General features: G+C 67.8%; 55 protein-coding genes, 2 tRNA genes, 1 other RNA gene and 2 pseudogenes (1 of these 60 cut by a window edge). 25 read left to right on the top strand and 35 right to left on the bottom strand.

Annotation, left to right across the window (positions count from 1 at the left end; all coding sequences use genetic code 11):
• Positions 1 to 343 carry the 5' end (the start) of a DsbA family protein gene (locus tag ABD256_RS36920; protein WP_344429741.1) on the bottom strand. The gene continues 437 nt to the left of window position 1, outside the view, so only the first 343 of its 780 coding nucleotides appear in the window; its start codon is at positions 341 to 343; the stop codon falls past the left edge of the window.
• A 4-nt stretch (positions 344 to 347) separates the two neighbouring features.
• On the bottom strand, positions 348 to 854 hold the full coding sequence (locus tag ABD256_RS36915) for a MauE/DoxX family redox-associated membrane protein (RefSeq protein ID WP_344429740.1): 507 nt from the start codon (positions 852 to 854) through the stop codon (positions 348 to 350).
• Positions 855 to 916: 62 nt separating this feature from the next.
• Between ABD256_RS36915 and ABD256_RS36910 the strand changes: the two genes are divergently transcribed.
• Positions 917 to 1,762 carry a glutamate ABC transporter substrate-binding protein gene (locus ABD256_RS36910; protein WP_344429738.1) on the top strand — a complete coding sequence of 282 codons (846 nt, stop codon included), beginning with the start codon at positions 917 to 919 and terminating at the stop codon, positions 1,760 to 1,762.
• Positions 1,759 to 4,164: an ATP-dependent helicase HrpB gene (gene hrpB / locus ABD256_RS36905; protein WP_344429736.1), complete on the top strand. Its 2,406-nt coding sequence runs from the start codon at positions 1,759 to 1,761 to the stop codon at positions 4,162 to 4,164. Before ABD256_RS36910 ends, hrpB begins: the two co-directional genes overlap by 4 nt.
• A gap of 63 nt (positions 4,165 to 4,227) precedes the next feature.
• On the opposite strand, the gene ABD256_RS36900 is transcribed toward hrpB, so the two are convergent.
• Both ABD256_RS36900 and ABD256_RS36895 read right to left on the bottom strand, forming a co-directional pair.
• Entirely contained in the window at positions 4,228 to 5,019 is a 792-nt protein-coding gene (locus ABD256_RS36900) for an ion transporter (RefSeq protein ID WP_344429735.1), read from the bottom strand.
• Positions 5,020 to 5,073: 54 nt separating this feature from the next.
• Positions 5,074 to 5,634 (bottom strand): TetR/AcrR family transcriptional regulator, encoded by a 561-nt coding sequence (locus ABD256_RS36895; protein ID WP_344429733.1) that lies wholly within the window; start codon positions 5,632 to 5,634, stop codon positions 5,074 to 5,076.
• Positions 5,635 to 5,702: 68 nt separating this feature from the next.
• Between ABD256_RS36895 and ABD256_RS36890 the strand changes: the two genes are divergently transcribed.
• Positions 5,703 to 6,866, top strand: a complete 1,164-nt coding sequence (locus ABD256_RS36890; RefSeq protein ID WP_344429731.1) for an FAD-dependent monooxygenase — start codon at positions 5,703 to 5,705, stop codon at positions 6,864 to 6,866.
• On the opposite strand, the gene ABD256_RS36885 is transcribed toward ABD256_RS36890, so the two are convergent.
• From ABD256_RS36885 to ABD256_RS36875, 3 genes are read right to left on the bottom strand one after another with little or no spacing between them, the layout of a single operon-like run.
• Entirely contained in the window at positions 6,832 to 7,485 is a 654-nt protein-coding gene (locus tag ABD256_RS36885) for a response regulator transcription factor (RefSeq protein WP_344429729.1), read from the bottom strand. The two genes, ABD256_RS36890 and ABD256_RS36885, sit on opposite strands and share 35 nt — an antisense overlap.
• A gap of 1 nt (position 7,486) precedes the next feature.
• Positions 7,487 to 9,055, bottom strand: coding sequence for a sensor histidine kinase (locus ABD256_RS36880; RefSeq protein ID WP_344429727.1), 1,569 nt, complete (start codon positions 9,053 to 9,055; stop codon positions 7,487 to 7,489).
• 56 nt (positions 9,056 to 9,111) lie between these two features.
• Complete coding sequence (locus ABD256_RS36875) at positions 9,112 to 9,825, bottom strand: dienelactone hydrolase family protein (protein WP_344429725.1); 714 nt, start codon at positions 9,823 to 9,825, stop codon at positions 9,112 to 9,114.
• 71 nt (positions 9,826 to 9,896) lie between these two features.
• Between ABD256_RS36875 and ABD256_RS36870 the strand changes: the two genes are divergently transcribed.
• Positions 9,897 to 10,115, top strand: coding sequence for a hypothetical protein (locus ABD256_RS36870; protein ID WP_344429723.1), 219 nt, complete (start codon positions 9,897 to 9,899; stop codon positions 10,113 to 10,115).
• Entirely contained in the window at positions 10,112 to 10,882 is a 771-nt protein-coding gene (locus ABD256_RS36865) for a hypothetical protein (protein WP_344429721.1), read from the top strand. The genes ABD256_RS36870 and ABD256_RS36865 overlap by 4 nt, the downstream gene beginning before the upstream one ends.
• A gap of 14 nt (positions 10,883 to 10,896) precedes the next feature.
• On the opposite strand, the gene ABD256_RS36860 is transcribed toward ABD256_RS36865, so the two are convergent.
• From ABD256_RS36860 to hutH, 7 genes are all read right to left on the bottom strand, one after another.
• On the bottom strand, positions 10,897 to 11,118 hold the full coding sequence (locus ABD256_RS36860) for a hypothetical protein (protein ID WP_344429719.1): 222 nt from the start codon (positions 11,116 to 11,118) through the stop codon (positions 10,897 to 10,899).
• Between the two features lie 10 nt (positions 11,119 to 11,128).
• Positions 11,129 to 12,259: an inorganic phosphate transporter gene (locus ABD256_RS36855; protein WP_344429717.1), complete on the bottom strand. Its 1,131-nt coding sequence runs from the start codon at positions 12,257 to 12,259 to the stop codon at positions 11,129 to 11,131.
• 113 nt (positions 12,260 to 12,372) lie between these two features.
• A complete protein-coding gene (gene hutI / locus ABD256_RS36850) occupies positions 12,373 to 13,518 on the bottom strand; it encodes an imidazolonepropionase (protein ID WP_344429715.1) in 1,146 nt (381 codons plus the stop codon).
• Positions 13,506 to 14,804 (bottom strand): formimidoylglutamate deiminase, encoded by a 1,299-nt coding sequence (locus tag ABD256_RS36845; RefSeq protein WP_344429713.1) that lies wholly within the window; start codon positions 14,802 to 14,804, stop codon positions 13,506 to 13,508. Before ABD256_RS36845 ends, hutI begins: the two co-directional genes overlap by 13 nt.
• Positions 14,801 to 15,994, bottom strand: a complete 1,194-nt coding sequence (locus tag ABD256_RS36840) for an allantoate amidohydrolase (RefSeq protein ID WP_344429712.1) — start codon at positions 15,992 to 15,994, stop codon at positions 14,801 to 14,803. Before ABD256_RS36840 ends, ABD256_RS36845 begins: the two co-directional genes overlap by 4 nt.
• Positions 15,991 to 17,643, bottom strand: a complete 1,653-nt coding sequence (hutU, locus tag ABD256_RS36835) for a urocanate hydratase (RefSeq protein WP_344429710.1) — start codon at positions 17,641 to 17,643, stop codon at positions 15,991 to 15,993. Before hutU ends, ABD256_RS36840 begins: the two co-directional genes overlap by 4 nt.
• Positions 17,640 to 19,178 carry a histidine ammonia-lyase gene (gene hutH / locus ABD256_RS36830; RefSeq protein WP_344429708.1) on the bottom strand — a complete coding sequence of 513 codons (1,539 nt, stop codon included), beginning with the start codon at positions 19,176 to 19,178 and terminating at the stop codon, positions 17,640 to 17,642. Before hutH ends, hutU begins: the two co-directional genes overlap by 4 nt.
• An 83-nt stretch (positions 19,179 to 19,261) precedes the next feature.
• Between hutH and ABD256_RS36825 the strand changes: the two genes are divergently transcribed.
• Entirely contained in the window at positions 19,262 to 20,050 is a 789-nt protein-coding gene (locus ABD256_RS36825; protein ID WP_344429706.1) for an IclR family transcriptional regulator, read from the top strand.
• Here ABD256_RS36825 and ABD256_RS36820 read toward each other — a convergent pair.
• From ABD256_RS36820 to ABD256_RS36810, 3 genes are all read right to left on the bottom strand, one after another.
• A complete protein-coding gene (locus ABD256_RS36820; RefSeq protein WP_425546584.1) occupies positions 20,038 to 21,078 on the bottom strand; it encodes a fatty acid desaturase family protein in 1,041 nt (346 codons plus the stop codon). The two genes, ABD256_RS36825 and ABD256_RS36820, sit on opposite strands and share 13 nt — an antisense overlap.
• A 129-nt stretch (positions 21,079 to 21,207) precedes the next feature.
• Complete coding sequence (gene cspE / locus ABD256_RS36815; RefSeq protein WP_344429701.1) at positions 21,208 to 21,411, bottom strand: transcription antiterminator/RNA stability regulator CspE; 204 nt, start codon at positions 21,409 to 21,411, stop codon at positions 21,208 to 21,210.
• Positions 21,412 to 21,634: 223 nt separating this feature from the next.
• Positions 21,635 to 21,853, bottom strand: coding sequence for a hypothetical protein (locus ABD256_RS36810; RefSeq protein ID WP_344429699.1), 219 nt, complete (start codon positions 21,851 to 21,853; stop codon positions 21,635 to 21,637).
• 310 nt (positions 21,854 to 22,163) lie between these two features.
• Between ABD256_RS36810 and ABD256_RS36805 the strand changes: the two genes are divergently transcribed.
• Positions 22,164 to 23,447 (top strand): MFS transporter, encoded by a 1,284-nt coding sequence (locus ABD256_RS36805; protein WP_344429698.1) that lies wholly within the window; start codon positions 22,164 to 22,166, stop codon positions 23,445 to 23,447.
• Positions 23,448 to 23,491: 44 nt separating this feature from the next.
• On the opposite strand, the gene ABD256_RS36800 is transcribed toward ABD256_RS36805, so the two are convergent.
• Complete coding sequence (locus tag ABD256_RS36800) at positions 23,492 to 23,788, bottom strand: hypothetical protein (RefSeq protein WP_344429696.1); 297 nt, start codon at positions 23,786 to 23,788, stop codon at positions 23,492 to 23,494.
• Positions 23,789 to 23,972: 184 nt separating this feature from the next.
• On the opposite strand from ABD256_RS36800, the gene ABD256_RS36795 reads away from it, so the two are divergent.
• Both ABD256_RS36795 and ABD256_RS44545 read left to right on the top strand, forming a co-directional pair.
• Complete coding sequence (locus ABD256_RS36795) at positions 23,973 to 24,566, top strand: hypothetical protein (protein WP_344429694.1); 594 nt, start codon at positions 23,973 to 23,975, stop codon at positions 24,564 to 24,566.
• Between the two features lie 69 nt (positions 24,567 to 24,635).
• Positions 24,636 to 25,172, top strand: coding sequence for a helix-turn-helix domain-containing protein (locus ABD256_RS44545; RefSeq protein ID WP_425546583.1), 537 nt, complete (start codon positions 24,636 to 24,638; stop codon positions 25,170 to 25,172).
• A gap of 76 nt (positions 25,173 to 25,248) precedes the next feature.
• Here ABD256_RS44545 and ABD256_RS36790 read toward each other — a convergent pair whose 3' ends face one another.
• The 3 genes from ABD256_RS36790 to ABD256_RS36780 form a co-directional block, all read right to left on the bottom strand.
• A complete protein-coding gene (locus ABD256_RS36790) occupies positions 25,249 to 25,665 on the bottom strand; it encodes an Imm1 family immunity protein (RefSeq protein WP_344429692.1) in 417 nt (138 codons plus the stop codon).
• Between the two features lie 1,652 nt (positions 25,666 to 27,317).
• On the bottom strand, positions 27,318 to 27,578 hold the full coding sequence (locus tag ABD256_RS36785; protein ID WP_344429690.1) for a hypothetical protein: 261 nt from the start codon (positions 27,576 to 27,578) through the stop codon (positions 27,318 to 27,320).
• 64 nt (positions 27,579 to 27,642) lie between these two features.
• On the bottom strand, positions 27,643 to 27,900 hold the full coding sequence (locus ABD256_RS36780) for an AMED_5909 family protein (RefSeq protein ID WP_344429688.1): 258 nt from the start codon (positions 27,898 to 27,900) through the stop codon (positions 27,643 to 27,645).
• A gap of 422 nt (positions 27,901 to 28,322) precedes the next feature.
• On the opposite strand from ABD256_RS36780, the gene ABD256_RS36775 reads away from it, so the two are divergent.
• Positions 28,323 to 29,174, top strand: coding sequence for a helix-turn-helix domain-containing protein (locus tag ABD256_RS36775; RefSeq protein ID WP_344429686.1), 852 nt, complete (start codon positions 28,323 to 28,325; stop codon positions 29,172 to 29,174).
• Positions 29,171 to 29,365 carry a DUF397 domain-containing protein gene (locus tag ABD256_RS36770; RefSeq protein ID WP_344429684.1) on the top strand — a complete coding sequence of 65 codons (195 nt, stop codon included), beginning with the start codon at positions 29,171 to 29,173 and terminating at the stop codon, positions 29,363 to 29,365. Before ABD256_RS36775 ends, ABD256_RS36770 begins: the two co-directional genes overlap by 4 nt.
• A gap of 92 nt (positions 29,366 to 29,457) precedes the next feature.
• Here the strand turns inward: ABD256_RS36770 and ABD256_RS36765 are convergent, their stop codons facing one another.
• Entirely contained in the window at positions 29,458 to 30,384 is a 927-nt protein-coding gene (locus ABD256_RS36765; RefSeq protein ID WP_344429682.1) for a hypothetical protein, read from the bottom strand.
• Positions 30,385 to 30,695: 311 nt separating this feature from the next.
• Here ABD256_RS36765 and ABD256_RS36760 point away from each other — a divergent pair, with 311 nt between their 5' ends.
• The 6 genes and pseudogenes from ABD256_RS36760 to ABD256_RS44535 form a co-directional block, all read left to right on the top strand.
• Positions 30,696 to 30,977 (top strand): helix-turn-helix domain-containing protein, encoded by a 282-nt coding sequence (locus ABD256_RS36760; RefSeq protein WP_344429680.1) that lies wholly within the window; start codon positions 30,696 to 30,698, stop codon positions 30,975 to 30,977.
• A gap of 148 nt (positions 30,978 to 31,125) precedes the next feature.
• The gene (locus ABD256_RS36755) at positions 31,126 to 32,460 is read left to right on the top strand and encodes an NsdA family TPR-like regulatory protein (protein WP_344429678.1); all 1,335 of its coding nucleotides are present in this window, start codon (positions 31,126 to 31,128) and stop codon (positions 32,458 to 32,460) included.
• 615 nt (positions 32,461 to 33,075) lie between these two features.
• Positions 33,076 to 33,459, top strand: a complete 384-nt coding sequence (locus ABD256_RS44540) for a GntR family transcriptional regulator (protein ID WP_425546582.1) — start codon at positions 33,076 to 33,078, stop codon at positions 33,457 to 33,459.
• A gap of 883 nt (positions 33,460 to 34,342) precedes the next feature.
• Positions 34,343 to 36,211 (top strand): P-loop NTPase family protein, encoded by a 1,869-nt coding sequence (locus ABD256_RS36750; RefSeq protein ID WP_344429676.1) that lies wholly within the window; start codon positions 34,343 to 34,345, stop codon positions 36,209 to 36,211.
• A 189-nt stretch (positions 36,212 to 36,400) separates the two neighbouring features.
• The gene (locus ABD256_RS36745; RefSeq protein ID WP_344429674.1) at positions 36,401 to 36,691 is read left to right on the top strand and encodes a helix-turn-helix domain-containing protein; all 291 of its coding nucleotides are present in this window, start codon (positions 36,401 to 36,403) and stop codon (positions 36,689 to 36,691) included.
• Positions 36,691 to 37,749, top strand: a pseudogene (locus ABD256_RS44535) (recombinase family protein); the annotation flags it as partial. The gene ABD256_RS36745 and the pseudogene ABD256_RS44535, both read left to right, overlap by 1 nt.
• Before the next feature lie 213 nt (positions 37,750 to 37,962).
• On the opposite strand, the gene ABD256_RS36725 reads toward ABD256_RS44535, so the two are convergent.
• The 3 genes from ABD256_RS36725 to ssrA form a co-directional block, all read right to left on the bottom strand.
• Complete coding sequence (locus ABD256_RS36725; RefSeq protein ID WP_344429667.1) at positions 37,963 to 38,112, bottom strand: hypothetical protein; 150 nt, start codon at positions 38,110 to 38,112, stop codon at positions 37,963 to 37,965.
• Between the two features lie 39 nt (positions 38,113 to 38,151).
• A complete protein-coding gene (locus ABD256_RS36720) occupies positions 38,152 to 38,418 on the bottom strand; it encodes a hypothetical protein (RefSeq protein ID WP_344429666.1) in 267 nt (88 codons plus the stop codon).
• Between the two features lie 7 nt (positions 38,419 to 38,425).
• Positions 38,426 to 38,798, bottom strand: a transfer-messenger RNA (tmRNA) gene (ssrA, locus tag ABD256_RS36715).
• Positions 38,799 to 38,990: 192 nt separating this feature from the next.
• On the opposite strand from ssrA, the gene ABD256_RS36710 reads away from it, so the two are divergent.
• The 5 genes from ABD256_RS36710 to ABD256_RS36690 all read left to right on the top strand — a co-directional run bounded on the left by ABD256_RS36710 (position 38,991) and on the right by ABD256_RS36690 (position 43,203).
• Complete coding sequence (locus tag ABD256_RS36710) at positions 38,991 to 39,650, top strand: sensor domain-containing protein (protein WP_344429664.1); 660 nt, start codon at positions 38,991 to 38,993, stop codon at positions 39,648 to 39,650.
• Positions 39,647 to 40,786: a sensor histidine kinase gene (locus ABD256_RS36705; RefSeq protein WP_344429662.1), complete on the top strand. Its 1,140-nt coding sequence runs from the start codon at positions 39,647 to 39,649 to the stop codon at positions 40,784 to 40,786. Before ABD256_RS36710 ends, ABD256_RS36705 begins: the two co-directional genes overlap by 4 nt.
• Positions 40,787 to 40,838: 52 nt before the next feature.
• Positions 40,839 to 41,483, top strand: a complete 645-nt coding sequence (locus ABD256_RS36700) for a response regulator transcription factor (RefSeq protein ID WP_344429660.1) — start codon at positions 40,839 to 40,841, stop codon at positions 41,481 to 41,483.
• Positions 41,484 to 41,576: 93 nt separating this feature from the next.
• Positions 41,577 to 41,795: a hypothetical protein gene (locus ABD256_RS36695; RefSeq protein WP_344429658.1), complete on the top strand. Its 219-nt coding sequence runs from the start codon at positions 41,577 to 41,579 to the stop codon at positions 41,793 to 41,795.
• Between the two features lie 103 nt (positions 41,796 to 41,898).
• Entirely contained in the window at positions 41,899 to 43,203 is a 1,305-nt protein-coding gene (locus ABD256_RS36690; protein ID WP_344429656.1) for an acyltransferase family protein, read from the top strand.
• Here the strand turns inward: ABD256_RS36690 and ABD256_RS36685 are convergent.
• From ABD256_RS36685 to ABD256_RS36660, 6 genes are all read right to left on the bottom strand, one after another.
• Complete coding sequence (locus tag ABD256_RS36685) at positions 43,193 to 44,083, bottom strand: amidohydrolase family protein (protein WP_344429655.1); 891 nt, start codon at positions 44,081 to 44,083, stop codon at positions 43,193 to 43,195. The genes ABD256_RS36690 and ABD256_RS36685 overlap by 11 nt on opposite strands.
• On the bottom strand, positions 44,083 to 44,562 hold the full coding sequence (gene smpB, locus ABD256_RS36680; RefSeq protein WP_344429653.1) for an SsrA-binding protein SmpB: 480 nt from the start codon (positions 44,560 to 44,562) through the stop codon (positions 44,083 to 44,085). The genes ABD256_RS36685 and smpB overlap by 1 nt, the downstream gene beginning before the upstream one ends.
• A gap of 39 nt (positions 44,563 to 44,601) precedes the next feature.
• A complete protein-coding gene (gene ftsX / locus ABD256_RS36675) occupies positions 44,602 to 45,498 on the bottom strand; it encodes a permease-like cell division protein FtsX (protein WP_344429650.1) in 897 nt (298 codons plus the stop codon).
• 50 nt (positions 45,499 to 45,548) lie between these two features.
• Positions 45,549 to 46,238 (bottom strand): cell division ATP-binding protein FtsE, encoded by a 690-nt coding sequence (gene ftsE / locus ABD256_RS36670; RefSeq protein WP_344429649.1) that lies wholly within the window; start codon positions 46,236 to 46,238, stop codon positions 45,549 to 45,551.
• A gap of 95 nt (positions 46,239 to 46,333) precedes the next feature.
• The gene (gene prfB, locus ABD256_RS36665; protein WP_344429647.1) at positions 46,334 to 47,437 is read right to left on the bottom strand and encodes a peptide chain release factor 2; all 1,104 of its coding nucleotides are present in this window, start codon (positions 47,435 to 47,437) and stop codon (positions 46,334 to 46,336) included.
• Positions 47,438 to 47,522: 85 nt separating this feature from the next.
• Positions 47,523 to 48,023: a PadR family transcriptional regulator gene (locus tag ABD256_RS36660; RefSeq protein WP_344429645.1), complete on the bottom strand. Its 501-nt coding sequence runs from the start codon at positions 48,021 to 48,023 to the stop codon at positions 47,523 to 47,525.
• Between the two features lie 306 nt (positions 48,024 to 48,329).
• Between ABD256_RS36660 and ABD256_RS36655 the strand changes: the two genes are divergently transcribed.
• Positions 48,330 to 48,403 (top strand) — tRNA-Met (locus ABD256_RS36655).
• 668 nt (positions 48,404 to 49,071) lie between these two features.
• On the opposite strand, the gene ABD256_RS36650 is transcribed toward ABD256_RS36655, so the two are convergent.
• Both ABD256_RS36650 and ABD256_RS36645 read right to left on the bottom strand, forming a co-directional pair.
• Positions 49,072 to 49,145 (bottom strand) — tRNA-Met (locus ABD256_RS36650).
• Positions 49,146 to 49,214: 69 nt separating this feature from the next.
• Positions 49,215 to 52,175, bottom strand: a complete 2,961-nt coding sequence (locus ABD256_RS36645; RefSeq protein WP_344429643.1) for a UPF0182 family protein — start codon at positions 52,173 to 52,175, stop codon at positions 49,215 to 49,217.
• 160 nt (positions 52,176 to 52,335) lie between these two features.
• On the opposite strand from ABD256_RS36645, the gene ABD256_RS36640 reads away from it, so the two are divergent.
• Entirely contained in the window at positions 52,336 to 52,884 is a 549-nt protein-coding gene (locus ABD256_RS36640) for a PPA1309 family protein (protein WP_344429641.1), read from the top strand.
• 6 nt (positions 52,885 to 52,890) lie between these two features.
• Here ABD256_RS36640 and ABD256_RS36635 read toward each other — a convergent pair whose 3' ends face one another.
• Positions 52,891 to 54,063, bottom strand: a complete 1,173-nt coding sequence (locus ABD256_RS36635; RefSeq protein WP_344429639.1) for a YlbL family protein — start codon at positions 54,061 to 54,063, stop codon at positions 52,891 to 52,893.
• A 143-nt stretch (positions 54,064 to 54,206) separates the two neighbouring features.
• On the opposite strand from ABD256_RS36635, the gene ABD256_RS36630 reads away from it, so the two are divergent.
• Positions 54,207 to 55,604: a zinc-dependent metalloprotease gene (locus ABD256_RS36630; RefSeq protein ID WP_344429637.1), complete on the top strand. Its 1,398-nt coding sequence runs from the start codon at positions 54,207 to 54,209 to the stop codon at positions 55,602 to 55,604.
• A 164-nt stretch (positions 55,605 to 55,768) separates the two neighbouring features.
• On the opposite strand, the pseudogene ABD256_RS36625 reads toward ABD256_RS36630, so the two are convergent.
• Positions 55,769 to 55,870: pseudogene (locus ABD256_RS36625) on the bottom strand (IS481 family transposase); the annotation flags it as partial.

The following is a 55,870-nucleotide window of genomic DNA, read 5'->3' as shown; positions in this document are numbered from 1 at the left end:
GCTCCTGGAACTGGCCGCACGCGGGGCAGAGGAAATCGGCGTAGACGTCGACGACCTGCTTCACCCCCGGCTTGCCGACCAGCACCACGGCACCATCGCGCTTCTCCACCACCTGGCCGCCGACCACCCGGTCGGTCTGCGGGGTGACGTCCTGGCCCGCCGTGGTGTTCTTCGAGGAGTTGGTCCACAGCACCCCGCCGATCACGACCGCGGCGAGCACCACGATGCCGATCACGGCGACGATCATCTTCTTGTTCGCGTCGCCGCCCCGTGCCTGCGCGACCGCGCGCCGCGCCGCCTTCTGCTGACGTTGCTTGCGCGCGGTCCGTTCCGCTCCACCCACTGGTTCAGGTCCCTTCTGGTTCACCGGAGTAGTCGTGCACGGGGAGCCCGGAGTTCCCGCGTCCCCGGCCGAGCCAGCCGTCGGTCGAAAACCGGGTGCGCGGGCGCACGGTCAGCCAGACCGCCAGCGTCAGGTACCCGATGTCCCGCAGGATCTCCCACGGGTACTCGGTCTGGTCCGCGGCGACCTGGCCGCCGCCGCTGAAGCACCCGCAGTCGATGGTCAGCCCGCGCGCCCATGCCTGCGCGATGGCGCCGATGAACGCCAGCAGCATGAGCCCCGACACGATCGCGGCCCAGCGGGTCAGCACCCCGAAGAGCAGCGCGAGGCCGACGATGATCTCGAGCAGCGGCATCGCGGTGGCGACCAGGCCGACGAGCCCGTTGGGCAGGATGTCGTAGGCCTGGACCGCGACATGCGTCTGCCCGGGGTCGAGGAACTTGGCCGTGCCGTAGGCGAGCCAGACCGCGGCCAGGCCGAGCCTGACCACCGTCCCGACGACGTCCAGCACGGTTGGGGACGGTCGTAGCACGCACCTAGGCTAACGAGTGACCCTGAGAAAAGCGTGAACGCATGAGGGAGGCGGACGTGCGCGGTGCGCGACGGCTCCTCGTGCTGGCGCTGGTCGCGGTCCTCGCCGCGTGCTCGGGGGCAGGCACCTCGCCGTCGGACCCGCTGGTGGACAGGGCGGGGAAGACCGGGAAGCTCACCATCGGAATCCGCTTCGACCAGCCGGGTCTTTCCGAGCGGACGGTCGACGGCCGGTACGCCGGGTTCGACGTGGAAGTGGCGAAGTACGTGGCGAACGCGCTCGGGGTCGGGCCGGATGGCATCACCTGGCGTGAGACGACGTCGGCGACGAGGGAGACCGACCTCACCTCCGGCACCGTGGACATGGTGGTGGCGGCCTACTCGATCACCGCCAAGCGCAAGGAGCGGGTGGCCTTCGCCGGCCCGTACTTCACCACCGGGCAGGACCTGCTGGTGCGGCGCTCGTCGGCGGATATCACCGGCCCGGACTCGCTCAACGACAAGCGGCTGTGCTCGGTCGCGGGTTCGACGCCTGCCGAGCAGGTGCGGGACCGGTTCGCGCAGGCCGTGCGGCTCGTCGAATACCCGCGGTACCCCGACTGCGTGACCGCGCTGCTGGCAGGGCAGGTCGACGCGGTGACCACGGACGCGGTGATCCTCGCCGGCTACGTGGCGCAGAACCCGGAGCTGCTGCGGGTGGTCGGCAAGGCGTTCTCCACCGAGCGGTACGGCGTCGGGCTGCGCAAGGGCGACGCGAAGACCGTCACCGCGGTCGGCGACGCGATCCGGCAGATGATCGGCGACGGCGAGTGGCTGAAGTCCTTGCAGCGCACCATCGGCGCGTCCGGCTACCCGCTCCCGGCGCCACCGGGGGTCACCGAAAGATGACCTCGCTCGCGTTGCCCGACCTGCCGGTGCGGGCCGTGCTGCCGGAACTGGCCGACGCGATGGCGCGGCACGGCACCGCGGTGCTCGTGGCACCGCCGGGCACCGGGAAGACGACCATGGTGCCGCTGGCGCTCGCCGAGGGGGCGGCGGGCCGGATCGTGGTGGCCGAGCCGCGCAGGCTCGCGGCCCGGGCGGCGGCGGCGCGGATGGCCGCGCTGCTCGGCGAGCCGGTCGGGGAAACCGTCGGCTATTCGGTGCGCGGCGATCGGAAGGTGTCGAAGCGGACGCGGATCGAGGTGGTCACCTCGGGGCTGCTGGTGCGCCGCGTGCAGGGCGAGCCCGAGCTGCCGGGTGTGTCGGCGGTGCTGCTCGACGAGTGCCACGAGCGGCACCTCGACGCCGATCTCCTGCTGGCGCTGCTGCTGGACGTGCGAGCCGGGCTGCGGGACGACCTGCGGCTGCTGGCCACCTCGGCGACCGTGGCGTCCGGGAAGCTGGCGGCGCTGCTCGGCTCGGCACCGGTGATCACCGCCACCGCGAAGACCTACGACGTCGGCCTCGGCTACCACGCGCCGCTGCGGGACGAACGCCTGGAGGCGACGGTGGCGAGGGTCGTCCGCATCGCACTGTCCGAAGTCGACGGTGATGTGCTGGCGTTCCTGCCCGGTGCGGGGGAAATCGCACGGGCGTCGGCACTGCTCGCCGATCTGTCCGATGTGGACGTGCTGCCGCTGCACGGAAGACTCACCTCCGCGCGCCAGGACGCGGCGCTGAAACCGGGCGGGCGACGGCGCGTGGTCCTCGCCACCGCGGTCGCCGAATCGAGCCTCACCGTGCCCGGTGTGCGCGCGGTGGTCGATTCCGGCCGGTCGAGGGTGCCGCGCGTCGACCACCGGCGCGGCCTGCCCGGCCTGGCCACCGTGCGCGTTTCGGCGGCGGTCGCCGATCAGCGCGCGGGCCGTGCGGGCCGGGAGGCGCCCGGCCGCGCCTACCGGTGCTGGCCACGCCACGAGCAGGCGGTGCTGCCCGCATACCCGGAGCCGGAGATCCGCGTCGCCGAGTTGTCCAGGCTGGCACTCGAACTGGCGTGCTGGTCCACTCCGGACGGTGCGGGACTGTCCTGGTGGGACGAACCGCCGGAGGGCCCGTTCGCCGCGGGCCGCGACCTGCTCCGGACGCTGGGCGCCACCACGGCCGAGGGCACCGCGACCGCGCGCGGCGTGGCGATGGCCGCGCTCGGCCTGCACCCGCGGCTGGCCAGGGCGCTGCTGGACGGCGCGGCGGCGGTCGGGCCCCGGTGCGCCGCCGAGGTGGTCGCACTGCTCGATGCGGGCGGCAGCGGCGCCGACGTGGACGCCGAACTGCGCAAGCTGCGGAACTCCTCTGACGACGGCGCGAAGCGCTGGCGCCGCGAGGTCGCGCGGCTGGAAAAGCTGGTCGACGGCGGGAAGGGAAGCCAGGACGCGGCGCTCGTCGTCGCGCTGGCACATCCCGAACGGCTCGCGCGCAGGCGCGCCGCCGGGTCGCGGGCGTACCTGATGGCCGGCGGCACCGCGGCGGAGCTGCCCCCGGGCAGCGGGCTGGGTGACACCGAATGGCTGGCGGTCGCCGAAGCGACGCGCGACCCCGGCCGGAAGAACGGGATCATCCGGCTGGCCGCGCGCGCCGACGAGGAGCTCGCGGTGCGCGCCGCGCCCAGCCTGGTGTCCACTGCGGAGGAAGTGGTGTGGTCGGGTGACGTGGTGGCGAGGGCGGTGCGCAGGCTCGGAGCGATCGTGCTCGCCGAACGCCCGATCACCGACCCCGATCCCGCGCTGGTGCGAGAGGCGCTGCTGAGCGGGCTCCGCGAAGAAGGCCCGAGCCTGCTGGACTGGTCCACCGGCGCGCGCCGCCTGCGAGAACGGCTGGCGTTCCTCCACGACGCGATCGGCGCGCCGTGGCAGGCGATGGACGACGCGGCGCTGGTCGACCGCGCCGGTGACTGGCTCGAACCGGAGCTGTCCCGGGCGCGGCGCAAGGCCGATCTCCGCCGGATCGACACGGCCTCCGCGTTGCGCAGGCTGCTGCCGTGGCCGGAAGCGGCCAAGCTGGACGAGCTCGCACCGGAACGGCTCGAAGTGCCGTCCGGCTCGAAGATCGCGGTCGACTACACGGTCAGCCCGCCCGTGCTGGCGGTGAAGCTGCAGGAGACCTTCGGCTGGCTGCGCACCCCCGAGGTGGCCGGAGTGCCGGTCGTGCTGCACCTGCTCTCCCCCGCCGGTCGCCCGGCCGCGGTCACCTCGGATCTGGAATCCTTCTGGCGCAACGGTTACCCCGCCGTACGCGCCGAACTGCGCGGCCGCTACCCGAAGCACCGCTGGCCGGAAGACCCCTTCGCCGCCGAACCCAGACGCGGCCGCTGACCGCCCTGAAGGTGACCTTCGGGGCGCCCCAGTCCCCGAAGGTCACCTTCGGGGCGTGAAAGTTCAGCCCCGGTGTTGCGGACGCGTAGGGAGTTGCGCGATGAGGTCCTCGTCGTCGCGTTCGTTCAGGCCCAGCTCGACGGCCTGCCGGATCTGCTCCCGGTTCTCCTTCACCACGTGCGCGAAGAAGTCGTCGACCCGCGGGTCGGCGAGCACCTCCAGCGTCACCCGCATCACCGTGTCCACAACGGACTTCACGATCTTGTCGTGGAACGGCAGCTTCGCGAGCCGCCCGGTCTGCGGGTCGTTTCGAAGCTTTTCCGTGACGACCGCCCGCAGCAGGTCGTGGTTGTCCGAAAGGGAGCGTGCCAGGTTCTGCGGGTAGTTCCCGGTTTCCACCACCTTCACGACCTCGTCCAGCACCGCGATCGTGATCGGTTTCTTGATGGCCAGCACGATCGGCCGCGAAAGCCGCTCGACGAGCCGCTGGGTGAACCGCTCGCCGAACGCGCGGTCCGCGGTGCGCGCGAGCCGGAGGAGCACCACGATCACCCGCAGCAGCCGGAACCCGCGCAGCGCGGGATGCGCGATCGGGATCATCCCGAGCACCTCGTACCAGTTGCGCAGCGGGAACTTCTTCTCCCACCCGTGGCGCCGCCAGCGGTACAGGAACTCCAGCAGGAACACCCCGCAGATCGCCGTGTCGACGAGGAAGACCACGTGCGCGGTCTCGTCGGAGTGCGGGAAGAACGTCACGAACACGAGCAGGCCGACGGAAACGAGCGCGAGCGCGAGCATGGCGAGGTCGAGCGGGCTGACCCGGCGCTGACCGGCGGGAGTGCCTGCGGTGGTCATGGCGGCATTGTGCCCGCACGCGCGCACCGGCGCCGCGCGGCCTCGCACCGCGGCTCAGCCCAGCATGCCCCGCAGCAGCTCACGGGTGTCGGCGAGCAGTTCGTCGAACGACGGCGGCTCGCCCGACCCCGCACCGGCCACGGTGTCGAAGATCAGGCCCTCGCACCACGCGATGACCATGCGCGTGTGCCTGCCGGGATCGGGTGAGCCCACCGCGGCCAGCACTTCGGCGCAGCGCCGCCGGAATTCCAGCGCGGCGCGCTGGTAGATCTCCCGCACCTCCGGCCGCCGGGTCGCTTCGAGCGCGAACTCGTAACGGGCGATCATCCGCGGCCCGCTCGAAACCAGCGCGTGCACGAACCTGGCGACGTAGGCGGCGGCCTCGTCCGGGCCGTGCGGGGCCGCGGGGAGCACGGCCGTCTCGTCGAGTTCGACCATCCTGGTGACCGCGAGTTCCAGCAGCGCCGCGCGCGTGCGCGCGTAGTACGAAGTGGACCCCGGCGGCAGCTCGGCTGCCCTATCCACGGCGCGGTGGGTGAGCCCGCGCATCCCCTCCTCCGCGAGGACCTCGATCGCGGCGTCACCGATCCGCGCCACCCGATCACCCGTGCCCACCTGATCAGCGTAACCCATCCTCTACAGAAGTAGAGTAGCCTCTACGGGCGTAGAGACGGGGGGACGCGATGGGGACCAAGGCGATCGTGATCGGCGCCGGGATCGGCGGTCTGTGCACCGCGATCGGGCTGCGCGAAGCGGGCTGGGAGGTCCGCGTGCTGGAACGGGCCGAGCGGCTGGGCAGCGTCGGCGCGGGCATCGGGCTCTGGCCCAACGCCCTGCACGCACTCGACGAACTGGGCGCAGGCGAGCGGATCACCCCGCTGCTGCCCCCGCCGGGCTCCGGCACCCTGCGCGACCGGCGCGGCCGCGTACTCGTGCACTGGGACAACCGCGAACTCCTCGGCGCGCTGGGCAAGCCACTGGCCGGGGTGCACCGGGCCGATCTGCTCGGCGCGGTGCTCAGCGCGTTGCCCGAAGGCACCGTCCACACCGGAATCGAGGTCACCGGGGTCACCGGCGACGGCACCGTCCGCTGGACGGGCGGCGAGGCCGAGGCCGATCTCGTGATCGGCGCGGACGGTGTGCACAGCGCCGTCCGGAAGGCGCTCTGGCCAGCGCACCCGGGGCCCGTCCACGGTGGCAGCACGGCGTTTCGCGCGGTGCTCGACGCCGTGCCCGGCGGCGGCGTGTCGACGGTCGTCGGCCCCGGCACCGAGTTCGGCACGCTGCCGCTGGCAGGCGACCGGCTCTACTGGTACGCGTCCCTGCGCGCGGCCGCGGACATCACCTACGAGGACCCGAAAGCGTTCCTGCTGAAGCGTTTCGACGGCTGGCCGCCCGACGTGCTCGACCTGATCGGCCGGACGCCGCCCGAGCGCATCCTGCACAACGACCTCGTCCACCTGCGCACACCGTTGGCCAGTTACGCCACCGGGAAGGTCGCGCTGATCGGCGACGCGGCCCACGCCATGCTGCCGTTCCTCGCGCAGGGCGGCTGTCAGGCCATCGAGGACGCGACCGTGCTCGCCTCACTGCTTTCGCGCCGTCCAGTGCCCGAGGCGCTCGCGCGCTACGACGCGGAACGCAGGCCGCGCACCCAGGAACTCGTCCGCCTCTCGACGAGGGCGGGACAAGCCGTGCTCCTGGCCAACCCGCTCGCCGTCGCCGCGCGGAACCAGCTCATCCGGCTGATGCCCTCGCGCGGGCACACCCGCAGGCTTTCCGTGCCCGCGCGGTGGCGCCCGCCCGCGATCGTCACCCCGTCACCAGACCGGCCTCGTAGGCGATGATGGCGGCCTGCACCCTGTTCTTCGCGTCCAATCTGGACAGGATCGAGCTGACGTAGGCCTTCACGGTCCCCTCCACCACGAACAGCCTGCCCGCGATGTCCGCATTGGACAGTCCGGAGCCGACAAGTGCGAGCACCTCCCGCTCGCGGTCGGTGAGCGCGGTGATCCGCTCGCGCGCGGCCGCGGTGCGCGCGAGCCGGTCGCTCGGCAGCTGTTCGATCACGCGCTGCGCGATCTTGGGCGAAAGGAAGGCGGCGCCGCCGGCGACCGCCCGCACCGCCGCCATCAGCTCGCGCGGGTCGCCCGACTTGAGGAGGAACCCGCTCGCGCCGTCGCCGAGCGCCCTCGCGATGTAGGCGTCCTCGCCGAACGTGGTCAGGATGATCACCGCGGTCTCCGGTACCAGCCTGCGGATCTCCGCGCCCGCTTCGAGGCCGTCGAGGTGCGGCATCCTGATGTCCAGCAACGCGACGTCGGGTCTGGTCCGGCGCACCTGCTCGACGGCGTCCCTGCCGTCCTCGGCCTGCGCGACCACCTCGATCCCGGGGTCCGCGGACAGGATCGCGGCGACCCCGGCCCGGATCATCGCCTCGTCGTCGGCGAGCAGTACGCGAATCACGTCAATCCTTCCGCACGATCTTGAGCACGTCCTTGGCCGCCAGCCTGCCATCGAGGAAGCACAGCCGGTGCACCTCGGTCCGCAGGTCGAACACGCTGCCGCCGACGCCGTAGTACTCGCAGTCCGAGCGGGGCGGCGGCGGGTGCAGCGGATCGGCCGGATGGGTGTCGGTCTGGCGGTCCGGCAGGACGGCGGACATCTCCTGCCGCGTCTCGCCGATTTTGAGGCCCGCGAAGGAGTCCTTGCCAAGCTGCGACCTGTTGTAGTCGACCAGGAAGATCAGCCCGACGATGCCGAGCAGGCAGCACATGATCGCGGGCGGGACCACGATCGCGGCGATCAGGCTGCGCCGCACCTGCCGCCGCGCGGCATGATGGGCGCGGGCGGATTCGGACCGCATCCCGGCGTCCGCGGTGTCCGATTCGGACGGTGAACCGTCGAGCGGCAGCGTGGCGAACACCTCGAACCCGTCGCCTTCGCACGGCTCCGCCCGCAGCGTGCCGCCGACCAGCCGCACCCGCTCCGCGAGGCCGAGCAAGCCCTGCTTCCCCGACGCCACACCGGGCAACGGTCCCGCCGGCGGCTTCGCGTTGCGCACCAGCACCGTGGTCTCGCTCTCGGACCTGCGCACCCGCACCGTCACCACCGCGCCGGGGGCGTGCTTGGCGACGTTCGTCAGTCCTTCTTGGACCACCCGGTGCACCGCGCGGCCGACCATGTCCGGATCGGACCGCGATTCGTCCACTTCGGAGTCGATCAGCATGCCGGACCGCTTCGCCCGCTCGACCACCTCGGAGACGCTGTCGTCGACGGGCTCGGTCGGCGCCGGGTCCTCCCGCAGCACCCCGATGATCTGGCGCAGCCGGTCGGTCGCCACCGCGGCGCTCTTGCGCAGTTCGGCTGCCTCGTGCTGCTGGCTCTCCCCCAGTCCGCCCGCGACCTCGAGCGCGGCCGCGCGCACCGCGATCAGCGCCAGCTCGTGGCCGAGCGAGTCGTGCATGTCGCTGGCGATCCGCGCGCGCTCGCGCAGCCGCGCCTGGTCGGCCACGATGCGCTGCTGGTTCTCCAGGTCCTCCGCGCGCTGCCAGCCCGTGCGGACCAGGTCCTCGCGCAGCCGGAGGTACCGGCCGACCTGCCACGGCAGCAGCCCGGCGAACAGCAGCACCGCGGCCATCGCGCCCCAGTCGGCCATCTCGGTGTCGTTGACCGCGAACGACACCGGCACCCCGGCCAGCCCGACCGCGGCGAACGCGATGAGCGCCTCGCGGGCCCTCGGCATCCGCCTGCCCGCGAAGCAGCACATCACCACCATCAGGCCGATGGGCCACGCCGGCACGCGGCTGGCGAAGTTGAAGAGCGTGTCCACGCTGGTGATCGCCGCCACGACCAGTGAGACCAGCGGCGACCAGCGCGCCGTGCCCACCGAGACGGTGACCGCGAGCAGCCCCAGCACCAGGGTGAGGACACCCGGGTGCTCCTCGAACACCATCCCGCACAGGAACAGCCAGATGGCGACGTCGAGCACCACGGCCCGGCTTCGCCAAAGCGCCTTCCACCCGGTCTTCCACACGCGTTCAGACGCTACAAGCCCGCCCGAGCGCGGCACCATCGACGAAAGTCAACCGTTCAGCTCGTGGTGGCGGTGGCGAACGCGAGCGCCTGCGGCCACGAGATCGCGAACGCGTCCTTGTTGACCTGGGCCTCCTGGTGCGCCCGATCGCTGAAACCGTGCTCGGCCCGCGGGTAGAGGTGGATGAGGCTCGGCCCGGACTCGCGACCCTGCAACGCCTTCTGCAACGCGTCGAAGCTCTCCCTCGGCACGATCGAGTCCTGCCCCGGGTACAGCACGAGGACCGGGGCGGCGATGCGCGCGGTGTGCTCGATGGCGTCCACCTTGTGGTTCGGCCTCGGCGGCAGCGGCACGGTCGGGTGGTAGCCGATGACGTTCGCGAGCCGGTCGTCCCGCCCGCCGAGGATCAGCGCGAACCGCCCGCCGAGGCACCAGCCGACGACCCCGGCCTTCTCGCAGCCGAGCTCACCGAGAAGGTGGTCGAGCAGCGTCTTCTGCTCGGCGAGCACCGTCTCGTCGTCGAGCTGGTTCATCTTCTCCACCAGCTGCTCGATCGGCGTGTCGTCGGAGCTGACGCCGTGCCACGGGTCCCAGGTGAGCGCGGTCAGCCCGGCCTCGGCGACGGACTCGGCGAACTCGCGGACCTGCGCGCCGATCCCGGTGATCATCGGCAGCAGCAGCATCCCGCCCGTCGAGCCACCCTTCGGCCTGGCGAGGTACGCCCCCAGGCCCTGGACGGCGATGGTCGAAGTTTCGATCTCGATGGTCATGTCCGCACGGTAAACCCGGGCTCGTCAGCCGGGGATGAGGCATGATCGACCGAACCGGGTAGGAGGTGCTCATGGTGGAGCGGCAACGGCGCACGCTCGGCGAACAGCTCGGCGGCGATCCCCCGGCGGGCGTGCGCGCCCTGCCGGGACCCGATCAGCAGGCACTCGCCGATCTCATCGGCGACGCCAGGCGCGCGCAGGGCGCGGCGCTCGCGAAGGCGGGCGAAGACGGCCTCAAGTACGTCCCCGCCTTGCTGCGAGGCGCGGTGAGGAAGGCCGTCGGACTGTGAAGGCCGATCTCGACGCGCGCGGGGAGATCCTGAAGCTCGCACGGGTGCTGGGCGTCCCGCCGTCCCGGCTCGACTCCCTTGCGGCGGTTCCCGTCGACGACCTGCGCCTGCTGCGGGCGCGGGTGACCGACGTCCTGTTCGACGCGAACCTCCCCACCCTGCGGCGCATGGCCGCGGCCAGCAGGCTCATCCCGGCGCCCGTCGTCGCGAAGATCGCGGAGCGCACGTTCGGGCCGCTGCTGTGCGCGCGGATCGCGGGGCTCGTCGACCCGGCTCGCGGTGTCGACGTCGCCAAACGGCTGTCCACCCGGTTCCTCGCCGATGTCGCGGTCGACCTCGATCCCCGGCGCGCCAACGAGATCATCTCCGGGATCCCCACGCCGGTCGTGGTGTCGGTGGCCCGCGAGCTGGCCGGCAGGGAGGACTGGATCACCATCGGGCGGTTCGTCGGCCATCTCCGCGACAGCGCGATTTCCGCCTGCCTCGAAGTGCTCGGCGACGCCGCGCTGCTGGAGGTCGCGTTCGTGCTGGACGACAAGGCGCGCATCGACCACGTCGTCCGGCTGCTGCCGTCGTCGCGGTTCGGCGGGGTCGTCGGGGCCGCGGCTGACTCGGGTCACTGGGAGTCGGTGTTCGACCTGATCTCCCACGTTTCCCCGGTGCGGCGGGAAAAGTTCGTCGCCGCGCTGAAGGATTTACCCGAGGACACGCGCGCCTCGGCCGAAGCCGCCGCCTCCGAGTTGGGCGTGGAACTGGATCTCTCGTAGCGCCGGGGCGGTGCCTAGGCGACGATCAGGTAGATCCCGTAGCCGACGATGCCAGCGCACACCGCGAAGCACGCGACCGCAACAGCCATCCCGGACGTCCCCGAAGCGCCGCCTTCCCGTGCCACCGCCCGCTGCGACAACCCGCGCACGCCGACCGCGAACAGCGAAGTCAGCACCGCGACGACGGCGATCGCGACCACGAACACCGTGCCGAGCGCGCCCCATTCGATGTGCATGCCGGCCCCCTCAGACCGTGACCGGAGCGGACGGCGCCGGCTCGCCGGCTTCGTTGACCGACTTCGCGGTGACCGGATTGCGGCGCGAGACCAGGTAGATCGCCAGCGCGATGCCGACCCCGGCGATGCCGACCAGCACCGTGCCGATGCTGCCACTGGTCGAGACCTGTGCGGCGATTGCGCCGACGATCGCCGCCGCGGGCAGCGTGAGCGCCCACGCGATCACCATCTTGCCCGCGACGCCCCAGCGGACCTCGGCGAGCTTGCGGCCCATCCCCGAGCCGAGGATGCCGCCGGAGCACACGTGCGTCGTGGACAGCGCGAATCCGAGGTGCGAGGACGCGAGGATCACCGCGGCCGCGCTCGTTTCGGCCGCGAACCCTTGCGGCGTCTGGATTTCGGTGAGCTTCTTGCCCATCGTCCGGATGATGCGCCAGCCACCGAGGTAGGTGCCGAGCGCGATCGCGGCGCCCGCGGCGAGCACCACCCACAGCGGCGGGCCCGATCCGGCGGCGAGCGAGCCGGACGAGATGAGCGCGAGCGTGATCACGCCCATCGTCTTCTGCGCGTCGTTCGTGCCGTGCGCGAGCGAAACCAGCGAGGCGGACAGCGCCTGCCCGGTCTTGAACGTCTTCCCGACCACGTCCCGCCGCGCGGACTGGGTGATCCGGTACACCAGGAAGGTCGCGACCAGCGCGACGACACCCGCCACCACCGGCGACGCGAGCGCCGGGATCAGCACCTTCTCCACCACCTTGGCGAAGTGCACCGCGTCGGCGCCCGAGGCGATCCAGGTGGCGCCGATCAGCCCGCCGAACAAGGCGTGCGACGAACTCGACGGCAGTCCGAGCAGCCAGGTCACCAGGTTCCAGACGATCGCGCCGACCAGCCCGGCGAAGATCACCACCGGGGTCACCTTGGTGTCGTCCACGATCCCGCCGGAGATCGTCTTGGCGACCTCGACCGACAGGAACGCGCCGACCAGGTTCAGCACTGCGGAGATGGCGACCGCCACCTTGGGCCGCAGCGCGCCCGTCGCGATGGAAGTGGCCATCGCGTTCGCGGTGTCATGGAAGCCGTTGGTGAAGTCGAACGCCAGTGCCGCGACGATCACCACGACCACGATCAGGGACGGATCCACCGTGCACCTCCGTAGGGAACGCGAGCCGCCTCGAACGCTACCCACGGCGTCGGCGTACCCGGTCCCCTTCGGGTGTCGGCTTCCTGAACAGTCCGTTAATGCGTTTCGGGCATTTAGGACAGACGCTGCCCGCGGCGCCACACACCCCAGGTGAGCGGCACTCCGGGGCGGTAGGCGAGGTGCGTCACCGAAGGCGCGTCGAGCACGTGCAAATCCGCCCGCGCGCCTTCTCGCAGCACACCGACGTCGTCGCGCCGGAGCGCGCGAGCACCGCCGAGGGTCGCCGCGCGGACGGCCTCGTCCACCGACAGTCCCATTTGGAGCACCGCGGTCGCGACGCAGAACGCCATCGACGTGGTGTAGGAGCTGCCAGGGTTCGCGTTGCTCGCCAGCGCGACGGTCGCACCCGCGTCCAGCAGGCGCCGCGCGGGCGCGAGCGGCTGCCGCGTCGACAGGTCGCACGCGGGCAGCACGGTCGCCACGGTGTCCGACGCGGCGAGCGCCTCGATGTCCGGATCGGACAGATAGGTGCAGTGGTCCACACTGGCCGAACCGTGCTCGACCGCGAGCCGGACACCGGGCCCTTCGCCGAGCTGATTGCCATGCACGCGCGTGCCGAGCCCGCGCGCGGTGGCCTCGGCGAGGATGCGCGCGGTCTGGACCTCGTCGAACGCGCCGGTCTCGCAGAACACGTCCACCCAGCGGACCCGATCGGCCACCGCGTCGAGCATCCCGCCGCAGACCAGGTCCACATAGGACTCCGCGTCGGCGCCGGGCGGCACCAGGTGCGCGCCGAGGAAGGTCACCTCGTCGACGACCTCGGCCGCGATGCGCGCGGACCGGTCCTCGTCGGGCACGGTCAACCCGTACCCGGTCTTGGTCTCCAGGCAGGTTGTTCCCTGCGCGTACGCCTCGTCGACGTGGCGGCGCAGGTTCGCCACCAGCTCGTCGTCGGTCGCCGCCCGCGTCGCGTCGACCGTGGTCGCGATCCCGCCCGCGCGGTACGGCGCACCCGCCATCCTCGCTTCGAACTCGGCGGTGCGATCGCCCGCGAACACCAGGTGCGTGTGGCTGTCCACCCAGCCCGGCAGCACCGCGCGACCGCCGACGTCCACGCGCTCGTCGGCGTCCGGCGCCTTCGCCGCGGGCCCGGTCCAGACCACCCGGTCGCCGTCGAGCACGATCGCGGCGTCGTGGACCCGGCCGGTGTCCTCGGTGTTCGTGGTCAGCTCGCCGATTCCGGTGATCAGTACCGCCATAACCCCTCGATCTCCTTCGCCAGCACGGTTTCCGGTCGCTCGATGCCCTGGTGGATGCCGTCGCGCACGATCTCGCGGCCCGCGACGACGACGTGGCGCACATCCGGTGCCGACGCCGCGAGCAGCGCGCCGTCCGGCTCGATCCCGGCGGTCCGCACCGAGCCGAGGCCGATGGCGACCAGGTCGGCGGCGGCACCCGCCTCGATCCTGCCCACCTCCGGCCACCCGATCGACGCGTGCGCGGTGGCCGCGGCGAGCAACTCCTTGGCGGTGAACCTGCCCCGCGTCTCACTGGCCAGCCGGTCGTTCATTTCGAGTGCGCGCGCCTCTTCGAAACCGTCGACGACGGCGTTGCTGTCGCTGCCGAGCGACAGCCTCACGCCGCTGTCCGAGAGCGTGCGCGCGGGTCCGATCCCGTCACCGAGATCGCGTTCGGTCGTCGGGCAGAAACAAGCGGTGCAGCCCTCGTAGCCGAGCAGGCTGATGTCGTGGCCGGTCAGGTGGGTGGCGTGCACCGCGGTCAGCCTGGGGGTCAGCAACCCGTTGTCGGACAACAACTCCGTGGGCGACAGGCCGTAGGCGGCGAGGCACTGCTCGTTCTCGGCCCGCTGCTCGGACAGGTGCACGTGGAGCGGCCGGTCCTCGCGGACCGCGACATCGGCGAGCTGCTCCGCGGGCACCGCGCGCACCGAATGCACCGCGCCGCCGACGCGAGCCAGCTCGGACTCCCCCAGCGCCGCGATGCGATCCGCCCAGCCGCGCGCGGTGCCGTCGGAAAACCGGTGCTGCACCTCGTCGAGGTCTTTCCCGATGCCACCGGCGAGATAGCAGGTGTCGAGCAGCGTGATCCGGATCCCGGCGTCACCGGCCGCCCTGATGAGCGCGGCGCCCATCTCGTTCGGGTCCGCGTAGGCGGTGCCGCCGGGGGCGTGGTGCAGGTAGTGGAACTCGCCGACGCTGGTGTACCCGGCGAGCACCATCTCCGCGTAGACGCCGCGAGCGAGCCGGTAGTACGAGTCGGGATCGAGGCGGGCGGCGAGCGAGTACATGCGCTCGCGCCAGGTCCAGAAGGTCCCGCGCTCGTGGTGCGTGCGTCCGCGCAGCGCGCGGTGGAACGCGTGCGAGTGCGCGTTCGCGAAACCGGGCAGGGTCAGCCCGTCGAGCACGGTCCCGGTGCGTTCGGCGCCCGCGGTCACTGAGGTGATCCCGGCACCTCCGACCTCGATCCGCACCGCTTCGGCCACCCCGCCGGGCAGCCAGGCGTGTTCGCACCAATATGTCGTCATGTCGACAAGTGCTCCAGGGTGGAAGCGAGCGCCACCGCGCCGTGGTCCACGTCGGCGACCTCGGCGAACTCCTCGGGCGCGTGGCTGATCCCGGTCGGGTTCCGCACGTAGAGCATCCCCGTCGGCACGTGCGCGGCCAGTATCGCCGCGTCGTGCCCGGCGCCGGTCGGCAGGGCGGGCACCCCGCCGAGCACGTCGTCCATCTCGTCGCGCAGGGCAGGGTCGAACACCACGGTGTCCGAATAGGACTCTTCGGTCACGGTGACCTGGCAGCCTTCTTCGCGTGCCGCTTCCGTTGCGGCCGCGGCGATCTCGTCGACGAGATCACGCGTGGCGCCAGGCACCCGCGCGTCCAGCCACAGGTCCACTGTGGACGCGATCACGTTCGTGCCGCCCGGGGTCGGCACCAGCCTGCCGACGGTGGCGCGCGCGTCGTCGAACTTCCCCGCCACCCGCCTTGCCGCCGCGACGACCGAAGCCGCGGGCAGCATCGGGTCGTGCCGGTCGCCGAGCACCGTCGCACCGGCGTGGTTTCCCTGTCCGGAGAAGGAAAACCGCCAGCGCCCGTGCTCGATCACGGTGCTGCCGACCGCCACCGGCCCGCCGAGGTCGATGAGCCCGCGCCCCTGCTCGACGTGCAGCTCGACGAACTTGCCGATCCGGCCGAGCGCCTCGGGGTCCGGCCCGAACCGCGCCGGGTCGTGGCCCGCCTTCGCCGCGGCTTCCGCCAGCGTCACGCCGCCGGGGTCGCGCAGCGCACGCGCGCGGTCGGGGTCGATCGAACCGGTCAGCAGCCGCGAGCCGAGGCACGGCACACCGAACCGGCCGCCCTCCTCCTCGGCGAACACGACCACGGCGAACGGTGTCGACGGCGTGAAACCCTTGCGCCGCAGGATATCCACCGCGTCCAGCGCGCTGACCACGCCGAGCGGGCCGTCGAAAGCGCCACCACCGGGTACCGAGTCGAGATGGCTGCCGGTGACCACCGCGCCCGGGCCGGGAGTGCCCCACCAGGCCCAGATGTTGCCGTTGCGGTCCGTCTCGACGTCGAGCCCGCGGCGGGTCGCCTGCTCGACGAACCACGTGCGCAGCTCGTCCTCGGCGCGGTCGAACGCGTGGCGTGAATAGCCGCCGCGGCTCGCGTCGCGGCCGACACCGGCGATCTCGGCCAGCAGGTCCGACGCCGTCATTCGCCCTCCCGCATGGGAATCCGCACACCGCGCTCGTCCGCGACCTCGGCGGCGCGGTCGTACCCGGCGTCCACGTGGCGGATGACGCCCATGCCGGGATCGTTCGTGAGCACCCGCTCGATCTTCTTCCCGGCCAGCTCGGTGCCGTCCGCGACGCACACCTGTCCGGCGTGGATGGACCGCCCCATGCCGACCCCGCCGCCGTGGTGGATGGACACCCAGCTCGCCCCGGACGCGGTGTTGACCAGCGCGTTGAGCAGCGGCCAGTCCGCGATCGCGTCGGAACCGTCCGCCATGCCCTCGGTCTCGCGGTACGGCGACGCGACGCTGCCCGAGTCGAGGTGGTCGCGCCCGATGACCACCGGCGCCTTGAGCTCGCCGCTCGCGACCATCTCGTTGAACCGCAGCCCCGCGAGGTGCCGTTCGCCGTAGCCGAGCCAGCAGATCCGCGACGGCAGTCCCTGGAACGCGACGCGCTCACCGGCCATCTTGATCCACCGGGCGAGGGATTCCTTCTCCGGGAACAACTCCAGCATCGCGCGGTCCGTCGCGGCGATGTCCTCGGGGTCACCGGACAGCGCCGCCCAGCGGAACGGGCCGTTGCCCTCGCAGAACAGCGGGCGGATGTAGGCGGGCACGAAACCGGGGAAGTCGAACGCGTTCTCGCAGCCGCCGAGCTTCGCCTCGCCGCGCAACGAGTTGCCGTAGTCGAACACCTCGGCGCCGCGCGCCTTGAACCCGAGCATGGCGTCCACGTGCTCGGCCATCGACTCGCGGGAGCGGTCGGTGAACTCGTCGGGCTTCTTCGCCGCGTAGTCGTGCCAGTCGTCGACCTCGATCCCCTTCGGCAGGTACGCCAGTGGGTCGTGCGCGGAGGTCTGGTCGGTCACGATGTCGACGTCCAGCTCGCGCCGCAGCAGCTCCGGCAGGATCTCCGCGGCGTTGCCGACCACCGCGACCGACAACGCGCGCCGTTCCTTCTTCGCCGCGCTCACCCGGCGGATCGCGTCGTCGAGATCGTCGGCGACCTCGTCGAGGTACCGGGTCTCCACCCTGCGGTGCGCCCGTTTCGCGTCGCATTCGATGACGAGCGCGACGCCGTCGTTCATGGTCACCGCGAGGGGCTGCGCGCCACCCATGCCGCCGAGGCCCGCGGTCACGGTGAGCGTGCCGCGCAGCGTGCCGCCGAACCGTTTCGCGGCGATGGCGGCGAACGTCTCGTAGGTGCCCTGCAGAATCCCTTGCGTACCAATGTAAATCCAGGAGCCCGCGGTCATCTGGCCGTACATGGTCAGGCCGAGCTGTTCGAGCCTGCGGAACTCCGGCCAGGTGGCCCAGTCCCCGACCAGGTTCGAGTTCGCCAGCAGCACCCGAGGCGCCCACTCGTGCGTGCGGAACGCGCCGACCGGTTTCCCGGACTGCACGAGCAGAGTCTCGTCGGCGTCCAAAGTGGTCAGACAGCGGGTGATCGCGTCGAAGCTCGCCCAGTCGCGGGCCGCCTTGCCGGTGCCGCCGTAGACGACCAGGTCCTCCGGGCGCTCGGCGACCTCGGGGTCGAGGTTGTTGTGGAACATCCGCAGCGCGGCTTCGGTCTGCCAGTTCTTCGCGGTGAGCGTGGTGCCCCTCGCGGCACGGACGGTGCGAGTCATGAAAGCTCCCAAGTGTTCTTGACGGCGTCGAGGACGGCGCCCGACGCGACGAGTTCTTCGGCGGCAGCGATTTCCGGTGCGAGATGCCGGTCGGGGCCTGGCCCGTCGACCCGCGTGCGCAGCAGGTCGCGGACGGCGCCGGTGACCGGCGATGGCTTGAGCGGCGCGCGGAAGTCGAGCGCCCGCGCGGCGGTGAGCAGCTCGACGGCGAGCACCGTGGTCAGCCCGTCGACGGCCTTGCGGAGCTTGCGCGCGGCGGACCAGCCCATCGAGACGTGGTCCTCCTGCATCGCGCTGCTCGGGATCGAGTCGACCGACGCGGGTGCCGCGAGCCGCTTGAGATCGCTGACCACGGCCGCCTGGGTGTACTGCGCGATCATGTGCCCCGAGTCCACACCGGGGTCGCCGGCGAGGAACGCGGGCAACCCGTGCGAGCGGGCCACGTCGAGCATGCGGTCGGTGCGGCGCTCGGCGATGCTGGCGACGTCGGCGACCGGAATCGCGAGGAAGTCGAGCACGTAGGCGACCGGCGCGCCGTGGAAGTTGCCGTTCGACTCCACGCGGCCGTCGGACAGCACGACCGGATTGTCCACAGCGGACACCAGCTCGCGGTCGGCGACGAGTTCGGCGTGCGTGAGCGTGTCCCTTGCGGCGCCGTGCACCTGCGGCGCGCACCGCAGCGAGTACGCGTCCTGCACGCGGGTGCAGTCGGGACCGCGATGGCTCTCCACGATCTCGGAGCCGGCGAGCGCGGCGAACAGCCGGCTCGCCGAAAGCGCCTGCCCCGGGTGCGGTCGCAGCGCCTGCAGGTCGGCCGCGAACGCGCGATCGGTGCCCAGCAGCGCTTCGACGCTCATCGCGGCCGTGATGTCGGCGGTGTCGAGCAGGCGGTTCAGGTCGGTCGCGGCCAGCACGAGCATGCCGAGCATCCCGTCCGTGCCGTTGGTGAGCGCGAGGCCCTCCTTCTCGGCGAGCACGACCGGCTCGATCCCGGCCGCCTGCAGCGCGGCCGCGGCGGGCACCCGCTGCCCCGTGCCGTCGAACACCTCGCCTTCGCCCATGAGCGCGAGTGCGACGGCGGCGAGCGGGGCGAGGTCGCCCGAGCAGCCGAGCGAGCCGTACTCGTGCACGACCGGCACGATCCCGGCGTTGATCATCGCGGCGAGGGCGGCCGCGGTACCGGGGCGGACCCCGGTGTACCCGGTGGTCAGCGTGCGCAGGCGCAGCAGCATCAGCGCGCGCACGACCTCGGGCTCGACGGCGGGCCCGGCACCGGCGGCGTGCGACCGGATGAGCGAACGCTGCAGCGCGGTCCGGCTCTCGGTGGGGATGTGCCGGGTGGCGAGCGCGCCGAACCCGGTCGAAACGCCGTAGGTGGGCTCGGTGGCCTCGGCCAGCGCTTCGATGTGCTGACGGGTCGCGCCGAGGTTCTTCTCGGCGGTCTCGGAGATCGCGACGGTGGCGCCGCCCCTGGCGACAGCGACGACCTGCGCACGGGCGAGTGGCCCGTGGCCAAGGAGGACTGTTTCCGGCATGGCCCCATTGGACATCGGGGCGCGGCCGGGCATCATCGACGATCGAGTGGTTATGTCTGGGATACCAGACGCGAGGAGGCGAGATGGGTGCCAGCACCGACGTGCCCGCGCTGAAACGGGGATTGGCGATCCTGCGCGCGCTGGCCGGGCGCGCGGGGCCGGTGACCGCCGCCGCGATCGCGCGCGAACTGGGGCTGCCCCGGTCGACGACCTACCACCTGCTCGGCGAGCTGGAGGCGGCCGGTTTCGTCGTCCACCTGCCCGCCGAACGCCGGTACGGCCTCGGCATTGCCGCGTTCGAACTGGGCTCCGCGTACCTGCGCCACGACCCGCTGGAACGCCTCGCCGGGCCGTTGCTGCGCAAGCTCGTCGACCGGGCCGGGCACACCGCGCACCTCGGCGTGCTGCACGGCAACGAGTCGCTCTACCTGATCAAGGAACGCCCGGCACGACCGGAAACGCTGGTCACCGACGTCGGGGTGCGGCTGCCCGCGCATCTCACCGCGTCGGGGCGGGCCATGCTGGCGCACCTGCCCGCCGCCCACGTCCGCGCGCTGTTCCCGTCGGCGGCCGCCTTCGTCACCCGCACCGAACGGGGGCCGCGGGGGCTCGCCGCGCTCCGGTACACGCTCAACGCCGAGCGAAGGCTGGGCTGGGCCGTCGAAGACGGGCACGTCACGCCGGGGTTCGCCTCGGTCGCGCACCCGGTCTTCGACCACGGCGGGCGGCCGATGGCGGCGATCAGCGTGACGGTTCGCCACCACTGCCCGACCGAGCCGGAGGTGTGCGGGCAGACCTGGCCGGATCTGGCCGAACAGGCCCGCGCCGCGGCCGCCGAGCTGACGCTGCGGATCGGCGGTCAGCCGGGCTGACCCACCCGGAGCGGCCTGCTCGATTCGTGGAGGTGTTGGAGCACTTCATAATACGAGCGGGCCGCACTTGTTTCGTAGTACGAAATGCTGTGCTCGCGGCAGAAATCGCGAACGACGTGCTGCGCGTGCTTCAGGTTGCACCGCGGCATGCTGGGAAAGAGGTGGTGCTCGATCTGGTAGTTCAGCCCACCGAGCAGGAAGTCGGCGAACACGCCGCCACGAATGTTGCGCGAGGTAAGTACCTGGCGCCGCAGGAAGTCGATTTTCTCCTCGCGCGCGAAAATCGGCATGCCCTTGTGGTTGGGCGCGAATGAACACCCCATGTAGAAACCGAAAACGGCCTGCTGCACGGCGAGGAACGCGATCGCCTTACCCGGCGACAACAGCAGGAACGCGGTGCCGACGACGGTGACGAGGTGGATCGAGAGCAGGACCACTTCCAGCCATTTCGCCCTGGTGACCTTGCCCTTCACCAGTGCCTCCACGCTCGACACGTGCAGGTTCAGGCCCTCGAGCAGGAGCAGCGGGAAGAACAGGATCGCCTGGTAGCGCGTGATGAACTGACTGATCCAGCTTCGGCGCATCTTGTGCGCCTGCTCCTCGCTGAACACGAGCACCTCGACGCTGATGTCGGGGTCGAGCTCCTCCTGGTTGGGGTGCGCGTGGTGCCTGGTGTGCTTGTCGATCCACCAGCCCCAGCTCAGCCCGACGAACAGGTTTCCGAGCACGAGCCCGATCACCGAACTCGGCTTGCGCGAGGTGAAGATCTGGCGGTGGCCTGCGTCGTGCCCGATCATCGCGACCTGGGTGAACATGAACCCGAGGAAGCCGGCGACGAGGAGCTGCCACCACGAGTCACCGACGAGGAAGAGCGCCACCCAGCCCGCCGCGAAAGCCAGCAGGGTCAAGGTCATCTTGGCGAAGTAGTACCCGTAGCGCCGTTCGAGGAGACCCGACTGGCGCATCAACTTCATCAGCTGGGTGTAGTCACCGCGTACGGTGACGCTTGCCGCGTCCGACAAGGACACTCCTTTGTAGACACTGGTACTCGGAAGCCGTGGTGGTCGAACGCTCAGCCATGTTCGGATGGTGTGTGGTGCGGGTGGTGCGACGAGGCCCGGTCACGACGCTGCGTGACCGGGCCCGTCAAAACCTGATCAGACTACGCTGACACCGGAGGCCTGCGGCCCCTTCTGACCCTGGGTGACCTCGTACTGCACGCGCTGGTTCTCTTCGAGGCTCTTGAAGCCCGAGCCCTGAATCTCCGAGTAGTGCACGAAAACGTCGTCGCTGCCGTCCTCGGGCGCGATGAAGCCGAAGCCCTTTTCGGCGTTGAACCACTTAACGGTGCCGTTTGCCATGGTGTTGTCTCCTCAACAGCTTTCTTCCGAAATCGACAGCGCTACCGCGATGCCAGGTCGGCCGCACTACGGGGCTTTGTCCGTCAGTAAACCGGAGGAAAGACACGCGCACAGTGTGTATTGCGCACAGAGCGTTTGCGAGCGTGTCGTCACGAACACAAAAACTTCCGACCGGGCACCAGTCAACCACACGTCACCGGAAAGGAACAGGGCGCGTTCGGCCTCAGGAGCCGATTTCCGCGTCGCGGGACCCGCGGGCGCCGGTCAGGCCCAGCATGGCGAGCAGTTCGGCGCAGTCGGTGGCGTCGGCGGCGTGCCCGGCGACGGTGATCATGGCTCTGTCGTGCTGCTGGTCGAGCCTTGCCGTCTCCTCGGCTTTGATGCCCGCCATCCGTCCGGTGAACTCGAGTTCTTGGGGATCGCCGTGCCTTGCCCAGGTCATCTGGCACCTGCTTCCGGCCCCGTGCCGCTCGTCGCGAGCTTCGACGAGGCCTCGATGGGGATCCACATCGCGAGCCCCGGGTGCGCGGGCACGAGGGTGGACCGCCGGCGGACGACGCTGAATCTCCGCGCGGCACCATCAGCATGACACCTCACCCGCCGTCACGAACCCCGGGCGGGAAATCGGGTTGCGCGCGGGGCTACGATGCCACTGTCCGTAGTCATATCGCTGTCCCGAGTCCGGAGGTTCGACATGAGGTGCGTCGCCATCACCCACGCGACCCATCCCCTTGCGAACCTCAGGACCGCACATGGACTCTTCACCCGGCGTCGCCGATGACGCCAGGAAACGACTACTCCCCGATCTGACCCCGTGGCGGGAGTCCCCCGGCTTCCGCCGCCTCTGGTGGTCCGGCGGGATCAGCGGGCTCGGCTCCGTCTTCGCGCTCGTCGCGCTGCCCTTGCAGATCAAGGAACTCACCGGCTCACCGTTCGCGGTCGGCGCGATCGGGATCGCCGAGCTGGTGCCGACCGTCGTGTTCGCGCTCTACGGCGGTGCCCTCGCGGACGCCGTCGACCGGCGGAAGATGGCGCTGGGCACCGAACTCGCGCTCGGCGCGCTGTCGCTCCTGCTGCTGGGCAACTCGATGCTCGACCGGCCGATGCTGTGGCCGCTCTACGCGGTCGCCGCCTGCGTCGCCGCGTTGCAGGGGCTGCAACAGCCGTCGATGGAGGCGATGCTGCCGAGGCTGGTGCACCCCGACCAGCTGACCGCGGCGATCGCGCTCTCGTCGATGCGCATGACGGCGGCCGTCCTCATCGGGCCCGCCGCGGCGGGATTCGTCGTGGCGGGCGCGGGCATCCCGGTGTCCTACGTCATCGACGTGGCGAGCTTCGCGATTTCGGCGCTGTTCCTGGCCGGGATACCGCCGCTGCCACCCGCGGGTGACGTCGACAAGCCGTCGCTGCGCGGGATCGGTGAAGGCATCCGGTACGCGTTGCGCAGGCGCGAGCTGCTCGGCAGCTACTGCACCGACCTGGCGGCCACGCTGCTGGCGCTGCCGATCGCGCTCTACCCGTTCCTCGCCGACGAGCTGCACGCGCGCTGGGCGCTCGGGCTGCTCTACTCGGCGACCGGGGTCGGCGGGCTGATCGCGTCGGTCACCAGCGGCTGGGCCTCACGCGTGCACCACCACGGCAGGCTCGTGCTGCTGGGCTCGGTCGTGCTCGGCGCCTGCATGATCGGCGTCGGGTTCGCGCACCGGCTGTGGCTCGTGCTGCTGTTGCTGGTGATCGGCGGCATGGGCCACTTCGTCGGCGATCTGTTCCGCGGCACGCTGTGGAACCAGTCGGTGCCGGACCGCCTCCGCGGCAGGCTCGCCGGGATCGAGCTGCTGATCGGCGCGTCCGGCCCGCAGCTCGGTGACATCAGGGCGGGCTCGGTCGGCGCCGGGTTCGGCGTGCGCGTGTCGATCTGGACCGGCGGTGTGCTGTGCGTTGCCGTGGCGGGCACGCTCGCCGCGACGCTGCCGTCGTTGTGGCGCTACGACGCGCGGACGGACCCGCACGTCGCCGCCCGGCGCGCCGAGAGCTGACGGTCAGGCCCCGATGCTGCATCCGGCGGCATCGGGGCCTGGAGTCACTTGGGCTCCTTCAGCTTCGCGACCTCTTCGGCGAGCTTCTTCACCTGCTCGATGAGCTGGCCTATGGCCGTGTTGGTCTGGCTGGCGTTCAGGTCGATCCACTGCAGCAGTTCGGCGGCCGAGAAACTGTTCTCCGGCACCACCTTCGACTGGATCGGCTCGCTGAGCGGGATGAGATCGCGCAGCACGCGCCCACCGGACTTCCCGCGCTCGCGGAACGGCACGGACAGGTCCTCGCGGATGTCGTTGACGCCGGCGAACACCGCCGACTGCTGGTCGGGTGAAAGGGCCATCGGAGTTCCTCCACAGTGGACGCGGTACCTGCGTGCGGGCCGCCGGTGCCCACCCTGTCCGCTCATCGCCCGATCCGGTACGGCCACCGAGACGTCCATCCGGGCCGCTCGGACCGCCCGATCGGGCAGCGGTTCGCCCGAACCGCACCACTCAGGTCGTTCATGAGCGGTACGCTCCGCGCCGATGACTCAGCCACAGTGGAACGGCCCCGGGTGGCCGCCCCAGCAGCAGGGCCCCGCCGCCGGCCCGTCGAACCTGGTCTCGGTCGCCCCGTTCGCGGCGTTCGCGTGCGCCGCGGGCCTCGCGATCTCGGCGGCCGTCAAGATCGTCACCGACGCCGCGCTCGGCGCGCTGTTCGTCCTGCCCGCCGCCGTACTGCTGGTACTCGCGGGCATCCGCCTGCTCAAACGCGAAACCCCGGCTCTGAAACTGGCCGCCATCGCGGGCTCCGCGCACATCCTGCTGTACCTGCTGATGGTCGCACTGGGCGAACTGACCGACACGCGCTACTTCCGCCTCGGCCTGACCGGCCCGTGCATCACCCTCATGGGCCTGGCGGGCGCCGCCGCGATCCTTTACGTGGCCATCCCCCTGCAGAGTTCCGGCGCCCTGCGCGCACCCGCCCCGAAACAACCCCGGTTCCCGCCGCAGGGCTACCCGCAACAGCCCTATCCACAGGGCTATCCACAACAGGGCTATCCACAACAGGGCTATCCACAACAGGGCTATCCACAACAGGGCTACCCGCAGCAGGGCGGCTACCCACCCCAGCGCTGAGTCCGCAGATTCCCCCAAGGGCCCCTTCAGGGCGTCCACCCCGGAGCAAATCCGGCCCCAGAAAGCCGGATGACCTTCCACGCTTCCAAACCCAGCCTGACCACAACGCACTGTTTTCCCTGCCCACCCCGCCGAGCGAAGCAACGGCCCCACCCCAACGCTGGTCCAACCCCAACGCGACCACCAACCACGGCGACGAGCACGCGAGATGGGGGTCCGGGGGCAGCCCCCAGGCGGGGTGTGGGGGCCGCGCCCCCACAAAAGATGCCGACACAAGAACGGGGGCGAGCGCTCTCCGCGAGCACACGCCCCCATCTTGTGGACCTGCGGGGGTCTTACTTGAACCATCAGCCTGGGCTACTTGAGCAGCTAAAACACGTCGCCAACGTGACATCTCAGAGCGTACTGTCACAGCCATCGATACGGCAATCAAGTACCACCCGATCCCAGCGCCTCCGGGACCGGTTCACCCGCGAGGAACTAGACCACATGGTCACGCTCTACCAACACGGTGCCACGGCAAGCCAAATAGCCGACCAATTTGGACTCAGCACAAAAAGCGTGAAACGCCTGGCACATCAGCGCGGGGTTAGGAAGACTCGCTAGAGAACACCGACGTCACGGGGCGGGGCTCACCAACAGTGAACCCCGCCCCTTTTTTTGGTCGCCGGACACTGGGGTCTTAGAGTGCTTTCCATGAGATTGTGGTGGGTTTTTCCTTGGTGCGCACGAATTCGCGGAGAACAGTCTCGAATTTCTGGGGCGTGAGACCGCTTCCAGGGTAGAAGCTACCGCCGCTTGAGGTGAATAGCTCGGGAGATTCGGGGTCTCCCTCGGCCACAAAGTAAGTCCCAAGGCCGATTTGGATGTAGTGCACGTAAACGAGGGTGCGATCTTTATTGTACTGGAAGGTAAACCGCCGCTGACTATCCTCCGGGCCAGCAACAAGAAGAACTTCCTCGCCGTCGGTTTCCTGGGTAGTCGCGGCAACAAGTTGAGGAATATCGTTCTCGTCTTTGATCTCCATCTCATGACAAGTCACCTTGAGATCGTTATCAAATTCTTCCCACTCCGCAGTAATACTCATATCAACGCGCATCCTTCTTAGGGTAGGTAACTCGTTGGCCGTCCCGTTCGACAACGGTCAAAGTCTTTGGCGTGTCACGATACAATTCTTGTAGCAACTCATCACAGTAACGGCGGTTATTCAACCTCGGCGGAAATCGACCGCATACCGGCCGATCGATCACCATAACTTGGTGATCAGGCTGACCTGACAGTAAAGCGTTAACAGCGACTTTAACCTCTGCGTGGTGCGCTAGCGGGAGGAACTTTTCGTATCGAGGTCCCAAGCTTTGTAGGTGGTCGAGTGATTGTTGGTAGGCTTGCCGTTCCGGGGTTCCCTCCTTGCCTATGCCACTGCGTACGGGTTGGCCTTTGTTGCCTTCGTCCATGATCCATCCGCTTGTCGTCTCGCCTTTTTTACCTACCGGCAGCGATGTCCTCGCGGCTTCCACGGTGCCCTCAGACACGTCTTGCGGTAGCGGCGTCGCTGTTCTCGCCTGTTCGTAGTGTGGGTTGCTGGTGGGGAGCGCGGCGGTAGGCACGGGCGTGAAGTCGACTCTTCAACCGTTGATCAAAGCTTGGGTTTGTGCGGCGTGTTCGCTGACCCGCTGGGAGAGCTGTTGCAGCGCCCCGGCTGCTTGCTCTATCGCTGCGAGGGCCGCGCCCAGCTCCCCCTTGATACTGGCCACCGGTCCCGGCGGTGGCCAACACGGTTTGGATTTGCTCTAGCTGGTCTTTGGGGCCGCCGAGCCCTTGAAGCGCCTCGATCATGCCCTGAGCCTGCGTAAGTTGCTGGTAAAGTTGCTCGGCGGTGCTCATACGTCCTCCAGTGCGGCACAGTGCGATAGAGCTTGCGACCGGCAAGCGTAGCCGACCAACTACGCCACGAGGCGGGTTTAGGCACGCCGTTCGGCCTAGCCGATCAGTTCCACCGATCACCCCGCCCCACGTCATCAGGGTCAAGGCTGGGCCAGCGCCACCCGCGCGGCAACTCCGGCGAAGCGCTCTCACCAGGGCACGTGGGTGGCAACTCGTGCTCGTCTCGCGGACGGTGTGGGGTCACCGCGGATTCCTCGCCGTCCTCGCTGTTCAGACGATCAAGGAGATCAGCGACAGTGATTCGGCGGGCCGCAACGGTGCGGCGGTGGCGACGTCGGACACGGTAGTCGTAGACCAGCAGGAACAGGCCATAAGCTAGGGGCGGACTGAGTACTACCACGGCATAGAGGGCGAGTCGGTCCCACCGCATGGGCGCTCGCCGCCTTCCAGGAACGGGGGGTGGAAGCTAGCGGCACGGCAGGCGGGAGGTACGCAGGCCGCCGTGCCGCTAGCAGAGGCCCCACCTTCGAACCAGATAGGCACTCTGGTGGGGAGTCCGTGGACCGGGTACGGCTTGACGTATCAGCGCCACTGATCACCGGCGATTACCGTGGCTAGTCGTCTTCGTCGGGTCGGTGGCGGCGCGCGCGGGCGAGGACCTCTAGCGCTTCGTCTAAGACGTCCCAAGGCAAATTCCAATATGTGCCCATATCGCCTATCGCGCGGCCAGGGAACCTCAATTCAAGGACCTCCGGTGTTACACTTACCTCGGGTGCGAAATCATCGAACGTAAACGCCAGGTCACCATGCACACCGCTCACAAGCTTCCCACTTTCCTTACATAGCTGAAAAACAGCTAAAGCGGCTCTACTCCGGTTGGATATCGTCTTTCTGTGCGATGCGTTCAGATATCCTCGCCGACACGCGAAAATTTAGAATTGCTTCAGCCAGAGTGAGCTGGCACCGCATGGCGGTTTCGTCTGCCATATGCAAGTGAATTCTGTCCTTTTGGCCTTCCAGGTAAAAATCGATGCCAACAACTTCACCGTCTTGCTTGTCGATCCGATACAGAACTTTGGTTCCCCGGTCCAGCCAGTACGAAGAGAACACTTTCGGCCCTTTACCCATTCTTTTTATTTCCTTAGACTTAGGACGACTTTCGATCCAACGGAGGCAGTGACTACTCGCTGACTTAAGGACCGTCCAATTCTTGAGCGCCGCGTAGTAAGGCTTCTATGACTTCGCCTTCCTCCTTGGCTTTTTGGGCGTGGGTCAGCGCTTTACGTTTTTCTTCTTGCGCGAGTCGCGCGACACGTCGATACGTAGTGACGCTGAGTTGGCAGTACTCCAGCATCCTGGCGAGATCCGCATTTCGACCCGGTCGCCGCTGGTCAAGCATGACTTTGGCTTCCTTAAGCGTGTGTGGGTATTTCTTCTCGAAAGCTGCCACCGGGCTACTCGCTACTCGGTCGTGTAACTCGAAACGGAATTCCAGAGGATCGAAATCTAATAATTGCCTCCGCCATGGTGAGCTGGAAGAGGGTAGCCGCGTCACGACCCATCCGTATGCGGAATTGGTCTCGGTTGCCGTCTACGTATAGCTCTATCGCGCCCGTACCGCGAGGGTCGAGGCGGTAGGTAATTTCGGCTCTGTCATCGATCCAAAACCAGGGCGGACCGGTATAACTTTCATTCATACGAAACCCCGAATCTTTCCTTGTCGGTGGCCCGAGCACTTCAACTTCCAGGGAATAAGGTCAATATTAGAGCTGATATCAGCCATATCAATGGACCGATTTGGTGAAAGTTTTCCGGTGCATCTGCTGCGGTAAAGTTTCACTCGATGCGGTCAGCAAAAGGAATGGAGACCACGTGGTTAGTTCGGGACCGCTACGACGTTTCGGCGCAGAACTGAAGAAATTTAGGGCGGCTGCTGGTCATACTCAGACAACGCTAAGCGAGGTTCTAGGAAAGAGTCAATCGACGATTAACGCTTGGGAGCGGGGCCGTACACGACCAAGCGTCGAGGATATCGAAGCCATCGCGAACGAGCTTGAGCTATCGCCCATGGAAGACGCAAAGTTAAAGAGACTTATACGAGAAAGTGCAAATCCTACAAGCTCATGGGCTCGCTACAACCTCAGCGAGTCCGTGCGCGCGTTCGTCGCACTCGAACAGGAAGCATCAGAAGTTAAGACATATCAACAAATGTTCATACCGGTCCTATTGCAAGACGAAGCCTATATTCGAGCCTTGCATCTGGACTCACTGCCGCGATCAGAGGTTGAGCTCCGAGTTAAGGCGCGAATCCGACGCCAACAACAGGTATTCAACCAACGAAGCATCGAGATTCATGCCGTTATCGCAGAATCTGTATTAGAGCACGAGATTGGCGGGGCAAGCGTGTTCGCTAAACAACTCGAAAAGCTAGCGACACTCGTCCAACACAACACGATCACTCTACAAGTACTCCCTAAGGCACAAAGTACACATCCGGCAGCCGTGGGCGCATTCTCCATAATGTTCTTTGGCCACAATGAACTAGATCCACCTGTTGCCTTTTGCGAAACCGCACTAGGCGGACAGGTCGCCACCAATGAACGCGACCTTGAGTTTCTTTCTGCCCGGTTTCTTAACATCAGCGATATCGCACTATCGCCAGAAAAAACCTTACATGTCCTCGAAAAGGCACTTCGTAAATACCACAGAAAGGATAAATCATGAATACCCGTGACGACTCACCGCAATGGCGAAAATCGAGCAGAAGCGCACCGGAACAAGACTGCGTGGAAGTAGCAGCCACCGGTGAGAAATTTTTTGTCCGTGACACGAAAGACCGCGCAGGGGGAACACTATCGTTGACGCCTGGGGCATGGCATGCCTTTATTGACACTATCCAACGAGGTGCACTCTAACCTCCGCACGTACAAACCTTTCTCTAAAAGCATAAGAGCGGGAGACCGTCGGAGGGTCGCCCGCTTTTCGTCTTATATAAGGCATTTGTGCGTTAGTTGAGCGTCCAGGTGATAACGGTGCCAGAGGTGGGCATTATCCAGCCGTCTACCGCGACGGATGCGGGTCCGGGGTGCGCCGCGGTGCTGGTAGTGGCACGCGGTTCGGTTTCACTGGCGAAAAATGGTGAGAGGCTAAGCCGGTTGATGTTGGTATCGAAGTGGGACACTTCGATGGTGTAGCCACAGGTAGGGACATCGACGGTGAAGCTAACCCAATGTGCCTGCTGGGGTATCAGCACGCGGTAGGTGTAGGTTTCAACGAATGTGTCCCCTGCGGGGATCGAAGCACCCTGCGGTATGACCGTGTAGGTTTGCTCATCCCCGTCGACGGTGCGCGTAATCTCGTACGAGATTCCGTTAACGCGATAGTCCACCAAAGCATAGGTTTCGGGATCATGCGCGGCGAGCCCGTGCGCGGGGTTGACGATCCAATAATCGGTGATGCCGTGCTGCCGGTAGTGGTCCTGGTTGTATCGCTGGGGAGAGCAGAGAAAAGAACGAGCCCCTAGGGGCTCGTTAGTACGATGGGAACATCGTACTAACGCAAAAAGTTTACCATCCGTGCCTTGGTTGGCCGCGGAGAGGGTTACGTTTATTCGTGTGTCGTAACGGTAAAACGGTGCACGGGTCATCCGTTCGACCAGTGTCCGAAAAGGACCGTAGAAGACCGAGCCGAGTGCGTTTTTGAAGAGTTCAATCATGCGAACGTTCGCGATGGTGCGTGCCGCGAAATCTCCCAGCAGGCTCACTCCGCCTATACCGATAAGGTTGTCTGCTATCGCGTCGAGCACTCTGCCCGCGTCGAGGTAGAGCAGCCCCACGCCGAGACCGATGAGCACTAGGCCAATAATGATCAGTCGTGCGCGATGCAGGTAAAACAGCAACGACGCTCTATCTATGTTCTTTTTGCGCGCGCTCACAAAGAGAAACAATAACGCCGTTTCCCCTACCGATAGGGGTAGGGTCATAAGAGAAGGCCCCCCGGCGATACTAGCGCTGGGGGGCCTTCTTGTCGTAACCGTGCTTATTTGCGATCCGGGTCCGTGCTGGTGTGGGTGTTGCCTTGCGTGCCGCCACCTTCGCCACCGGGCATCACAGTTCGTCTCCTTTCGCGTCCCCCGCCCCTACCGGGTGCGGTGGGACGCACAGTACAGCTTATGAGCTGTAGGCCGTCAAGCTGCGAGCTAGGTGTCTCTGGTCTGTGATCACCTGAGCCGATCAGCTTCAAGCTGTGGCAGATCCAATTTTCGAGGCGGCGCGCATCCTGGGGCAGCGGATCAAGGCGAGGAGGGCGGAGCTGGGGATTTCGCAGGAAAATTTAGACGCCCGGTCGGGTGTGCATTGGTCGTACCTGGGCCAGGTCGAACGCGGCCTACGAAATCCCAGCCTGCGTAATCTGCTGCGGATCGCCAGCGGCCTGGAGATCGACCCCGGCAAGCTCGTCGAAGGTCTGCCCGCGCCACCAGAGCCGGACGAGGCAGACGGTGCGGCGCGGCGTCCGCGTCGGGATTGATCGGTCGGGCCGATCGGCTCGACCGATCAGTGTGCGGCGCTGTGCTATGCGCTGCGTCGGTGTGCGGCTACGGTGGGTGCACTGGTTTTGGTGCTTATAAGCCGCATGAGGGGGTACCCGCGTGAATACGGCAGGGTCCGGGGATCGGGTGATCGAGGCGGCGGTATGGGATGCGCCGGTGATGAGGGATGCGCTGCGGCAACGCGACATTCGGGCCGTGTTCGTGCTGCTGCGGCGGCACGGGATTTCTCAGCGCCGGATTGCCGCTCTCACAGGGCAGAGTCAATCCGAGGTCTCTGACATCGCCAAGGGCCGTCAGGTGATGGCCTACGACGTCCTGGCGCGTATCGCGGATGGGTTGGGGTGCCCGCGTGGGTTGATGGGCTTGGCCTATTCCCCGGACACTGAGGTAAGCGCGGCCTTGACCGCTGGCCCCGTGGCCGCGCGGGAGGTAGACACCATGCCGGACCGCCGCGAATTTTTGGGTGTGGCCGCCAAGGCCGCCGTAGGTGCCGCGCTCAGCGTCGGCGACTTGGCGTTACTGGCGACCCCCGCGCACGCCACCCCCACCCCGGCGCGGGTGGGCGCTTCGGAGGTGGAGTCGCTGCGCGCCTTGACCAGAGCGTTGTGGGTGCAGGAGAAGCAGCGCGGCGGCGGCGTGGTCCGTGACGCGGTGATTGCCCAGTTGGGCTGGGCGCGACAACTGTTGCAGGCCACCCACACCGATCAGATCGGCCAGCAACTCTACGCGGCACTCGCGGACTTGCTCAGCTTGGCGGGCTGGGCCTCCCACGACGTAGGGCTCTCGGGGGCGGCGCTGCGGTATCTGGGGCAATCCATGGCCGCCGCCAGCGAGATCAACGACCCGCTGCGCACCACGCTGGCCTTGGAGCAAGTAGCGCGGGTGTATCTGCGGCAAGACCAACCCTGCGAGGCGGTCAAAGTCGCGCAGCTCGCCCAGGTGGCCGCCGCCCGCACCGACATCGGGCAAGCTCACGCCCTGGTGGCGTCCACCGCCGCCCGCGCGCACGCCGAGCAAGGCCACCTACTCGCCGCGTTGGGCGCTCTGAACAGCGCAAATGCTGCGCTCGAATCCGCCGGCGGGGTGCTACCCGAGCCCCGCGGATTCGACGCCGCCGCGTTGGCCAGCGAAACCGGCCGGGTACTGTCCATCGCCGCTCGCCACGACCGCACCCACGCCGTACGCGCGGTGGACACCCTCACCACCTACACCGCGACCACCGACCCGTTGCGAGTGAAACGACGTGCGATCTCAACCGCACAGCTCGCGGCGGTGCACTTCCGCGCGGGCAATCCAGACGAGGCCGTGACCGCCGCCCGCGTCGCGTTGGACCTGGCCGCCTCCATCCGCTCCCAACGCCTTGGCAACTACCTCAACGAGGTGCGTCTCGAAGCACTGCGCCACCCCCGCCACGCGGACGCCGCCGAGCTGGCGCACGCCGTCACCACCTACCGCGCCTAGTTACCCCACGCGCCCGGTAGGTCGCTCGTTCAGGGCATAAACATGCCTGGTGACAGGCGTTCACGGGCGCTCTCTCGCTGCGGTGAGTACAAGTAACGTGCAGATTTTCAGCTTGCCATCATCACCGCTAAGCAGTCTGGGCGGTTTCCCCCTATTCTGGCGGTTTTCGTGCACCATTGATGACAGAGCGCGACAACGACGGCGGAAGGAGGCGACCCGGCACCATGACACGCACGCAACAACCTTGCGGCCCCTTAGCTCGGGTCCGCCAGCCGATCATGGCCTCCCGGCGATAACCCCGTTGCGTAGCCATCCGAGCACGCCGCGTTAACCCACAGGGTGGAAAGAACACCGCTGCGGGAGCCCACGCCAACGCGAGCAAGTCTCATATCTATAAGCGGCGCTTCCGGTCCCGCGATCCGACGCCCCTATCCGTGTTGAGCGAAGGCGGTCCTGCCATGAATTCTCTGCCCTCCGTAGAAGAGCTGTTGTTGTTGGTCCGTCGAGCACGAGACCGTATCGACGAAGTCCAATTTAAACTGTCCACAATGGATGCTCTTGCTGAGCGGCTAGAGCGCGAGCTAAACCACCGTAGGGATAGTCCCGGCGGGCGCGGTGGATAGTGACCCTAGGCTAGAGCAGCTTTTTGGAGGAGTTCCGCTCTATGCGCGTATCGCATTGGATCTCCGTGCCATGATTACTCAGGGCTTGCTGACTGTGGGCGCGGCGCTCCCATCGTATGCCAGTCTCGCGAAGCGGTATCATTGTTCACTTGCCACCGCGCAAAAAGCCGTTTCTGTACTCCAGGTGGAAGGCTACGTCGCTTCCGCGTCCGGGCGCGGAACGTTCGTCGTATCCGCCCACCCCGAAAACGACGACCTTGCCCGCCCGCTCCGCGAACTCCACGCACACCTGGACGCGCTCGACCTCTACGCCCACAAAGCCCAAAGCCTCCTCGACACCTGTTTTTCCCGTTATATAAGGAAAAACACCGCATAACCCACCACTTGCAGCGTACCCTGTCCGCACGCCCAAACAGGTGACAAACAGGGAGCATAGTATGGAACTACAGCACTGTAGATCTTTGCGCGAACACCACGAAGCGCCCCACTGATCGGCCCTAGCCGCGTCAAGTCGTCGCACGGTCCACTAGAGACAGACAACCAACTCCGGTTTGTCCCATAGTGGAAGGAAGTCCTGTCATGGCATCGACTCTACGCGCTGAGGTATGTGCCGCGATACGAGAATTGTTGACCGAGGTCCCCCCGGTGGGGGCGAGTGCGAGGCAGCGCGCTAACTACTTTCTGTTGAAGGCGGAAGTGTTCGACTTGATCGGGTCGGTGTCGGACCCGTGTCACGTTGCCCAGGTTCGGGAGTCGGCCAGCACCGCCCGGTATGAGGCGCGCAAGCTCGCTCTGGAACTGGGCGAGGGTGGTTGGTGATGGCGCGGAAGCCGCGCCGTATCCGCGTGTACGGGCCACCGCGCCCAGACTTTGACGTGTACCGGCTTGCGGAGATCGCGTGGATGCTCGCTCAGCATCTCGCCGCGAAAGCCCGCGACAACGACAACCGCACGCGCCGCATACGGTAGCCGCCCCCCGCCGCTGCCTTCTCTCCCTCTCTCTCGGCTGGCCCGAGCCGCCGCTTCAAAACCCCTTGATTTTTCTTACTGTGAAAGGTTGTTGTGATGAATGACGCCCCCCAACATGAGGAGCCGCCCGTACCCGTGGACGCAACCGCGGAGCCCGCTGTGTCGTTTGTGGACAGTGTGCGGAAGCGGCGGCGGTTGCCTATCGTGCCGTCGTGGCTGCGGTCCTGGTCCGCGTTACGTTCGTTTTTTCTTACTGTGTCCGGTTTTTGCGCCCACACGATGCTTTTTCACATGGTGCGTTCTCCGCTGTACGCGGCGCGCATCCTGTGGCGTGTTCCGGCTGGGCTGCGGCGGGCGGTCCGGTCGGTGACGCGGTGGGCCGCTGATTGGGAAGCGCACCCGCTGCGGGCCGCGAGCGTACGCGGCGAAGACACCGAGCGGTACATGAAGCTAGCCAAGCAGCGCGATAAGCGCGTCCGGGTACGGCTGATGCTGCTTACCGTGTGGTCAGTGTCCACCGTGCTCACCGCGTTCGCCGTAGCGGGCATCGAGCAGCCTTGGTTGCAGGGGCTCGCGGTGGTCGCGGTGCTGGTCTGCTTGGGCATCTACGGCACCCCGAAAGATCAACCGCTGGTCGGTCGCGCCGTCGTGGCCGCCCGCTATGTCAAGCTCACCAGTGACACCGTGGCGACCGCGCTGGCGTCGATCAGCTTGGGCGGTATCAAAGACGGTTCCGCGATTGGGTTTCCCTCCCCCATCACCCGCGACGGCCCCGGATGGCGGGCGGATATTGATCTTCCGCCGGGGGTGACCGCCGCCGAGGTTATGGAGCGCCGTACCAAGCTGGCCGCCGCGCTCTCGCGCCCGTTGGGGTGTGTGTGGCCGGAAACCGCTCCCGATATCCATCCCGGAAGGCTCATTCTTTGGGTGGCTGATCAAGATATGAGCGCCACCAGGCCACCCGCGTGGCCTTTGGCGAAAACCGGTACCGGCGATCTGTTCGCCGCGATGCCCATCGGCACCGACCCGCGCGGGCGGTGGATCACCGCAACGTTGATGTTTACCTCCGTCGTGATCGGTGCCCTACCTCGCATGGGGAAAACCTTTAGCCTCCGCCTACTGTTGTTGATCGCCGCGCTAGATGCCCGCGCCGAACTCTATGTCTTCGATCTCAAAGGCACTGGCGATCTCGCAGCCTTGGAGCGGGTTGCCCACCGGTACCGCGCTGGGGATGATGAGGACGACCTTCTCTACATTCTCGCCGCGCTGCGGGAGCTGGCCACCGAGATTCGCCGCCGCGCGAAAACCATCCGTACGCTACCCAAAGATTTGTGCCCGGAAAACAAGATCACGCCACACTTGGCCAACACCAAAGACCTCGGACTGCATCCGATCGTGCTCGGTATCGACGAATGCCAAAAGCTTTTCGAGCATCCCGAGCAAGGTAAAGAGCTGGAAGCCCTCTGCGAAGACCTCGTACGCCGTGGACCGGCCGTAGGAATCATTACCGTGCTGGCCACTCAGCGACCCGACGCGAAAAGCCTCCCCACGACCATTAGCGCCAATGCGGTGCTGCGGTTGTGCCTGAAAGTGATGGGGCAGACCGAAAACGACATGGTGTTGGGTACCAGCGCCTACCGCAACGGCCTACGCGCTACCACTTTCTCCTTCCGGGATAAGGGAATTGGGTATCTGGTCGGTGCGACCGATGAGCCCGCGATTCTGCGCACTAGCTACCTCGACGGCCCCGCCGCCGATGCTGTCGCCATTCGTGCCCGCGCGCTCCGCGAAGCGCGCGGTGGTCTCACCGGCTACGCGGCGAACGACGACCCCACCACCGACACCGACAGCCGTCGGGAGTCGTCCACTCTGCTCACGGATCTGTGCGCGGTGTTCCATCCCAGCGAGCTCAAAGTATGGTCGGAAACCCTCGTAGACCGCCTCGGCGACTTGCGACCGGACAAGTATCGGGCTTGGGCAAACCTCGATACCGGCGCGGCCAAGGCAGCGCAGCTCGCCGCCGCGCTACGCCCCTACGGCGTGAGCACCGCCCAGGTATGGGGAACCGACCACGCCACCGGCAAGCAAGCCAACCGGCGCGGCGTCACCTACACCGACGCGACCGCCGCCCGCGACCGCCTCAACCACGGACACCACTAGCGGCCCACTCTGCTAGACCTAGCAGACGCGCTAGCGGCCAAAACGCGCCGCGACCAGGCATCTAGCCGCTAGCGTGTCCATCCTCGCCGGGGCACCAACCCCCCGATACCGTGCGAAGTGCGACCCACCGCGCCCGCGTGTTGCCAGTTGGCAACGCATCGGTAACACTGGACTCATGCGAGGAAAACCATGCCCGATCAACCACTCTCGTTCGCTGCCTACCTCACCCGCGTCAGGATCGAACGCGGCTACTCAATCCGACAGTTGGCCGCGCGCGCCGACCTGTCGCCCTCGACCGTGAAACGGATCGAAGACGGCTACTTCCGCTTACCCACGCCCGATGGCCTGTTGGCCCTGGTCGATGCGCTCGACCTCGACATCGTGACCGCCATCGGACTCCTCGACCCCTACCAGCGGCTCTGTGACCGTTTCACCGACGCCCAACACCAGCCCACAAACCCTACTCCGAAAGAGGAATAATGGAATCCCACGAACTTCTTAACGCACTCGACCTACTCGCAAGACTGTCCAAGAACCCTCTTAAGAAACGCGCCCCACTCGATCCTGATACGCTCAAGCTCGGGGTGGAATATTTGCGCGTGTCCAGCAAAAAGCAGCTCAAAGGACGCGGCGCAGAGGGGAACAGCATCCCCACCCAACGCAAGACCAACAGCCAGTGCGCCGAGAAACACGGCATTAAGCTGGTGAAATCCTTCACCGAACCTGGCCAGTCCGGCCTCACCATCCAAGACCGGCCCGAATTTCAAGAACTCATCAAATGGCTGATCGCGCATCCCGAAGTGAAATACGTGATCGTCTACACGATGAGTCGAGCAATGCGGAACGTCCCGGAAGAATCCGTCATCAAACTGATCTTGGGCGAGATCGGTGTCACGGTGATCTCATCTACCGAGGAACTTGGAGACGAAACCAAACCCACCGGTCGCCTCCTACACGGCGTCATGTCGCTGCTCAACCAGTTCTACTCCGAAGCCAGCGGCGAAGACATCCGCACCAAAATGGCCTACAAAGCCAAAACCGGGGGCACCCTCGGTATCGCCAAACTCGGCTACCTCAACCACGCCGCCACCGCCGAAGACGGCCACAAGTTCAACACCATCATTACCGACCCCGACCGCGCCGACCACATCCGAGAAGCCTTCGAACTCTACGCCACCGGTCGCTACACCGAAGAAGACATTCGCGGCATCCTCACCGAACGCGGACTTACCACCCGTCCCACCACGAAACGTCCCGCGAAACCCGTGTCCCTCAACAAAATCAGCTTGCTACTACGCGACCGCTACTACTGCGGCTACGTCACCTTCGACGGACTCGAATACAAAGGACTCCACGAACCCCTCATCGACGAAGAACTCTTCGACCGAGTGCAAGAAGTCCGCGCCACCCGCTACACCAACAACAGCCGCCGCCGCGTCTACCACCACCCCCTCAAAGGCGAACTCGCCTGCCACCGCTGCGGCGGCCACCTCATCCTCACCCAAGCCAACGGCAACGGCGGCGGCTACCTCTACTACTTTTGCACCAACCGCGCCCGCGCCAAGACCCTCTGTACTCTGCCCTACCTCCGCGTAGACGGCCCCCACGGCATCGACAAAGCCGTTATCACCCACCTAGGCGCCGTCGCCATACCAGACGACCTACGCCCCACCATCGCTCAACGCCTGAACGAAATCGCCACCACCCGAACGCCCAAGACTGAGGACACCCGGGCCACACTCACCACAAAACTAGCCCAGCTCGACCAAGAAGAAGACCGCCTCTTCCAAACCATGGGAGATCCAGACTTCGACCAAGACAAAGCCAAAGCCAACATGCGGCGCGTCCGCATCGAGCAAGCCGCCACCACACGCAAACTCGCCCAACTCGACACCGACCAACTAGACGAAGAAACCACCCGCGAGGTCTTCACCACCGCGCTAGACCTCCTCACCCACCCTGCCCAAGCCTACGAACACGGCACCGACAACACCCGCGCCCTCATCATCAGCACCATCTACACCAAGCTCTACATAGACCAAGACGACAACGACACCACCACCGTCAGCAACACCGACGAAACAGAACCCTTCGACACCATCCGCGCCGTAACCAACACCCACACCACCAACAAAATCCCACGTCAACACACCAAAAAGGGCGCCACCCAAGCGGATGACGCCCTTAGGGTCAGCGGTTCGAGCCACTACCCTAGTGTGGAGGTGCCGGGAATCGAACCCGGGTCCTCTGGCGCCTCATCAAGGCTTCTCCGTGCGCAGTCCGCTGTGTCTCTACTCGACCCCGTCGGTCACACGAACAAGCCGACGTGACGGGCCCAGCCACTGTGAGTTTCCCTGCCGTGCCCCGTGGCCGGGAACGGTGGTGAGCCTTCTAGCTGATGCCGGCGACCGGGTCGAAGGCGAACCCGGGCCGACAGACTCGCTCTGCTACTTAGGCAGCAAGAGCGAAGTCGCGCTGGCTATTGGCCTTGGCGCTTATTGGTTTGCGATGACGCTTGCGGTGGTCTCTCGCCTGCACCGGCACGCTTCCCTTGAGTCAACGTCCAAAGTCGAAACCGTTCACCCCCTGGGTGGTTGTCTGCAACCTGTACATCATAACGCGCCGGGCAAGCCGGTTATTTCGCCGGGCCGACCACCCTGACCAGCGCCGGAGGTGGGGTTGTCCCTACCCGCCGGATACCCGTGCGCACCATGGTTCCACCAGCCCGGCGAGCCGAAACTGGATACCAGCTCACCGGAGATGGAGAAGGGACCCAGCCATGACGTCGACTTCCGCGGTCGCGGCCAGCCGCCGCACCACCCCCTCGCTGGGTGGGTCGATGGCCTACCTGCTGCTGAACTTCCCGCTGGGGATCGCCTCGTTCGTGTTCGTGGTGACGTTGACGTCGACGGGCCTGGCGACCTCGATCGTGTGGATCGGCCTGCCGATCCTCGCGCTGATGGTGCTGACGGTCCGCGGCTGGGGCCGTGTCGAGCGGGCGCGCATCTACGCGATGCTCGACGTGGCGATCCCGGCGCCCTACCGCCCGCTGCCCTTCGGCGCGGTGCGTGAGCGCTGGAAGGCGCGGCTCGGTGACGGGACGACGTGGCGCGACCTGGCGTACTTCTTCCTGCTGTTCCCGCTCGGCGTCTTCGAGTTCGTGCTCGTGGTGGCGTTCTGGGCGACCAGCCTGGCGCTGGTCGGGCTGCCGGTCTACTACCGCTACCTGCCGGATGGCGCCTACTTCTTCCCCGCGTACAACGTACGGTGGCTCACGGTGGACTCGACGCTGTCCGCGCTGCCCTGGGCGGCGCTGGGCGTGGTCTGCGTCGCACTGTCGATCGCTCTCACGAAGGGACTGGCCGGGATGCATGTCCGGTTCGCGAAGTCGCTGCTCGGCCCGACCTCGGCCACCCGGCAGTACGCGGTGACGGGATGACCGGCGAGCAGTCGGCCGCGCCGCCGGTGGTGGTGCCGCGGCCGGGTTCGATCAGGACGATCACCTTCATGGTGACCGGCCTGGTCTGGCGGATCCTGCAGTTCGTGCTGTGCGTGGTCGGTATCGCCGTCGGCATGGCCACCGTGGTGGTGTGGATCGGGATCCCGATCCTGATCGGCACCACGAGCATGGTCCGCGGCTTCGGCGCGGCCGACCGCCGGTGGGCGCGGAAGATGCTCGGGACACCGCTGGAAGACCCGGAAGAGATCCGGATCGAAAGTTCGCTGCTGCGCCGCTGGCAGTTCCAGCTGACCGATCCGCGCACCTGGCGCGACCTCGCCTACATCGTGGCGACGCTGCCGCTGGCGTGCGTCGAATTCGCGGTCGGCGTGGCTTCGATCGTGGTGGTGCCGATGGCGCTCTGGGTCGCACCGTGGCTCGGCTGGGCGCATTCGCAGCTCGCGATGAGCCTGCTCGGCCCGAACCGGACGAAGCGGCTGGAGGTCAAGGCGCAGCACCTGCAGGCCTCGCGGGCCCGTGGCGTGGACGCCGCCGAAGCCGAGCGCAGGCGCATCGAACGCGATCTGCACGACGGCGCGCAGCAGCGCCTGGTGGCGGTGGCGATGAGCCTGGGGCGGGCGAAGTCGAAGTTCGCGAACGACCCGGACGCCGTGCGGGAGCTGATCGACGAGGCGCACACCGACGCGAAGCTCGCGGTTTCGGAGCTGCGCGACCTGGCACGGGGCATCTACCCGGCGGTACTGGGCGACCGCGGCCTCGACGCGGCGCTCTCCGCGCAGGCGGCGAAGTCGCCGATCCACGTGGACGTGCAGGTCGACGTGGAGCCGAGGCCGCCGGCGGCGGTCGAGACGACGGCGTACTTCATCGTCGGGGAGACGCTGACGAACATCGCGAAGCACTCCGGCGCCACCGAGGCCGGCGTCAAGGTCTGGCGCACCGAGGACATGGTCGTCGTCGAAATCACCGACAACGGGCGCGGTGGAGCCGAGGTCCGCCCTGGTGGCGGACTCGCGGGGCTCGCGGACCGCGCCGCGACGATCGACGGCGTGATCACGGTGGTGAGCCCGCCGGGCGGGCCGACGGTGATCCGGGCGGACCTGCCGTGCCAGTGGTGACCTCTTCGTGAGTGAATAGGGGGCACACTCACGAAGACACCGGGGGTCTGGGATGCGGGTAGTCATCGCGGAGGACGCCGTCCTGCTGCGGGCGGGGGTGATCCGGCTGCTCGCGGACGAGGGCATCGAAACCGCGGCCGCCGTCGACAACGGGGACGACCTACTCGGCGCCGTCAAGGAACACCGCCCCGACCTGGCGATCGTCGACGTGCGGATGCCGCCGACGTTCACCGACGAGGGCCTGCGGGCCGCGCTGGGAGCGCGCGAAGCCATACCGGGGCTGCCGGTGCTCGTCCTGTCGCAGTACGTCGAGGAGAGCTACGCGGTGGAGCTGTTGTCCGCGGGCGCGGGCGGGGTCGGCTACCTGCTGAAGGAGCGGGTCGCCGACGTGGCGGACTTCCTGGACGCGGTGCGCAGGGTCGCCGGTGGCGGTACCGCGATCGACCCCGACGTGATCGCGCAGCTGATGGCGCGCGGCCGCAAGAACCCGCTCGACGCGCTGACCGCGCGCGAGACCGAGGTGCTCGGCCTGATGGCGCAGGGCCTGTCGAACACCGCGATCGCGAACACGCTCGTCGTCTCGCACGGCGCCGTGGAAAAGCACATCGGCAACATCTTCTCGAAGCTGGGCCTCGAAGCCAGTGCCGTGGAGCACCGCCGGGTCCGCGCCGTGCTCACCTACCTGGAGCGTTCCTGATCGCTCACCGTCACCCGATTTGACGGCAGCACACCGTCGAAAGCTCCCCTACCATGGGCGGACGTATCCGCCGATCGGAAAAGAGGGGTGCTGATGACCGAGGCGATCGTGCGCTTCTTCGGCGGCCCCCTCGACGGCAGGGTCCAGGACCTCGGTGCGGCCGAGCCGGTGCGCGGCACCGTGATGCGCCACGTCCACCTGCACGACGGCCCGAAGATCGAGACGCACTACGAGCTGGGCTACAGCGCGGAAGCGGGCTGGGAGTACCGCCTGTGCTCGGTGCCGGAGCACGACGACGTGCCGAAGTCCTGACTCGGGGTAGGGCGAACTCCACCTCGCGACGGGGAGAAACCCGAACCCCGAGACACCGGTCAGCACGGCTGTGGCAGAACCCGGTTCCGACCAGGCTTGTGCCATGCGAGAAAGCCGCCAGAAGCCCCCTCGGGACAGGTTCCTCGACGTCGTCCGCGCGCTCGCGATCCTCGCCGTCGTCGTGCAGCACTGGCTGATGCCCGTGCTGTCCTATTCGGACGGTCGGCTGGCCACGGGGAACGCGCTTGCCACGCCGGGCTGGTGGATCCTCACCTGGTTGTCCCAGGTGATGCCGCTGGTCTTCTTCGCGGGAGGCGCCGCCAACCTGTACTCCCTGCGCGCCGCACCGTCCACACGGGACTGGTTGGCGGCGAGGGTGCGACGGCTGCTGGTGCCGGTGCTGCCGCTGATCGCGGCCTGGCTGGTGCTGCCCGGCCTGCTGAGCGAGCTCGGCGTGCCAGCGCAGCCGCTGCAGGTCGCGGGCTCGATCGCGGCGCAGCTGCTGTGGTTCCTCGCGGTGTACTTCGTGACGGTGCTCGTGACCCCGGCGATGGTGGCCGCGCACCGGCGGTGGGGCTGGCGGGTGCCCGCGGCGTTCGGCGTGCTCGCGCTGCTCGTCGACGTCGCCAGGTTCAACGACCTCGGCCTGCTCGGCTACGCCAACGCGCTGTTCATCTGGCTCGCCGTGCACCAGCTCGGCTTCCACTACGTGGACGGGAAACTCGGCTCGCTCGGCCGGAACAAGGCGCTCGCGCTGTCGGCCGCCGGCTTCGGGAGCACCGCGCTGATGGTCGCGTTCGGGCCCTATCCGGGCAGCATGATCGGCATGCCCGGCGCGCCGGTGTCCAACATGAGCCCGCCGACCGCGCTGCTCGGGTTCGTCGCGATCGGCCAGATCGGCCTGCTGCTCGCCGCGAAGGGCGCGCTGAACCGGCTCGCCGCACGCCCGCCGGTGACCGCGGCGCTGCGCTGGATCGGCCCGAGGTTCATGACCGTCTACCTCTGGCACATGCAGGCGCTGACCGTCGTCGCCGGGATCACCGTGCTGGGCCTCGGCTACGCGACACCGGAACCGGGCAGCACGCTGTGGTTCGTGCTGGCGCCGATGTGGTTCGTCCTCGCCGCGCTCGTGCTCAGCGGCCTGCTGCGGGTGTTCGGCCGCTTCGAGACCCGGCCGCCGAGCGGGACCGTCACAGCGCCGGCCTGGCAGCTCGCGGTGGCCGCGGTGCTGGCGTCGGCAGGCATGCTCGGGCTCGCCGCGAACGGCTTCGCTCCCCCGGCGGGCACCGGCCTGTTCGGCGGCCCGCTGCCCTGGGTGGCGCTGACCGCGGGCGCCTACCTGCTCTCCGGCAAGCGGTTGCCGCGGCCCGCCGCGAGGCCGGTGCTGGCGCAGCGCGTCAAAGCCTGAGCAGTGCGCGGCCGTTGTCCTGGAGCACGGCGCGCAGGAACGGCGCACCGAGGCGGTCGTCGGCGGCCCAGCCGGCGATCGCCTCGAGCTGTGTGGCGTAGCTGTAGGGGATGTTGGGGAAATCGGTGCCGAGCACCACCCGGTCGGCGATGCCCGCGATCCGCGCGGACCAGTCCGGCGGCAGCGGCATCATCTTCTCCGTGAACGGCACGCCGACCATGGTCGTGTCGAGGTACACCCTCGGGTACCGCGCCACCAGGTCGAAGGCCTCGTCGTACTCGGGCATCCCGGCGTGCGCCAGCACGAGCGTGAGCCGCGGGTGCCGGACGAGCACCTGCTCGAAGAGATCGAGGCCGGTGTGCTTGCCCCGCAACGGTCCATGTCCACAGTGGACGACCGCGGGCACGCCCGCGTCGGCGATCGCGCCCCACGCGTCGTCGAGCAGTTCGTCACGTGGGTCGTACGCACCGACCTGCACGTGCGCCTTGAAACAGCGGACATCCGCGCGCAGCGCTTCCTCCACATAGGACGCCGCGCCGGGCTCCGGGTACAGGGTGGCGGTGCGGACGGCCTCCGGCACGCCGTCGGCGAACTCGCGCACCCACCCGTTGAGCCACTCGGCCATCCCCGGCTTGTGCGGGTACACCAGCGGTGCGAACGCCGAGACGCCCAGCGCGCGCAGCGTCTCGACCCGTTCTTCCTGCGGCGTCCGGTAGTGCACCGGCCACGGCACCCCGTAGTGCGTCTCGGCCTCGTCGAAGTAGGCCCACACCTTGCGCAGCACCGGTTCGGGCAGGAAGTGGACGTGCAGGTCGACCAGCCCGTCGAGCCCCAGCGCGGACACCCACGCCGGGACGTCCGCGTCCGAACCGGGGGCCATCAGTCGAACTTGCCCTTCAGCGCCCTGCCCATCGCGCGCGAGATCTCCCGGTCGGAGTCGCGCTTCGCGAGGCTCTGCCGCTTGTCGTAGGCCTTCTTGCCCTTCGCCAGCGCGATCTCGACCTTGACCTTGCCGTCCTTGAAGTACATCGACAGCGGGACCAGGCTCAGCCCGCTCTCCTTGGTCTTCCCGATCAGCCGCTCGATCTCCCTGCGGTGCAGGAGGAGCTTGCGGGTGCGGCGCGGCATGTGGTTCGTCCAGGTGCCCTGGATGTACTCCGGGATGTGCACGTTGCGCAGGAAGACCTCGCCGTCGTCGACGGTCGCGAACGCGTCCGCGAGCGAGGCCTTCCCTTCCCGCAGGCTTTTCACCTCGGTGCCCACGAGCACGAGCCCGGCTTCGTAGGTGTCCAGGATGGAGTAGTCGTGCCGCGCTCTGCGGTTCGACACGATCACCTTCTGGCCACGTTCCTTGGGCATATCTCGACTCTACGTGACTTTCCGCAGGTGGGCAGGTGATTAATTGCGCACGTACAACCGCAGCGTCAGGTAGCCGGTGATCGCCGAAATGATCACCGACGCCCCGATCAGCACCGGCGCCACCGGGAACAGGATGTCGATCAGCTCGACCTTCGGCAGCGGAGGGATCTTTTCCAGGATTCCGTCGAGGAAGACGTACTTGAGCCCGATCAGCCCGCCGACCGACAGGACCGCACCGGCAAGGCCGGCGACCACCGCCTCCAGCAGGAACGGAAGCTGCGTGTACCAGCGCGTCGCACCGACCAGCCGCATGATGCCGACCTCGGTGCGCCGGGTGAACGCCGAGACCTGGATCGTGTTCGAGATCAGCATCAACGCGGCGAGCAGCAGCACCACGAACACCACGAAGGTGATGTTGCGGCCGGCGTTGAGCACGCTGAAGAAGCGGTCGAGGAACTCGCTCTGGTCGTCGACCCTGTCCACGCCCGGTTTGCCGGTGTACTGCTTGACCAGCAGTTCGCTGCGGGTGGGGTCCTTGAGCTTGACCTTCAGCGACGCGGGCAGCGAGCCGGGCGTCGCCAGCTCGACCAGCTCGGGCTGGCTGGCGAAGATCTCCTTGAAGCGCTGGTACGCCTTGTCGCGGTCTTCGAAGACCACCGACTCGACCAGCGGGTTGTCGCCGAGCTCCTGCCGGATCTGCTGGCAGACCGGGCCGCTGCAGTCCTTGTCGCTGGCGCTGATGTCCGACGTGAAGTAAACGCTCACCTCGATGTCGGCCATGTAGCGCTGCTGCATCTTGTCGATCGACCCGACGATGATCAGACCACCGCCCAGCATGGCAAGCGAGATCGCGGTGGTGATGATCATCGCGATGGTCATCGTGATGTTCCGGCGGAGGCCGGTGATGACCTCGCTGAACACGAAGCTGGCGCGCATCTGCGGTGTCTGTCCTTGGGTCGGGGGCTGGACGGTGAGGGGGAAGGGGGCTAGCGGCCTACGCCGTAGACACCGCGTGCGTCATCGCGGACGACCCGGCCGAGGTGCAGTTCGACGACGCGGCGGCGCATCGAGTCCACGATGGAATGGTCGTGGGTGGCCATCACCACGGTCGTGCCGGTGCGGTTGATGCGCTCCAGCAGCAGCATGATGTCCTGACTGGTGTCCGGGTCGAGGTTCCCGGTCGGCTCGTCGGCGAGCAGCACCAGCGGCCGGTTCACGAAGGCACGGGCGATCGCGACGCGCTGCTGCTCACCACCGGAAAGCTCGTTCGGCAGCCGGTCGGCCTTGCCGTCGAGCCCGACGAGTTCGAGCACCTCGGGCACGACCTTGCGGATCGTCTGCTTCGGCTTGCCGATCACCTCGAGGGCGAACGCGACGTTCTCGGCGACCGTCTTGTTGCCGAGCAGCCGGAAGTCCTGGAACACGCAGCCGATGGTCTGGCGCAGGCGGGGGACCCTGCGGCGGGCCATCTTGGCGACGTCGAAATTGGACACGAACACCCGGCCCTTGCTTGGCACCTCTTCGCGCAGCAGCAGCCGGAGGAAGGTCGACTTCCCCGATCCCGAGGGACCGATGAGGAAGACGAACTCGCCCTTGTCCATCTCGACCGAAACCCGTTCCAACGCGGGGCGGGTCGAGGTCTTGTAGACCTTGGATACCTCTTCGAGCCGGATCACGGTTCGGCATCCTACTCACCACACCCGTTAAGCCGGGGTTGGCGTCCACCTATACCGTCGTGACGAGTTTTTCACTTCACCGGGAAATGGCTCCCTCAGGCGTTTTCGGTCTGCTTCCGCCAGCGGACGCCCGCCTCGAGGAAACCGTCGATCTCGCCGTCGAGCACCGCGGACGGGTTGCCGACCTCGAACTCGGTCCGCAGGTCCTTCACCATCTGGTACGGGTGCAGCACGTAGGAGCGCATCTGGTTGCCCCAGCTCGAACCGCCGTCCTTGAGCGCGTTCATCTCGGCTCGCTCCTCCTCCTTCTTCCGCTGGAGGAGCTTGGCCTGCAACACCTTCATCGCCGCCGCCTTGTTCTGCAGCTGCGACTTCTCGTTCTGGCACGAGACCACCACACCGGTCGGCAGGTGCGTGATGCGCACCGCGGAGTCGGTGGTGTTCACGCTCTGCCCACCCGGTCCTGACGATCGGTAGACGTCGACGCGGATGTCCTTCTCCGGGATGTCGACGTGGTCGACCTCTTCGACCTCGGGGAGCACCTCGACGTGCGCGAAGGAGGTCTGGCGGCGGTTCTGGTTGTCGAACGGCGAAATGCGCACCAGCCGGTGCGTGCCCTGCTCGACGGAAAGGGTGCCGTACACGTACGGCGCGGTCACCTTGAAGGTCGCGGACTTGATGCCCGCTTCCTCGGCGTAGGAGATGTCGTAGACGTCGGTCGGGTAGCCGTGCCGCTCGGTCCAGCGCAGGTACATCCGCATCAGCATCTCGGCCCAGTCCGCCGCGTCGACGCCGCCCGCCTCGGACCTGATGGTCACCACGGCGTTGCGGTCGTCGTACTCACCGGAGAGCAGCGTGCGGACCTCGAGCGCGTCGACGTCCTTGGCCAGCTGCACGAGATCGGTCTCGGCCTCGGCGAGGCTGCCGCTGTCGCCCTCTTCGGCCGCGAGCTCGTGGAGGACCGTCAGGTCGTCGAGGCGCTGGCGGAGATCGGAGACGCGGCGCAGATCACCTTGCCGGTGCGAGAGCTGGCTGGTGACCTTCTGCGCGGTCTCAGGGTCGTCCCACAGGTCGGGCTTGGCCGCCTGCTGTTCGAGATCGGCGATCTCCGCGCGCAACGCGCCGAGGTCCATCACCGACTCGACTTGCGTCAGCTTGCCGGCGACGTCCTTCAGGTCTGCTTCGAAGTCAGCACTCACGCCGGTCAAGGTTACGCCAAGACGGTGGGGCGGTTACGGGTAACCGCCCCACGCGAGTCCACCGGCGCCCGTGGACCTCTTCGGGTCAGGACTGCGGGATCGAGTCCAGCAGCTTCAGCGCCGCCTTGGCGTGCGCCTGGCCGAAGTCGGCGACGGCCTTGGCGTACGGGTCCTGCGCCGCCTTGGTCGCGGCCTTGGCGTCGTCGAGCTCCTGGTTGTACCGCGTGCGTGCGGCGTCCACGAGCACGGTGCGCTGCTTCGCGGTCAGCGAGGCCGCGTGGACCAGACGCAGGATCAGCGGGCTGCGGAGGTGGTCGGGCCCCGCCTCACCGGTGAGCCAGCCCTTGAAGGCCTTCTTGCCCGCGGCGGTGATGACGTACTGCTGACTCGAGCGCGGCCCCTGCTTGCCGAGCCGGACCAGACCTTCTTTGGACAGCGCGGGCAGCTCCCGGTAGACCTGGCTCCTCGTGACGCTGAAGAAGGCGCCGAACTTCTCGTCCGCGCCCGCAACGAGCTGCCCGCCGGTGGCGGGCCCTTCGTGGAGCAGTCCCAACAGTGCTGCGGCGGTTGCATTCAATTCAGACACCACCCCACGGTCCCACTTTTCCCCCCTTCTGTCCACAGTGGTCACCGATTCTGTCCATTGTGGCTAGTACCGATGGTCCCCAGCGACCACACACCGTGTCCACCACCCCTCATTCGGCCTAACCGTGTCCACAGTAGACACAGTTAATCATCGAACCTTTGGTTTTCCGACCCCAGCCAACCCCCGATTAATCCCTTAATGAAGACCCCTCACGAAGCCCCCTCGGCCACGCTCGCCCGCCTTCGGACCCCCCGCCGCGCAGCCCCCAGAACCCATCCCGTAGAGTTCCACCCATCAGCAAAACGGCGCGGGGTGGAGCAGCTCGGTAGCTCGCTGGGCTCATAACCCAGAGGTCGCAGGTTCAAATCCTGTCCCCGCTACAGGTGCAGGGGTGTGTGCTCGCAGAAAGCGCGAGCCACACCCCTTTCGCTTTGCACTGGGGGTCGAACCCCCAGACCCCCGCCAAGAGGGGCTCCGCCCCCTTGGATTCCCCTTGGGGGCTTCGCTCCCTTGCCCCCTTCACTGCTGGGCGCGTTGCAGGTTCGGTCCAGTAGGTGTCGCGGGTGGGTGGGGCTCTTCGGGTCGGGCGTGCACCTTCTGGGCGCGGTCCGGCTCAGCTCGGGCTAACCAACGGCTAAGAATTTGGGGTCACTGGCGGGTTTTTGGTGCGGGTTCGCACCATGTGAGTCCCAGTAGGACCAACTGGACCAGACCACTCCCCCACCCACCCAGCCAGTCCACTTCGGACAACTCGGCACCACCGCAAGTCACAAACCACGCCCAAGTGAGCACTTTTCGCCCCCCGCCCCCACCAAGGCAAGCGAAGCGACGCCCACACCCCCCGCGACGCCTACTGAACCGAACCACGCAACCTACTGAACCGAACCCACGCAACGCGCCCAGCAAGAAGGGGGCAAGGGGGCGAAGCCCCCAAGGGGGATCCAAGGGGGCGGAGCCCCTCTTGGCGGGGGTCTGGGGGTTCGACCCCCAGTGCAATGCGAAAGAGGCGTGGCCCGCGCAATCCGCGGACACACGCCTCCAACCTCTGTAGCGGGGACAGGATTTGAACCTGCGACCTCTGGGTTATGAGCCCAGCGAGCTACCGAGCTGCTCCACCCCGCGTCGGTGACACCTACCTTACGCGCAGGTTTCCGGTGCGCGCAAAGCAGGTGCCACTCCTGGTGTCCGACATCACCCGCCTGGCTTGGCCTTGGCGGCGTCGTAGGCCTTGGCGGCCTCGTCGAGTGCCTGGAGTGCCGCGCCCTGGTCGGTGAAGTTGCCCGACTGCTGGGCGGTCTTCAACCTGCCGAGTGCGGCCGCGATGTCGCCGACGGCCTTGTCGAGCGCCGCGGAGCCACCGGGGGGTGGCACGGCCTGCGACTGGCTCGAAGGCGGCGGTGCGGTGCTGCTGGACGGGCTGGACGGCCCGGTCGACGTGCCGGGCTGGCCCGGCACCGGGGCCGGCGGCGCCGGGGTGCCGCTGAGCACGTTCTTGATGGCTTCGCCGATGGTGGGGGCGTACCCGATCTTGTTGCCGTAGGCGACGAGCACGCGCGCGAGCTGCGGGTAGCTGTTCTGGTTGCGCTGTTGCAGGTACACCGGTTCCACGTACAGGAAGCTGTTCCCGACCGGCAGCGTCAGCAGGTTGCCGAAGATGATGTTGACGCTGTTGTTGGTGAAGAACGTCCGTTCCTGCGCGAAGCCGGGGTCGCTTTGGAGCTTGTTCTGCACCTGCACCGGGCCGTCGACCTGTGCCCCGCTGCCGTCCGTCGGTAGTCGCAGCACCTTGATCGCGCCGTAGTCCTTGGGATCGGAGGACACCGACACCCACGCCGCCAGGTACTGCCGCTGCAGTGCGACCAGCGAACTGGTGAGCTGGAACTTCGCGCGGTCGTCGCCGGGTGTCTGCGCGTACACGTAGTAGGCGGGCTGCTTGACGCCGTTGCCGGTGGGATCGAGGCCGCCCTCCTGCGTCGGGTCCTGCGGCACGTTCCAGAAGTTCTGCGTGGAGTAGAACGCCTTGGGGTCCTCGACGTGGTACTTGGACAGCAGGTCGCGCTGGACCTTGAAGAGGTCCTCCGGGTAGCGGAAGTGGTCCCTCAGGTCCGGCGGGATCTCCGCGTTCGGCTTGACCACACCGGGGAACACCTTTTCCCACGCCTTCAGCAGCGGGTCCTTGGTGTCCATTTCGTACAGCGTGACCTTGCCGGTGTAGGCGTCGACGGTGGCCTTCACCGAGTTGCGGATGTAGTTGATCGACGCGTTGGTCTGGCGTGCCACGCCGGCGAGCGAATCCTGCGTCACGTCACCGAACTGCGTCTTCTGCGCGTACGGGAACTGGTCCATCGTGGTGTAGCCGTCGATGATCCACTGGATCCGGCCGTCGATCACCGCGGGATAGGGGTCGCCGTCGACCTTGAGCCACGGCGCGAGCTTGCTGACGCGGTCGCGCGGGTCCCGGTTGTACATGATCTTGGAGCCGTCGCCGATGGCGTCGGAGAACAGGATGTTCCGCTCGCCGTAGTTGGCCGCGAACACGAGCCGGTTGAACCAGTTGTTGATCGGCACGCCACCGCCGCCCTCGTAGCGGTACGACTGGTGGTTCGCGTCGTCGTACTCGCCGGGCGCCTGCCCTGACCCCTGCGGACCGCCGACGATCGCGTAGTCGGCTTCTGTGGAGAGCTCGCCGTAGTAGATGCGCGGCTGGTCGACCTTGATCCCGCCCGCGTTCGGGTTCCTGGTGTCGCTCGTGGTGGCGACGGGGTAGCCGCCGTCGCTGTTGGCGCCCTGCACGGCGCGGTCGATCGTGTTGGCCGGCGCGGCGACGAAACCGTTGCCGTGCGTGTAGACGAGGTGGCGGTTGATCCAGCTCTTCTGGTTGTCGACGAGCCGGTTGCTGTCGACTTCCTTCGCCGCGACGATGTAGTCCTGCGTCTTGCCGTTGACCGTGTAGCGGTCGATGTCGAGCTTCTGCGGGAAGCCGTAGATGTTCTCGCCGCCGACGCGCTGGGTGAACGTCGGGCTGAGCACGTTCGGGTCGAGCAGGCGGATGTTCGGGACGGTCGTCTTGTCGTTCTGGATCTGCTGCACCGCGTTCGGCGCCGGTGTGCCGGAGTACTGGTCGTACTGCACGCCGTTGAGCGCGAACGCGTGCTTGGTGGCGTCCATGTTCCGGTGGATCGACGCGGCTTCCTTGTCGTTCGCGTTCGGCTTGACCGAGAACTGCTCGAGCACCGCGGGCCACGCGGCGCCGACGAGCACGCCGGAGAGGATGAGCAGTACGAGCGCGATCGCGGGCAGCTGGATGTTGCGCAGGAACGCGCCCGCGAAGAACGCGATCGCGCAGAACACCGAAATGCACAGCAGGATCAGTTTCGCCGGCAGCACCGCGTTGAGGTCGGTGTAGGTCGCACCGTAGAACAGCGGGGCGTTGCGATCGGAGAACAACAGGTTGTACCGGTCGAAGAAGTATTCGACGGCCTTCATCAGCACGAACAGCCCGACGGTGCTCAGCAGTTGCACGCGCGCCGAGCTGGTGAGCTGCCCGCCGCGGCCGGCGAGCCGGATTCCGCCGAAGAGGTAGTGCGAGATGAGCGCGCCGACGAAACCGACCGCGAGCGCGATGAAGACCCAGCCGAGGAGCCAGTTGTAGAACGGGAGATCGAAGGCGTAGAAGCCGACGTCGTTGCCGAACTCGGCGTCGGCCTGGCCGAAGGAGGTGCCGTTCAGGAACAACTGCACGCGCTGCCAGTCGCCCTGCGCGCTCGCGCCCGCGACGACACCGGCGATCACCGGGAGCCCGATGCCGAACAGCCGGATGCGCGCGACGACCGTCGACCGGTACCTGGCGAGCGGGTCGTCGGTGCCGGACAGCGGCACGAACACCGGGCGCGTCCGGTAGGCGATCATCAGGCTGATCGCCAGTGTGCCGCCGACGAAGAGCCCGACCGCGAAGAACAACACGATTCTGGTGACCAGGATGGTGTTGAAAACGCTGCGCCCGCCGACTTCGCCGAACCACAGCCAGTCGACATAGGTCCCGAGCAACCGCGCGCCGAGCAGCAGAGCCAGCACGAGCACGGCGGCGATGATCAGCAGAATCCGGCTACGCCGGGACAGCTTCGGCAGGCTGACAGGGGGCCGAGTGGCCACTGCGCACGCTCCTGATCTCGTGAATCTCGTTCTCACCGGTGCCGGAACGGAATCCGGCCCCTGGTCACCTAACTCTACGGAGGGGCTGTCGAGTTCCCGACAACCACCCAAACCGGACGCTGGCGCGGCACGCTACGGGGGCGCCTGCGACGATGGCGCCATGGAAAGCAGCACCGAAGAAGTGCCGGGCGCGGCGGTGGCGAACCTGGCCCGCGAGGTCGAGGAGTTCGTCGCGTCGGGCGGATGGGACCAGCAGCCCCAGCTGTTCGCGCTGGTGCCCACCGAAACGCTGCTCGCGGAACAGCCGGAGCTGGCCGGGCAGCTCGGCGGGCCGGGCACGCTGACCCCGGTCGCGCAGGAACCGCTGCCGGAAGGCGATCTCGCCGATTCACTCGCCAGGATCGCCTGGCCGGACGTCGTCGCGGGCTGCGCGCTGGCGCAGGAGATCATCGTGCTGCCGCCCGAGGCGGAGGCCGATCTGCCCACCGCCGAATCGGCCGACGCGGCGCGCCTGCGCCAGGCCGCGGCCGACCACCCCCACCGCACCGAGGCCAGGCTGGTCGCCGCCGTGGTGCGCGGCGACGGGCCCGGCGCGTGCGTCATGCGGCTGCGCGGCGCGGCGGAGGGGGACGCGGTGGACGAGATCATCGAGCATCCCGACCTGGCGCCGAACCTCGTCGACGCGCTCCGCGCCACGCTGGCGCCGTAGCCGGGCTCAGCACGACGGGGCCGGCCTCCCCGCCTTCAGGTCGTCGAGCGCGTCGAGCGCACTGTCCAAATTGGTCACCTTCACCAGCTTGAGCCCGTCCGGCACGGCCGCCGCGGCTTCGGTGCAGTTGGCGGCCGGGGTCAGGAACACCGTCGCACCCGCCTCGCGCGCGCCGACGACCTTGAACGAGATACCGCCGATCGGGCCGACGTTGCCCTTCTCGTCGATCTCGCCGGTGCCCGCGATGTGCTCGCCCGCCACCATCTCGCCGGGGGTCAGCCGGTCGACGATCGCCAGCGCGAACATCAGGCCCGCGGACGGCCCGCCCACGTCCTGTAGCGAGATCTTCACGTCGAAGGGCACGTCGGCGCGGTCGATCGGGGACAGGCCGATGAAGCCTTCCTTGCGGTCCGCGTTCTGCGCGAGCGTGAGCGTCTCGGTGCGCTGCGGCTGGCCCTCGTGCTGGAAGCTCAGCGAGATCGTCTCGCCCGGCTTGGTGCCGGCCAGCGCGGCGCGCACGTCTTCTTCCTTCGAGATCGGCTTCCCGTTGACCGTGAGGAGCCGGTCGCCCGCCGACAGCACGTGGTCGGCGGGGCTGCCCGCGACGACGTTGTTGGCGAGCACCTTGGTCGGGAACCCGAGGTGGCGCAGCGCCGCGACCTCGGCGTTGCTCTGCGAGTCCTGGAACTGCTTGACGTTCTCCTTCTTGACCTGCTCGTCGCTCTCGCCCGGCTTGTAGTAGTCCTCGCGCGGCGCCAGCGCGTACCGCCCGCTCACCCAGAGGCCGAGCGCCCCGAAGAGGGTCACCTCGTCGGTCAGCGAGATGGTGGTCATCCGCAGCTCGCCCGAGGTCGGGTAGGTCTGCTGGCCGTTGATCTCGATGACCGGCTTGCCACCGGACTGGCCGAGGGTGTCGTAGGTGGGGCCCGGCCCGACCGCCACGTAGGGCACCCGGACGAACGCCCCGGTGAGGCCGAACACCACCACCAGCAGGAAGCTCGCCACCAGCGTCCAGGTGCGCCTGGTCATGGTGCGGCCGCGCGGGCCCTGCGGGTGTTCGGTCGCGCCCCGGCCGCCGTCGCCCTGGACGGGGTCCGGTTCGGCGGCGGTGGTGGCACCCGGTGCGGCACTCGGCCGCCGGGTGCCATGGGCTGCGGTTTCGTCGGGGCGCTCGCTCACCCGAGACAGCGTACGGTGACCGGTGTACGACCTGAGTGCAGGCCACGCCACGCGCCGTCAGTATCTCTCCGGATCTCTCCGGCCCGTTCCGGAGCGGCGCGGCTGGCGAGGTCGGCATTGCCCGACCCGCGTACGGTGGTGTTATGAGCAATCTCCCCTTCGGCTTCGGACTTCCCGATCCCGACAAGCGTGGTGACAACGAGCCATCGGGCGGCGGTGGCCAGGAGCAGCCGGGTGCCGACGCGTTCGGTCAGCTGGGACAGATGCTCAGCCAGCTCGGCCAGATGCTCAGCCAGGCGGGCACCTCGACCGGGCCGGTGAACTACGACCTCGCGAAGCAGATCGCGCTGCAGAACCTCGGCGGCACCGGCGAGGTCAAGCTCGGCTTCGCCTCCGGCGCGTCCGGCAACGCGACCGGTGACACCGGCACCGCGGTCCGCGACGCCGCGCACCTCGCCGAACTGTGGCTCGACTCCGCGACGATCCTGCCCGCGGGCGCCACCAGCTCGGTGGCGTGGACGCCGAAGGACTGGGTGGAAAAGACCCTGCCCACCTGGCAGCGGCTGTGCGACCCGGTGGCGAAGCAGGTCTCCGGCGCATGGGTCGAGGCGCTGCCCGACGAAGCGAAGCAGGCCGCGGGCCCGCTGTTGTCCATGGTCGGCCAGATGGGCGGCATGGCGTTCGGGTCCCAGCTCGGCAACGCGCTCGGCCAGCTCGCCGCCGAGGTGCTGACCTCGACCGAGGTCGGCCTCCCGCTCGGTCCCGCCGCCACTTCCGCGCTGCTTCCCGCGAACGTGGAGAAGTTCACCGAGGGCCTCGAGCTGCCGAGCAGCGAGGTGCTGGTGTTCCTCGCCGCGCGCGAGGCGGCGCACCAGCGCCTGTTCGCGCACGTGCCGTGGCTGCGGCAGCGGTTGCTGGCGACCGTCGAAGAGTTCGCCAATGGCATTAAGGTGGACATCTCGGGCCTCGAGGAGATCGCGGGCCGGATCGACCCGAGCAACCCCGCCGCGATCGAGGAGGCGATGTCCTCCGGTCTGCTCGAACCGCAGACCACTCCGGAGCAGCAGGCCGCGCTGAACCGCCTGGAGACCCTGCTCGCGCTGGTCGAAGGCTGGGTCGACGTGGTGGTCGCCGAGGCGATCGGGGACCGGCTCCCCGGCGCCGACGCGCTGCGGGAAACCCTGCGCCGCCGCCGCGCGACGGGCGGGCCGGCCGAGCAGACCTTCGCCACCCTCGTCGGCCTCGAGCTGCGGCCGCGGCGCATGCGCGCGGCTTCGGCGCTCTGGAAGCTCGTCGGCGACCAGCACGGCGCGGAAAAGCGCGACGGCCTGTGGAGCCACCCGGACCTGCTGCCGACCGCCACCGATCTGGACGACCCGATGGAGTTCGCCGAGCACCTCGGCGACCGGCCGTCCGACGAGCTGGACCCGATCGCCGAGCTCGAACGCACCGAGCGGGCCGAGCAAGAAGCGAAGTCGGCCGACGCTGACGAGAAGCCAGCCGAGAAGCCGGAAGACGGCGACACGGGCACCAAGGACTGACCGAAGAACCGTGCGGGCCGCCTCGACCACGAGGTGGCCCGCACGCTTTCCGCCTCCTCCGAGGCATCGGCCCGAAGACGGTCCCGAGTCCACTGCCCGCGAGGGAACTCCGGCAGCGCGTTCCCGCTCGCCGCGGGTGAAACTGACGCCCCAGCAGGCGCGGCCTAGTTGTATTGCCCTGTGAGGTTGGGGACGCGGCTGGCGGGTGGTTTGCCGGTGAGTGCGGTGTGGCCGCGGTGGTGATTGTAGGTGTGTAGCCAGTCCGG

This window comes from Amycolatopsis minnesotensis (assembly GCF_039529815.1).
Classification (GTDB): domain Bacteria; phylum Actinomycetota; class Actinomycetes; order Mycobacteriales; family Pseudonocardiaceae; genus Amycolatopsis; species Amycolatopsis minnesotensis.
This window is presented reverse-complemented; position numbering and strand designations above follow the sequence as displayed.

What these genes read in the sequence shown, in the direction of transcription:
- ABD256_RS36910 (WP_344429738.1), top strand. Translation starts at nt 917, where the DNA reads ATGAGGGAGGCGGACGTGCGCGGTGCGCGACGGCTCCTCGTGCTGGCG.
- hrpB (WP_344429736.1), top strand. Translation starts at nt 1,759, where the DNA reads ATGACCTCGCTCGCGTTGCCCGACCTGCCGGTGCGGGCCGTGCTGCCG.
- ABD256_RS36900 (WP_344429735.1), bottom strand. Translation starts at nt 5,019, where the DNA reads ATGACCACCGCAGGCACTCCCGCCGGTCAGCGCCGGGTCAGCCCGCTC.
- ABD256_RS36890 (WP_344429731.1), top strand. Translation starts at nt 5,703, where the DNA reads ATGGGGACCAAGGCGATCGTGATCGGCGCCGGGATCGGCGGTCTGTGC.
- ABD256_RS36875 (WP_344429725.1), bottom strand. Translation starts at nt 9,825, where the DNA reads ATGACCATCGAGATCGAAACTTCGACCATCGCCGTCCAGGGCCTGGGG.
- ABD256_RS36870 (WP_344429723.1), top strand. Translation starts at nt 9,897, where the DNA reads ATGGTGGAGCGGCAACGGCGCACGCTCGGCGAACAGCTCGGCGGCGAT.
- ABD256_RS36860 (WP_344429719.1), bottom strand. Translation starts at nt 11,118, where the DNA reads ATGCACATCGAATGGGGCGCGCTCGGCACGGTGTTCGTGGTCGCGATC.
- hutI (WP_344429715.1), bottom strand. Translation starts at nt 13,518, where the DNA reads ATGGCGGTACTGATCACCGGAATCGGCGAGCTGACCACGAACACCGAG.
- ABD256_RS36845 (WP_344429713.1), bottom strand. Translation starts at nt 14,804, where the DNA reads ATGACGACATATTGGTGCGAACACGCCTGGCTGCCCGGCGGGGTGGCC.
- ABD256_RS36840 (WP_344429712.1), bottom strand. Translation starts at nt 15,994, where the DNA reads ATGACGGCGTCGGACCTGCTGGCCGAGATCGCCGGTGTCGGCCGCGAC.
- hutU (WP_344429710.1), bottom strand. Translation starts at nt 17,643, where the DNA reads ATGACTCGCACCGTCCGTGCCGCGAGGGGCACCACGCTCACCGCGAAG.
- hutH (WP_344429708.1), bottom strand. Translation starts at nt 19,178, where the DNA reads ATGCCGGAAACAGTCCTCCTTGGCCACGGGCCACTCGCCCGTGCGCAG.
- ABD256_RS36825 (WP_344429706.1), top strand. Translation starts at nt 19,262, where the DNA reads ATGGGTGCCAGCACCGACGTGCCCGCGCTGAAACGGGGATTGGCGATC.
- cspE (WP_344429701.1), bottom strand. Translation starts at nt 21,411, where the DNA reads ATGGCAAACGGCACCGTTAAGTGGTTCAACGCCGAAAAGGGCTTCGGC.
- ABD256_RS36810 (WP_344429699.1), bottom strand. Translation starts at nt 21,853, where the DNA reads ATGACCTGGGCAAGGCACGGCGATCCCCAAGAACTCGAGTTCACCGGA.
- ABD256_RS36805 (WP_344429698.1), top strand. Translation starts at nt 22,164, where the DNA reads ATGGACTCTTCACCCGGCGTCGCCGATGACGCCAGGAAACGACTACTC.
- ABD256_RS36800 (WP_344429696.1), bottom strand. Translation starts at nt 23,788, where the DNA reads ATGGCCCTTTCACCCGACCAGCAGTCGGCGGTGTTCGCCGGCGTCAAC.
- ABD256_RS36795 (WP_344429694.1), top strand. Translation starts at nt 23,973, where the DNA reads ATGACTCAGCCACAGTGGAACGGCCCCGGGTGGCCGCCCCAGCAGCAG.
- ABD256_RS44545 (WP_425546583.1), top strand. Translation starts at nt 24,636, where the DNA reads ATGACCTTCCACGCTTCCAAACCCAGCCTGACCACAACGCACTGTTTT.
- ABD256_RS36790 (WP_344429692.1), bottom strand. Translation starts at nt 25,665, where the DNA reads ATGCGCGTTGATATGAGTATTACTGCGGAGTGGGAAGAATTTGATAAC.
- ABD256_RS36785 (WP_344429690.1), bottom strand. Translation starts at nt 27,578, where the DNA reads ATGGGTAAAGGGCCGAAAGTGTTCTCTTCGTACTGGCTGGACCGGGGA.
- ABD256_RS36770 (WP_344429684.1), top strand. Translation starts at nt 29,171, where the DNA reads ATGAATACCCGTGACGACTCACCGCAATGGCGAAAATCGAGCAGAAGC.
- ABD256_RS36750 (WP_344429676.1), top strand. Translation starts at nt 34,343, where the DNA reads ATGGTGCGTTCTCCGCTGTACGCGGCGCGCATCCTGTGGCGTGTTCCG.
- ABD256_RS36745 (WP_344429674.1), top strand. Translation starts at nt 36,401, where the DNA reads ATGCCCGATCAACCACTCTCGTTCGCTGCCTACCTCACCCGCGTCAGG.
- ABD256_RS36710 (WP_344429664.1), top strand. Translation starts at nt 38,991, where the DNA reads ATGACGTCGACTTCCGCGGTCGCGGCCAGCCGCCGCACCACCCCCTCG.
- ABD256_RS36705 (WP_344429662.1), top strand. Translation starts at nt 39,647, where the DNA reads ATGACCGGCGAGCAGTCGGCCGCGCCGCCGGTGGTGGTGCCGCGGCCG.
- ABD256_RS36700 (WP_344429660.1), top strand. Translation starts at nt 40,839, where the DNA reads ATGCGGGTAGTCATCGCGGAGGACGCCGTCCTGCTGCGGGCGGGGGTG.
- ABD256_RS36695 (WP_344429658.1), top strand. Translation starts at nt 41,577, where the DNA reads ATGACCGAGGCGATCGTGCGCTTCTTCGGCGGCCCCCTCGACGGCAGG.
- ABD256_RS36690 (WP_344429656.1), top strand. Translation starts at nt 41,899, where the DNA reads ATGCGAGAAAGCCGCCAGAAGCCCCCTCGGGACAGGTTCCTCGACGTC.
- ABD256_RS36685 (WP_344429655.1), bottom strand. Translation starts at nt 44,083, where the DNA reads ATGGCCCCCGGTTCGGACGCGGACGTCCCGGCGTGGGTGTCCGCGCTG.
- smpB (WP_344429653.1), bottom strand. Translation starts at nt 44,562, where the DNA reads ATGCCCAAGGAACGTGGCCAGAAGGTGATCGTGTCGAACCGCAGAGCG.
- ftsX (WP_344429650.1), bottom strand. Translation starts at nt 45,498, where the DNA reads ATGCGCGCCAGCTTCGTGTTCAGCGAGGTCATCACCGGCCTCCGCCGG.
- ABD256_RS36640 (WP_344429641.1), top strand. Translation starts at nt 52,336, where the DNA reads ATGGAAAGCAGCACCGAAGAAGTGCCGGGCGCGGCGGTGGCGAACCTG.
- ABD256_RS36630 (WP_344429637.1), top strand. Translation starts at nt 54,207, where the DNA reads ATGAGCAATCTCCCCTTCGGCTTCGGACTTCCCGATCCCGACAAGCGT.